This window comes from Mycobacterium sp. 3519A (assembly GCF_900240945.1).
In the GTDB taxonomy this organism is placed as follows: Bacteria; Actinomycetota; Actinomycetes; order Mycobacteriales; family Mycobacteriaceae; genus Mycobacterium.
This window is the reverse complement of sequence record NZ_OESG01000014.1, coordinates 1,662,787-1,718,266: the sequence shown is the minus strand read 5'-3', so window position 1 is coordinate 1,718,266 and position 55,480 is coordinate 1,662,787. Positions and strand designations below refer to the sequence as shown.

57 protein-coding genes and 1 pseudogene (2 of these 58 running past the window's edge) are annotated in these 55,480 nt (G+C 65.6%); 28 read left to right on the top strand and 30 right to left on the bottom strand.

The features are described from left to right. The 3 genes in view from C1A30_RS29395 to C1A30_RS29385 are tightly spaced (at most 3 nt apart) and all read right to left on the bottom strand, a layout consistent with a single transcriptional unit that may run on beyond the window. Nucleotides 1-357, bottom strand: the 5' portion of a protein-coding gene (locus C1A30_RS29395) for a sulfotransferase (RefSeq protein WP_101951748.1). 792 nt of this gene lie to the left of the window's left edge; the window shows 357 of its 1,149 coding nt (coding positions 1-357); it begins with the start codon at nt 355-357; its stop codon lies beyond the left edge, outside the window. Next, complete coding sequence (locus C1A30_RS29390; protein ID WP_101951747.1) at nt 358-1,140, bottom strand: SDR family oxidoreductase; 783 nt, start codon at nt 1,138-1,140, stop codon at nt 358-360. Nucleotides 1,141-1,143: 3 nt separating this feature from the next. After that, complete coding sequence (locus tag C1A30_RS29385; RefSeq protein ID WP_101951746.1) at nt 1,144-2,271, bottom strand: hypothetical protein; 1,128 nt, start codon at nt 2,269-2,271, stop codon at nt 1,144-1,146. 85 nt (nt 2,272-2,356) lie between these two features. Between C1A30_RS29385 and C1A30_RS29380 the strand changes: the two genes are divergently transcribed. Further along, entirely contained in the window at nt 2,357-3,265 is a 909-nt protein-coding gene (locus C1A30_RS29380; RefSeq protein ID WP_101951745.1) for an IclR family transcriptional regulator, read from the top strand. A 93-nt stretch (nt 3,266-3,358) separates the two neighbouring features. Beyond that, nucleotides 3,359-3,754, top strand: a complete 396-nt coding sequence (locus C1A30_RS29375; RefSeq protein ID WP_101952961.1) for a hypothetical protein — start codon at nt 3,359-3,361, stop codon at nt 3,752-3,754. On the opposite strand, the gene C1A30_RS29370 is transcribed toward C1A30_RS29375, so the two are convergent. From C1A30_RS29370 to C1A30_RS29345, 6 genes are all read right to left on the bottom strand, one after another. Beyond that, nucleotides 3,751-4,458, bottom strand: coding sequence for a TIGR03943 family protein (locus C1A30_RS29370; protein WP_101951744.1), 708 nt, complete (start codon nt 4,456-4,458; stop codon nt 3,751-3,753). The genes C1A30_RS29375 and C1A30_RS29370 overlap by 4 nt on opposite strands. After that, complete coding sequence (locus C1A30_RS29365) at nt 4,455-5,405, bottom strand: permease (protein WP_101951743.1); 951 nt, start codon at nt 5,403-5,405, stop codon at nt 4,455-4,457. The genes C1A30_RS29370 and C1A30_RS29365 overlap by 4 nt, the downstream gene beginning before the upstream one ends. A 68-nt stretch (nt 5,406-5,473) precedes the next feature. After that, nucleotides 5,474-5,857, bottom strand: a complete 384-nt coding sequence (locus tag C1A30_RS29360) for a hemophore-related protein (protein ID WP_235010250.1) — start codon at nt 5,855-5,857, stop codon at nt 5,474-5,476. A gap of 94 nt (nt 5,858-5,951) precedes the next feature. After that, nucleotides 5,952-7,004, bottom strand: coding sequence for a 4-hydroxy-2-oxovalerate aldolase (gene dmpG, locus C1A30_RS29355; protein WP_101951741.1), 1,053 nt, complete (start codon nt 7,002-7,004; stop codon nt 5,952-5,954). Further along, nucleotides 7,001-7,918: an acetaldehyde dehydrogenase (acetylating) gene (locus C1A30_RS29350; protein WP_101951740.1), complete on the bottom strand. Its 918-nt coding sequence runs from the start codon at nt 7,916-7,918 to the stop codon at nt 7,001-7,003. The genes dmpG and C1A30_RS29350 overlap by 4 nt, the downstream gene beginning before the upstream one ends. Nucleotides 7,919-7,930: 12 nt before the next feature. Further along, complete coding sequence (locus C1A30_RS29345; protein ID WP_101951739.1) at nt 7,931-8,716, bottom strand: 2-keto-4-pentenoate hydratase; 786 nt, start codon at nt 8,714-8,716, stop codon at nt 7,931-7,933. A gap of 84 nt (nt 8,717-8,800) precedes the next feature. Here C1A30_RS29345 and kstD point away from each other — a divergent pair, with 84 nt between their 5' ends. From kstD to C1A30_RS29320, 5 genes are all read left to right on the top strand, one after another. Further along, nucleotides 8,801-10,483, top strand: coding sequence for a 3-oxosteroid 1-dehydrogenase (gene kstD, locus C1A30_RS29340; protein ID WP_101952960.1), 1,683 nt, complete (start codon nt 8,801-8,803; stop codon nt 10,481-10,483). After that, complete coding sequence (locus C1A30_RS29335) at nt 10,483-11,343, top strand: MaoC family dehydratase (RefSeq protein WP_101951738.1); 861 nt, start codon at nt 10,483-10,485, stop codon at nt 11,341-11,343. Before kstD ends, C1A30_RS29335 begins: the two co-directional genes overlap by 1 nt. A gap of 371 nt (nt 11,344-11,714) precedes the next feature. After that, the gene (locus C1A30_RS29330) at nt 11,715-12,119 is read left to right on the top strand and encodes a hypothetical protein (protein WP_142392682.1); all 405 of its coding nucleotides are present in this window, start codon (nt 11,715-11,717) and stop codon (nt 12,117-12,119) included. Between the two features lie 116 nt (nt 12,120-12,235). Further along, nucleotides 12,236-14,113, top strand: a complete 1,878-nt coding sequence (locus tag C1A30_RS29325; protein WP_369974189.1) for a DUF4012 domain-containing protein — start codon at nt 12,236-12,238, stop codon at nt 14,111-14,113. 293 nt (nt 14,114-14,406) lie between these two features. Then, complete coding sequence (locus C1A30_RS29320) at nt 14,407-15,330, top strand: MPT63 family protein (RefSeq protein ID WP_101951736.1); 924 nt, start codon at nt 14,407-14,409, stop codon at nt 15,328-15,330. 740 nt (nt 15,331-16,070) lie between these two features. Here the strand turns inward: C1A30_RS29320 and C1A30_RS29310 are convergent. From C1A30_RS29310 to C1A30_RS29280, 7 genes are all read right to left on the bottom strand, one after another. Then, the gene (locus tag C1A30_RS29310) at nt 16,071-16,826 is read right to left on the bottom strand and encodes a hypothetical protein (RefSeq protein WP_235010248.1); all 756 of its coding nucleotides are present in this window, start codon (nt 16,824-16,826) and stop codon (nt 16,071-16,073) included. A 75-nt stretch (nt 16,827-16,901) separates the two neighbouring features. Beyond that, nucleotides 16,902-18,068, bottom strand: a complete 1,167-nt coding sequence (locus tag C1A30_RS29305) for a lipid-transfer protein (protein ID WP_101951733.1) — start codon at nt 18,066-18,068, stop codon at nt 16,902-16,904. After that, nucleotides 18,068-18,484 (bottom strand): MaoC family dehydratase, encoded by a 417-nt coding sequence (locus tag C1A30_RS29300; RefSeq protein WP_200828462.1) that lies wholly within the window; start codon nt 18,482-18,484, stop codon nt 18,068-18,070. The genes C1A30_RS29305 and C1A30_RS29300 overlap by 1 nt, the downstream gene beginning before the upstream one ends. Beyond that, nucleotides 18,466-19,425, bottom strand: a complete 960-nt coding sequence (locus C1A30_RS29295) for a bifunctional MaoC family dehydratase N-terminal/OB-fold nucleic acid binding domain-containing protein (RefSeq protein WP_101951731.1) — start codon at nt 19,423-19,425, stop codon at nt 18,466-18,468. Before C1A30_RS29295 ends, C1A30_RS29300 begins: the two co-directional genes overlap by 19 nt. Then, nucleotides 19,422-20,585: an acyl-CoA dehydrogenase FadE29 gene (gene fadE29 / locus C1A30_RS29290; RefSeq protein ID WP_101951730.1), complete on the bottom strand. Its 1,164-nt coding sequence runs from the start codon at nt 20,583-20,585 to the stop codon at nt 19,422-19,424. Before fadE29 ends, C1A30_RS29295 begins: the two co-directional genes overlap by 4 nt. Beyond that, the gene (locus C1A30_RS29285) at nt 20,570-21,583 is read right to left on the bottom strand and encodes an acyl-CoA dehydrogenase family protein (protein ID WP_101951729.1); all 1,014 of its coding nucleotides are present in this window, start codon (nt 21,581-21,583) and stop codon (nt 20,570-20,572) included. Before C1A30_RS29285 ends, fadE29 begins: the two co-directional genes overlap by 16 nt. An 18-nt stretch (nt 21,584-21,601) precedes the next feature. Beyond that, nucleotides 21,602-22,849 (bottom strand): cytochrome P450, encoded by a 1,248-nt coding sequence (locus C1A30_RS29280; protein ID WP_101951728.1) that lies wholly within the window; start codon nt 22,847-22,849, stop codon nt 21,602-21,604. Between the two features lie 120 nt (nt 22,850-22,969). On the opposite strand from C1A30_RS29280, the gene C1A30_RS29275 reads away from it, so the two are divergent. From C1A30_RS29275 to C1A30_RS29250, 6 genes are all read left to right on the top strand, one after another. After that, entirely contained in the window at nt 22,970-24,133 is a 1,164-nt protein-coding gene (locus C1A30_RS29275) for a steroid 3-ketoacyl-CoA thiolase (protein ID WP_101951727.1), read from the top strand. Further along, nucleotides 24,133-24,507: a hypothetical protein gene (locus C1A30_RS29270; protein ID WP_101951726.1), complete on the top strand. Its 375-nt coding sequence runs from the start codon at nt 24,133-24,135 to the stop codon at nt 24,505-24,507. Before C1A30_RS29275 ends, C1A30_RS29270 begins: the two co-directional genes overlap by 1 nt. A 9-nt stretch (nt 24,508-24,516) precedes the next feature. Continuing rightward, the gene (locus C1A30_RS29265; RefSeq protein ID WP_101951725.1) at nt 24,517-24,969 is read left to right on the top strand and encodes a nitroreductase family deazaflavin-dependent oxidoreductase; all 453 of its coding nucleotides are present in this window, start codon (nt 24,517-24,519) and stop codon (nt 24,967-24,969) included. Further along, nucleotides 24,966-25,694 (top strand): hypothetical protein, encoded by a 729-nt coding sequence (locus C1A30_RS29260; RefSeq protein ID WP_101951724.1) that lies wholly within the window; start codon nt 24,966-24,968, stop codon nt 25,692-25,694. The genes C1A30_RS29265 and C1A30_RS29260 overlap by 4 nt, the downstream gene beginning before the upstream one ends. A 35-nt stretch (nt 25,695-25,729) precedes the next feature. Further along, nucleotides 25,730-26,173, top strand: a complete 444-nt coding sequence (locus C1A30_RS29255) for a nitroreductase family deazaflavin-dependent oxidoreductase (RefSeq protein WP_101951723.1) — start codon at nt 25,730-25,732, stop codon at nt 26,171-26,173. 201 nt (nt 26,174-26,374) lie between these two features. Further along, nucleotides 26,375-27,577 (top strand): histidine phosphatase family protein, encoded by a 1,203-nt coding sequence (locus tag C1A30_RS29250; protein WP_101951722.1) that lies wholly within the window; start codon nt 26,375-26,377, stop codon nt 27,575-27,577. On the opposite strand, the gene C1A30_RS29245 is transcribed toward C1A30_RS29250, so the two are convergent. After that, a complete protein-coding gene (locus C1A30_RS29245; protein WP_101951721.1) occupies nt 27,578-28,483 on the bottom strand; it encodes an SDR family oxidoreductase in 906 nt (301 codons plus the stop codon). A gap of 13 nt (nt 28,484-28,496) precedes the next feature. Beyond that, nucleotides 28,497-29,309: an SDR family oxidoreductase gene (locus C1A30_RS29240; protein WP_200828461.1), complete on the bottom strand. Its 813-nt coding sequence runs from the start codon at nt 29,307-29,309 to the stop codon at nt 28,497-28,499. 13 nt (nt 29,310-29,322) lie between these two features. Between C1A30_RS29240 and echA20 the strand changes: the two genes are divergently transcribed. From echA20 to ipdC, 4 genes are read left to right on the top strand one after another with little or no spacing between them, the layout of a single operon-like run. After that, a complete protein-coding gene (gene echA20 / locus C1A30_RS29235) occupies nt 29,323-30,084 on the top strand; it encodes a (7aS)-7a-methyl-1,5-dioxo-2,3,5,6,7,7a-hexahydro-1H-indene-carboxyl-CoA hydrolase (protein WP_101951719.1) in 762 nt (253 codons plus the stop codon). After that, a complete protein-coding gene (gene ipdA / locus C1A30_RS29230) occupies nt 30,074-30,949 on the top strand; it encodes a cholesterol ring-cleaving hydrolase subunit IpdA (RefSeq protein WP_101951718.1) in 876 nt (291 codons plus the stop codon). The genes echA20 and ipdA overlap by 11 nt, the downstream gene beginning before the upstream one ends. After that, entirely contained in the window at nt 30,949-31,695 is a 747-nt protein-coding gene (ipdB, locus tag C1A30_RS29225) for a cholesterol ring-cleaving hydrolase subunit IpdB (protein WP_200828460.1), read from the top strand. Before ipdA ends, ipdB begins: the two co-directional genes overlap by 1 nt. Further along, on the top strand, nt 31,692-32,753 hold the full coding sequence (gene ipdC, locus C1A30_RS29220) for a (3aS,4S,5R,7aS)-5-hydroxy-7a-methyl-1-oxo-octahydro-1H-indene-4-carboxyl-CoA dehydrogenase (RefSeq protein WP_101951716.1): 1,062 nt from the start codon (nt 31,692-31,694) through the stop codon (nt 32,751-32,753). The genes ipdB and ipdC overlap by 4 nt, the downstream gene beginning before the upstream one ends. A gap of 5 nt (nt 32,754-32,758) precedes the next feature. On the opposite strand, the gene fadA6 is transcribed toward ipdC, so the two are convergent. The 7 genes from fadA6 to ipdE1 all read right to left on the bottom strand — a co-directional run bounded on the left by fadA6 (nt 32,759) and on the right by ipdE1 (nt 39,730). Then, nucleotides 32,759-33,907, bottom strand: a complete 1,149-nt coding sequence (gene fadA6, locus C1A30_RS29215; protein ID WP_101951715.1) for a steroid 3-ketoacyl-CoA thiolase FadA6 — start codon at nt 33,905-33,907, stop codon at nt 32,759-32,761. 9 nt (nt 33,908-33,916) lie between these two features. Continuing rightward, nucleotides 33,917-34,501, bottom strand: coding sequence for a TetR family transcriptional regulator KstR2 (gene kstR2, locus C1A30_RS29210; RefSeq protein ID WP_101951714.1), 585 nt, complete (start codon nt 34,499-34,501; stop codon nt 33,917-33,919). A gap of 27 nt (nt 34,502-34,528) precedes the next feature. Then, nucleotides 34,529-36,040, bottom strand: coding sequence for a DUF4153 domain-containing protein (locus C1A30_RS29205; RefSeq protein WP_235010246.1), 1,512 nt, complete (start codon nt 36,038-36,040; stop codon nt 34,529-34,531). Then, nucleotides 36,037-37,062, bottom strand: coding sequence for a HAMP domain-containing sensor histidine kinase (locus C1A30_RS29200; protein WP_101951713.1), 1,026 nt, complete (start codon nt 37,060-37,062; stop codon nt 36,037-36,039). The genes C1A30_RS29205 and C1A30_RS29200 overlap by 4 nt, the downstream gene beginning before the upstream one ends. Then, nucleotides 37,059-37,724: a response regulator transcription factor gene (locus C1A30_RS29195; protein ID WP_101951712.1), complete on the bottom strand. Its 666-nt coding sequence runs from the start codon at nt 37,722-37,724 to the stop codon at nt 37,059-37,061. Before C1A30_RS29195 ends, C1A30_RS29200 begins: the two co-directional genes overlap by 4 nt. A 72-nt stretch (nt 37,725-37,796) precedes the next feature. After that, nucleotides 37,797-38,585, bottom strand: coding sequence for a (5R,7aS)-5-hydroxy-7a-methyl-1-oxo-2,3,5,6,7,7a-hexahydro-1H-indene-carboxyl-CoA reductase (ipdF, locus tag C1A30_RS29190; protein ID WP_101951711.1), 789 nt, complete (start codon nt 38,583-38,585; stop codon nt 37,797-37,799). Then, nucleotides 38,582-39,730 carry an acyl-CoA dehydrogenase IpdE1 gene (gene ipdE1 / locus C1A30_RS29185; RefSeq protein ID WP_101951710.1) on the bottom strand — a complete coding sequence of 383 codons (1,149 nt, stop codon included), beginning with the start codon at nt 39,728-39,730 and terminating at the stop codon, nt 38,582-38,584. Before ipdE1 ends, ipdF begins: the two co-directional genes overlap by 4 nt. Before the next feature lie 47 nt (nt 39,731-39,777). Between ipdE1 and fadD3 the strand changes: the two genes are divergently transcribed. The 4 genes from fadD3 to C1A30_RS29165 are packed head-to-tail and all read left to right on the top strand — an operon-like array spanning nt 39,778 to nt 44,319. Continuing rightward, nucleotides 39,778-41,298, top strand: coding sequence for a 3-((3aS,4S,7aS)-7a-methyl-1,5-dioxo-octahydro-1H-inden-4-yl)propanoate--CoA ligase FadD3 (gene fadD3 / locus C1A30_RS29180; RefSeq protein ID WP_101951709.1), 1,521 nt, complete (start codon nt 39,778-39,780; stop codon nt 41,296-41,298). Continuing rightward, a complete protein-coding gene (locus C1A30_RS29175; RefSeq protein ID WP_101951708.1) occupies nt 41,298-42,422 on the top strand; it encodes an acyl-CoA dehydrogenase family protein in 1,125 nt (374 codons plus the stop codon). The genes fadD3 and C1A30_RS29175 overlap by 1 nt, the downstream gene beginning before the upstream one ends. 2 nt (nt 42,423-42,424) lie before the next feature. Next, on the top strand, nt 42,425-43,378 hold the full coding sequence (locus tag C1A30_RS29170) for an acyl-CoA dehydrogenase family protein (protein WP_101951707.1): 954 nt from the start codon (nt 42,425-42,427) through the stop codon (nt 43,376-43,378). Continuing rightward, a complete protein-coding gene (locus C1A30_RS29165) occupies nt 43,378-44,319 on the top strand; it encodes an acyl-CoA dehydrogenase family protein (RefSeq protein ID WP_101951706.1) in 942 nt (313 codons plus the stop codon). Before C1A30_RS29170 ends, C1A30_RS29165 begins: the two co-directional genes overlap by 1 nt. Here the strand turns inward: C1A30_RS29165 and C1A30_RS29160 are convergent. Beyond that, a complete protein-coding gene (locus tag C1A30_RS29160; protein ID WP_235010245.1) occupies nt 44,316-45,161 on the bottom strand; it encodes a bifunctional 2-polyprenyl-6-hydroxyphenol methylase/3-demethylubiquinol 3-O-methyltransferase UbiG in 846 nt (281 codons plus the stop codon). The genes C1A30_RS29165 and C1A30_RS29160 overlap by 4 nt on opposite strands. Here C1A30_RS29160 and C1A30_RS29155 point away from each other — a divergent pair, their 5' ends adjacent. Next, nucleotides 45,162-46,316 carry a pyridoxal phosphate-dependent aminotransferase gene (locus C1A30_RS29155; RefSeq protein ID WP_101951704.1) on the top strand — a complete coding sequence of 385 codons (1,155 nt, stop codon included), beginning with the start codon at nt 45,162-45,164 and terminating at the stop codon, nt 46,314-46,316. 88 nt (nt 46,317-46,404) lie between these two features. On the opposite strand, the gene C1A30_RS29150 is transcribed toward C1A30_RS29155, so the two are convergent. Continuing rightward, nucleotides 46,405-46,821 carry a Rid family hydrolase gene (locus C1A30_RS29150; protein WP_101951703.1) on the bottom strand — a complete coding sequence of 139 codons (417 nt, stop codon included), beginning with the start codon at nt 46,819-46,821 and terminating at the stop codon, nt 46,405-46,407. Between the two features lie 161 nt (nt 46,822-46,982). Here C1A30_RS29150 and C1A30_RS29145 point away from each other — a divergent pair. Continuing rightward, a pseudogene (locus tag C1A30_RS29145) lies at nt 46,983-47,564 on the top strand (transposase); the annotation flags it as partial. Nucleotides 47,565-47,605: 41 nt separating this feature from the next. Here C1A30_RS29145 and C1A30_RS29140 read toward each other — a convergent pair. The 3 genes from C1A30_RS29140 to C1A30_RS29130 are packed head-to-tail and all read right to left on the bottom strand — an operon-like array spanning nt 47,606 to nt 51,605. Further along, a complete protein-coding gene (locus C1A30_RS29140; protein ID WP_101951702.1) occupies nt 47,606-49,525 on the bottom strand; it encodes an acetoacetate--CoA ligase in 1,920 nt (639 codons plus the stop codon). Beyond that, complete coding sequence (locus C1A30_RS29135) at nt 49,510-50,256, bottom strand: 3-hydroxybutyrate dehydrogenase (RefSeq protein ID WP_101951701.1); 747 nt, start codon at nt 50,254-50,256, stop codon at nt 49,510-49,512. The genes C1A30_RS29140 and C1A30_RS29135 overlap by 16 nt, the downstream gene beginning before the upstream one ends. Further along, the gene (locus C1A30_RS29130; protein ID WP_101951700.1) at nt 50,253-51,605 is read right to left on the bottom strand and encodes an MFS transporter; all 1,353 of its coding nucleotides are present in this window, start codon (nt 51,603-51,605) and stop codon (nt 50,253-50,255) included. Before C1A30_RS29130 ends, C1A30_RS29135 begins: the two co-directional genes overlap by 4 nt. Nucleotides 51,606-51,719: 114 nt before the next feature. Between C1A30_RS29130 and C1A30_RS29125 the strand changes: the two genes are divergently transcribed. The 5 genes from C1A30_RS29125 to C1A30_RS29105 all read left to right on the top strand — a co-directional run. Then, nucleotides 51,720-52,646 carry a LysR family transcriptional regulator gene (locus C1A30_RS29125; protein ID WP_101951699.1) on the top strand — a complete coding sequence of 309 codons (927 nt, stop codon included), beginning with the start codon at nt 51,720-51,722 and terminating at the stop codon, nt 52,644-52,646. Nucleotides 52,647-52,655: 9 nt separating this feature from the next. Next, on the top strand, nt 52,656-53,432 hold the full coding sequence (locus C1A30_RS29120; protein ID WP_101951698.1) for an alpha/beta fold hydrolase: 777 nt from the start codon (nt 52,656-52,658) through the stop codon (nt 53,430-53,432). A 61-nt stretch (nt 53,433-53,493) separates the two neighbouring features. Continuing rightward, a complete protein-coding gene (locus C1A30_RS29115; protein ID WP_200828459.1) occupies nt 53,494-54,087 on the top strand; it encodes a hypothetical protein in 594 nt (197 codons plus the stop codon). A 16-nt stretch (nt 54,088-54,103) separates the two neighbouring features. After that, complete coding sequence (locus tag C1A30_RS29110) at nt 54,104-55,270, top strand: glutathionylspermidine synthase family protein (protein ID WP_369974216.1); 1,167 nt, start codon at nt 54,104-54,106, stop codon at nt 55,268-55,270. Between the two features lie 2 nt (nt 55,271-55,272). Continuing rightward, nucleotides 55,273-55,480, top strand: the 5' end (the start) of a protein-coding gene (locus tag C1A30_RS29105) for a DUF350 domain-containing protein (RefSeq protein ID WP_101951696.1). It continues 248 nt past the right edge of the window; only the first 208 of its 456 coding nucleotides appear in the window; its start codon is at nt 55,273-55,275; the stop codon falls past the right edge of the window.

Sequence of the window (55,480 nt, the reverse complement as noted above, 5' to 3'; positions counted from 1 at the left end):
CAGCTCCAGGCCCTGATGCCTCGGGTCGGCGGTCAGCAACCGGTGCAGCGCGGTGGTGCCGGTGCGCGGCAGCCCGGTGACGAAGATCGGTCGCTCGATGGCGATGCCAGCGTGTTGTGGATGCTGCTTGAACGCCGCCTCCGACACCAGCCTTGCCACCAACGCGTTGCGCACGAAGAACCGCTGCATCTTGCTGCCGAACTCGGTGAGGTCGGCATCGCGCGCGTACGCGTCGAGCAGCACGCCGAGCGCTTCGCGGTAGTTGTCGTCGTCGGCGCCGAAATCGTCGAGGCCACAAGCCTTTGTGGCCGAGGCGTGCAGCTCCTCGACGGTGCCGACGTCTGTCCGGGCGGTCATCTAGGCCTTGTACTCCCCGCAGTTGACATCCAGCGTCTGACCGGTGATCCCACTGGACAAGTCGCTGGCCATGAACAGGATGGCCGAGGCCACCTCGTCTTCGGTGGGCAGCCGCTTCAGGTCGCTGTTGACCGCGGCGGCCTGGTAGATCTCGTCGACCGTCGTACCGTACTTGTTCGCCTGGTGTTCGAAGTATCCTTGCAGCGTCCCGCCCCAGATGTAGCCGGGGAGCACCGAATTCACTCGAACGCCTTGTGGGCCAAGCTCGCTGGCCAGCGACTGGGACATAGCCAGGAGCGCTGACTTGGCCATCTTGTACGCACCCTGCTTCGGGTCGGAGTGACGCACCACCATCGAGTTGACGTTCACCACCGATCCCTTTGTCTCGGTCAAGGCGGGCGTGAAGCCCTGGATCAACCGCAGCGCGCCAAGGACGGTGAGCTCGAAGGTGTCCCTGATGTGGTCGAACGTGGTGTTGGCGAACGGCTTCATCGACGGCACCTTGAAGGCGTTGTTGATCAGCACATCGACCTTGCCGTAGGCCTCCAGCGTCTGCTCGACGAGGTGGTTCACCTGTGCTTCGTCGGTGATGTCGGTGCCGACCGACACCGCGCGCCTGCCCAGATCGGTGATCTGCTTGGCCACGTCCTCCAGTCGTTCCACCGTGCGGGCGGCCAACACCAGATCGGCGCCGGCCTCCGCGCAGCGCCGCGCGAGAGTGGTGCCGAGCGCTGGACCGACCCCGCTGATCACCACGACCTTGTTGTCAAGTAAACCGGCCATCGTCTACCCCACCATCCTGTGTCCAATTTGCTCCTGGCGCTGGGCGATTCGCGCACACCAGTCCGGCTCGGAGATCTTGTTCTGCTCGTAGTAGGGCAACGCCCCCGGTGCCTCGTCGAAGTCCACCACCTCGGCGGTCGGCCCGTCTTCTGCTGTCAATTCCCGCGATACCCGCTGCCACCGGAACTGCAGGTAGCCCCTGGCGTGGCCCAGCGTCTCCACCCAGTTGGTGATCCCCGGGTTGCGGTCGGCGACCACGATCCGGATCTTTCCGTCCGGATCGGCCTGCGCCTGAGTGCCGTTCAGCGAGGTCTGGTGATTGATGTAGTCCAGCGAGATGTACCACAGGCTGCCCAGCTGGAAACCGAGATAGGGCGCATCAGGCACGGGAAGCGTGATGACCATGGCCTGGTCCGGCCCCAGGTCGAAATGCCCGACGGACGAATACTGGGTGGCCAACCCGCCGGGGGTGAGCCTGGGCGCCACCAACGTGTTGACCGGGATGTTGTTGTAGAACCACTGCGGGAACTGCAGCCAGGTCTTGACGCGCTGCACCAGCTGCTTTCCTGCTGTGGCGTAACGCTTTTCGATCAGCTCGCGGGTGAGCGGCGGGGGTGCGCTGCCTGCGGTGTCGAGACGTTTGATGGCAAAGGATCCACGCTGGGCCGACCAGTCGTTGTAGACCTCCCTGATCACCAACTGCGACGGTGTGTCGGGACGGAACCGCCATTCGAAAGTGCCGTCGGGCGCAATGTCGAGTTTCCGGTCGTCGAAAGCGGTTTCGCTGTCGGGCACCACCTTGTCGGTGTACTCGCCGCCGAGCAGTTGGAAGCTGACGTCGGTAGTGGTGCCGCGCTTCCCGGTGACGACGTAGTCGTGGCCGGGCAGCACCCTGGTGCCGAAGTACAGCGTGTCGGGATTGTCGAGTCCCATCTTGGTGAACGGGCCCGTACCGCTGTGCAGGAACGGGTGGTCGCGGTCGTAGTCGAACGCGACGTGGGTGCACGCCGCGATGCAGCCCGCCAGGTACTGCAGACCCTCCAGCAGGTCGGCTTCGGATTCGATGTGCGGCGCCTCGGCCACCAGTCGCTCGGCCTCGGCGATCGCGTCGTTCAATGGCTGCGAGAACACGTACTCGAAACTAGAACGCGTTCTACCCAGAGTCAATATATCGACCAGTTCGGTACATATATGGAACGAGAGGTAGCCTGGAGCGGTGCCTGTCCCCGAGTCCACCGGCCGCGCGTCGCCACCGACCGAACGGGTGGTCCGCATCCTGGACTTCTTGGCCGCGCATCCGGAGGAGCGGTTCGGGCTCTCCGATCTCGCGCGCAGGCTCGGACTGAGCAAGCCGACCTGCCTGGGCATCGTCACCTCGCTGACCGAGGCCGGCTACCTGGTGCGCGACGCGTACGACAAGACCTACCGACTCGGCCCGTCGCTGATCACGCTCGGTCACAAGGCACAGGAGTCGATGCGGGTCAGCCCGGCAGCCCGGGACGAGTTGCGCCGTCTTTCGGGACGATTCGGTGTCACGGCCGCCCTGTCGGGCGTGATCGACGACCGCATCACGCTGCTCGAACTGGTCGCGCCGCCCGGCGCGCGGCCGGGTGTCGAGGTGGGGCAGAGTTATCCCTTCGCTCCCCCGGTCGGGTTGATGTTCGTGCTGTGGGACGACGAGGCCGAACGCGATTGGCTTGCAAAGGAACCGACGCTGCCGCTGAGGACGAACAGCGACAGGATGAACCGGGTGATCGCGGCGTGCCGCGCCGACGGCTACCTCGTCGAGCGCCTGACGCCGGGTGGGCGACGACTGTATTCACTGATGGCCGGCGTGTCGAGCAACCTGCCCGACGAACTGCGCGCGTTGCTCGGCGAATTGGTCTCCGACATCGGCGAACGGGTCTACCTGCGTGACGAGAACAACACTCGCGGCAGGGCACGCCATGACATCAGCGTGATCTCCGCTCCCGTCTTCGACCACTTTCAACGCCAGGTGATGGTGGCGTCCATGCACATTGGAAAGCCCTTGACGGACAACGAAATCGGCGAACACGCGGGTGCGCTTGTGGACACTGCCGACGCGGTCACCAAACAGTTGGGCGGGGTCAAGCCCGCTCGGTGAGCGCGTTTGGCACCGCGGCACCACGGGTACGCCAGTGAGACGTTGGGGGGTCTTCACATGAACGACAAGTCGTAGTTGGACAAGGAGTTCGACATGAAGATCAAGAAGATTTTCGCTGGTGCCGCGATGGCGGGCGCACTGGGTATCGGGGCAGTCGCCACGGCTGGCGGCGTCGCGCAAGCGGACCCCAAGCCGTGGCCGCCGCCGATTCCGCCCATTCCCGGCGACGTCGTGTGGTTGCCGGGTGACCCGCCGGGACACAACCCGTGGGGTCCACCCGGACAGGTCAAGAAGAACCCGTTCACCCCGCTCTACGGGGTGCCTCCCGGCCATTGGGACGATCCGGTCGCCTTCGGGTTGCCCGCCGTGTGGCTCCCGCCGGATATCGACGGTGTGACGGTGCCGCTACCCGTGCGGTTCAATCCCGACTTCTCGGGTTGGGGCGTCTGGGTGAATCCTGACTGGTTCATTCCGCTGCCACAGGTCTAATAGGCGTACGTGTTGGCGGGCTTGTCCATGCGAGTCACCTGCGAAACCGTAACCGTCGGAACGAAATTGGTTGACAGCGCGGACGATCCCGGCACCACGCTGCCCTCTACCCGCAGCCAAGTGTCCTGCGGGTAGCGGGCGGCTTCATCGGCTGCGGGGCCGGACAGGTGGACCCGGGCCAGTTGTGCGTCCGCCGCGCAGCACACGATGACGACGCGGCCGAGGTCGGTGCCCTCCGGGTAGTGCAGCGTGAACCCGGTCAGCGTGATGAGGCGGCGGTCGAGGCTGTTGGTGGAGTCGGCCGCCGCGCGCATCATCACCTCGGGAATGGACACCACAGGGGCCCGTCCTGCCGGCAACGGCGGGAACGCCCGCTTCGGCGGTGCCGACGCCGCGACGGCCTCTGGCGCGGTGCCCTGCGCCCCCAGAGGCGGCGGCACCACGAACGACGTCAGCGCGATCGGCACCAGCAACAGCCACACCAGCCAGGGACGATGACTGTGCCCGTGATCGTCCTCGGCCGCCCCGTGGCGCAGATCGTGAACGATTGACGCGACTGCAAGCGCGACCAGGACCACGGCCGCGGCGATCAGCCACGGCAGCAGTGTGGGCCGCACGAAATGCAGATAGCTGCCCTTGACCACCATCACCAGGGCGCTGAGTCCGACGAGTAACACGACGGTGTGCTGCGTGCCCCGACTCACCGCGCACCTCCGAGGAACACCAGGCCGACGCCCGTCGCGACCAGCGTGGCCACGACGAACGTCGCAGGCCCGAACCGAATCGCGAAGGGACGGCCGAACATCCCCGCCTGCATCGCTGACAGCTTGACGTCGACGGCAGGCCCGACGACCAGGAACACCAGTCGTGGCAGCAGCGGCAGCATCGTCAGGCTGGCGGCGACGAAGGCGTCAGCTTCTGAGCACAGCGCCAACACGACGGCCAATGCCGCCATGGTGATCACACCGGCGATCAGGTGGCCCGCGAGGTGTCCGAACACCCACGCGGGCAACGCAACTCGTAACGCTGCGGCAGCGGCGGCGCCGAGCACCAGGTAGGAAGCGGCCTGGAGAAAGTCGTGTCGGGCCGCTTCAGTGAACACACTCCAACGGGACGCGTCGCTGTCGTGCGGCGTCGGCAGGCGGCGGGTCACCCATTCGGCGCGTCCCCACCGCAGCCACACCAGCCCCATCACCACGGCGGTGATCAACGAGGCAACGCAGCGGGCCAGCACCATCGCCGGCTGCCCGGGGAACGCGACGGCGGTAGCCACCAGCACCACCGGGTTGATCGCGGGAGCCGACAGCATGAACGTCAGCGCGGCCGCGCCGGAGACGCCATCGCCGAACAGCCGCCGAGCCACGGGGACCGAACCGCATTCGCAGCCCGGCAGGGCGGCACCGCCGACCCCTGCGGCGGCGACGGCCAGCGCGGGCCGTCGCGGCAGCCAGCGCGAAAGTCGCTCGGCGGACACGAAAGCCGCGATCAGCCCGCTGATCACCACGCCGAGCACCAAAAACGGCAGCGCTTGGACGAACACTCCGCAGAACACCGTCGCAGCCACGCTGACATTGACGTTTCCCGCAACAAAGGCACTCATCGCGCCGGCCGACAGGGCCAACGCGATGAGCGATGCGAGCAAGACCTCCATGGAGCCGATCCGCCGACGGCGGTCGGTGGGGACGGTGATCACCGCCCCATCTTGCCTGCGCTACCTGACTAGAGCGTCTGCAGAATCTCAGAGATCGGTGTCGGTGTCACCGTGACACCGCACTGGCCCAACAGGTCGCTGGCCGGCTGGTTGATCGCCTGCAACTCGTTGGCGACCTGAGGGTTGGCCTCGAAGTACGCCTGATAGGCGGTTTCGACCTGATCGGTCGGCTGCTTGGCGATCTCCGTCAGCTCCTGGTTGGTCTGCGGATGGGCAGCCAGATAGGCCGCCGTACTGGCCGACACCGAGCTCGCGGTGGTCGCGATGCCACTCTGGCTACACGCGTCAGGGACAGCGTTCGCGACGGGTAGGACGATGGCCGCCGATCCGAAAGCCAACAGGCCACCGGCGAACATTCCGTAAAGGCCGCGTCGCACGGTCGTGGCGGACATATGCATCGAATCACTCCTTCGGTCTGCGGCGCAGAGCCGCACCAAAGGCCTAACCGGGATGCCGGGGTGGCTAAACACCCGCAGGTCGCCGCAGCTACTTGGCGGCAGCCTTGTCCTGTTCGCGCTTGATCTCGAGCGCGATGTCGATGAGCTGATCTTCCTGGCCGCCGATCAACTTGCGCTGACCCGCCCGGTGCAACAACTGATGGGCAGGTACGCCGTAGCGCTCGGACTGGCGGATGGCGTGCTTGAGGAAGCTCGAGTACACCCCCGAGTAGCCCATGATCAGCGCGTTGCGGTCGAGCAGGCATTCCTGCGGCATCGCGGGCGCCACGACCTCCTCGGCGGCGTCGGCGATGTCGAAGAAGTCGATGCCCGTCTTCACGCCGATCTTGTCGAAGACGCCGATCAGCGCCTCGACCGGGGCGTTGCCCGCGCCTGCGCCGAACCGGCGGCATGACCCGTCGATCTGCTTGGCGCCCGCGCGGACCGCCTCAACGCTGTTGGCGACGCCGAGGCCGAGGTTCTCGTGGCCATGGAAGCCCACCTGGGCGCCGTCGCCGAGTTCGGCGACCAGCGCGGCCACCCGGTCACGCACACCCTCGAGCACCAACGCGCCAGCCGAGTCCACGACGTACACGCACTGACATCCTGCGTCGGCCATGATGCGCGCCTGTGCCGCAAGCTTTTCCGGCGTGATGGTGTGCGCCATCATCAGGAAGCCGACCGTCTCGAGACCGAGTTCGCGGGCAAGCCCGAAGTGCTGGATCGACACGTCGGCCTCGGTGCAATGGGTGGCGATCCGGCAGATGGTGCCGCCGTTGTTCTGCGCCTCTTTGATGTCCTCCTTGGTGCCGACGCCGGGCAGCATCAGAAACGCTATCTTGGCCTCTTTCGCGGTCTCGGCCGCGAGCTTGATCAGTTCCTGCTCAGGCGTTTTCGAGAACCCGTAGTTGAAGCTCGACCCGCCGAGGCCGTCGCCGTGGGTCACCTCGATGACCGGCACGCCGGCCTCGTCGAGCGCCGAAACGATTGCGCGCACTTCGTCTTTGGTGAACTGGTGGCGCTTGTGGTGCGAGCCGTCGCGCAGCGACGTATCGGTGATGCGGATATCCCACACCGGGTTGAAGAAGATGTCGGTACTCATGCCTGGCCTCCTGCCGTTGCGGCGAGACTCTCCTTGGCGATTTCCTCGCCGACCTTGGTCGCCGCCGCCGTCATGATGTCGAGATTTCCCGCGTACGGCGGCAGGTAGTCGCCCGCGCCCTCGACCTCGATGAAGGTGGTGACCAGATGGTTGCCGCCGTTGACCACCGACGGCTCGTCGAACTGTGGCTCGTTGAGCAACCGGTAGCCCGGTACGTACGCCTGCACCTCGGCGACGACGTCCTTGATCGACTGGGTGATCGCGTCGTGGTCGGCGTCCTCGGGGATGGCGCAGAAGATGGTGTCGCGCATGATCATTGGCGGTTCAGCCGGATTCAGGATGATGATCGCCTTGCCCCGCTTGGCACCACCGATGTTCTCAACGCCCGCGCTGGTGGTCTTGGTGAACTCGTCGATGTTGGCCCGCGTACCCGGCCCGGCCGACGCCGACGACACCGACGCCACGATTTCGCCGTATGGCACGTCGACGACGCGGCTGACCGCGTACACGATCGGGATCGTCGCCTGGCCGCCGCAGGTGACCATGTTGACGTTCGGGGCGTCGAGGTGCTCACGAAGATTCGCGGGCGGAATCACGCCGGGTCCCACCGCGGCAGGTGTCAGGTCGATGGCTCGGATGCCTGCTTCGGCGTAACGCGGCGCCGCGTCGCGATGAACGTATGCACTGGTCGCTTCGAACACCAGATCCGGCTTGTCGCTCTGGGCGAGCAGCCAGTCCACTCCCTCATGCGAGGTCTCCAAGCCGAGCTTTCGGGCCCGGGCCAGACCCTCGGACTCCGGATCGATGCCGATCATCCAGCGCGGCTCCAGCCACTCCGAGCGCAGCAGCTTGTAGAGCAGGTCGGTGCTGATGTTGCCCGATCCGACAATCGCCACGGAGGCCTTGTGAGGCATTAGTTCTCCCTGCTACTCGAAACTCAGTCGTACAGAACCTAACCCGGCGAAGTCCGCAACGAAATTGCTGCCGGGCGGTGCATCTATCGCACGTGTGCACGAGCCGGGTAACACGATGTCACCGGCCTTCAACCGCACGCCGAAACCCTCCACCTTGCGGGCCAACCAGGCCACCGCGGTCACCGGGTTGCCGAGCACCGCATCGCTGCGACCCTTGGCGACGACCTCACCGTTGTTGGTCAGCACCGCGTCGATGTTGCGGATGTCGATGTCCTTCGGCGAGACCCGCGCTTCACCAAGGACCCAGCCTGCGGAGGAGGCGTTGTCGGCGATGGTGTCGCACAACTTGATCTTCCAGTCGGTGATGCGGGTGTCGATCAACTCGATCGACGGCGCGAACGCGGCGGTGGCGGCGAGGACGTCGTCCTCGGTGCACCCGGCACCTGGCAGGTCGTCGGCGAGGATGAACCCGACCTCCACCTCGACACGCGGGTAGAGGTACTTCGACGACTTCACTGGCTTGTCCTCGAAGACCTGCATCTCGTCGAGCAGGTGACCGTAGTCCGGTTCGTCCACGTTCATCATCTTCTGCATGGCCTCGGACGAAAGGCCAACCTTGTGTCCCACTACGCGGGCACCTTCGGCGACCCGCTGGCGAATGTTGATCAGCTGGATCTCGTAGGCGTCGACGACGTCGATATCGGGGTTTCCGTCGGTCAACGGGGTGATCGGGACGCGGCTGCGCTCGGCTTGGGCGAGGTCGGCGGCGAGCTGTTCACGTACCTGAGCGCTGAGCATCTAGGCTATGCCCTCTCTTGGTCCACTCGTTTCTTCGACCGGCGCAGTTGTGGGTCGGCCGGGCAATTCTATAACGTGTTCTACATGACGGGTCAGGAGTATGACGTCGTCGTGGTGGGAAGCGGCGCCGCCGGCATGGTTGCCGCCCTCACCGCGGCCCACCAGGGACTATCAACAGTAGTCGTCGAGAAGGCGCCGCACTATGGCGGTTCTACGGCGCGCTCGGGCGGCGGCGTGTGGATCCCGAACAACGAAATCCTCAAGCGCGACGGTGTGACAGACACCCCCGAGGCGGCCCGCAAATACCTGCACACGATCGTCGGCGACGTCGTCGAACCAGAGCGCATCGACACCTATCTCGAACGCGGCCCGGAGATGCTGTCCTTCGTGCTGAAGCACTCACCGCTGAAGATGTGCTGGGTGCCCGACTACTCGGACTACTACCCAGAGACGCCGGGTGGACGTCCCGGCGGCCGATCCATCGAACCGAAGCCGTTCGACGCCCGCAAACTCGGTGCCGACGAGTCAGGCCTGGAACCGCCGTACGGCAAGGTTCCGCTCAATGTGGTTGTGATGCAACAGGATTACGTGCGACTCAACCAGCTCAAGCGTCATCCACGCGGGGTGCTACGCAGCTTGAAGGTGGGCGCCAGGACCATGTGGGCCAAGGCCACCGGCAAGAACCTCGTCGGTATGGGGCGCGCGCTGATCGCCCCGCTTCGGATCGGCCTGCAGCAGGCGGGCGTTCCGGTGCGACTGAACACCGCGCTCACCGACCTCTATGTCGAGGACGGTGTGGTCCGCGGGATCTACGTCCGTGACTCGACGGCGCCGGAATCGGCTGAACCAGAACTCATTCGCGCGCGTAGGGGTGTCGTTCTCGGCGCCGGCGGCTTCGAGCGCAACGAACAGATGCGGGTGAAGTACCAGCGCGCGCCGATCACAGCGGATTGGACCGTCGGCGCCATGGCCAACACCGGCGACGGCATCGTCGCGGCCGAGAAACTCGGCGCGGCGCTCGACATCATGGAAGACGCCTGGTGGATTCCGACGGTGCCGCTGGTCGGCGCACCGTGGATCGCGTTGTCGGAGCGTAATTCGCCGGGGGCGATCATGGTCAACATGGCAGGCAAGCGGTTCATGAACGAATCGTTGCCCTACGTCGAGGCCGGTCACCGAATGTACGGCGGCGAGTACGGGCAGGGGCCGGGTCCCGGTGAGAACATTCCCTCGTGGCTGGTGTTCGACCAGCAGTACCGCGACCGGTACATCTTCGCGGGACTGCAACCGGGACAACGTATTCCGAGCAAGTGGCTGGAGTCCGGTGTGATCGTCAAGGCCGACACCCTCGACGAGTTGGCGAAGAAGGCGGACCTTCCTTTCGACGCGTTGAAGGCGACCGTCGACCGGTTCAACGGCTTCGCCCAGTCGGGGATCGACGAGGACTTCCACCGCGGCGAAAGCGCCTACGACCGCTACTACGGCGACCCGACCAACAAGCCGAACCCCAATCTCGGCGAGATCAGCCATCCGCCGTACTACGCGGCCAAGATGGTGCCCGGCGATCTCGGCACCAAGGGCGGCATCCGCACCGACGTGCACGGCCGCGCACTGCGCGACGACGGTTCGGTCATCGAGGGGCTGTACGCCGCAGGTAATGTCAGTGCGCCGGTGATGGGGCACACGTACCCGGGGCCGGGCGGGACGATCGGTCCTGCGATGACCTTCGGATACCTTGCGGCACTACACATTGCGGGGGCCAACTGATGCCGATCAACTTGGATGAGGCGCTGGGAGCCGAGCTCGAACCGGCCGAATTCTCCTGGACCAGCAGCGATGTCCAGCTGTACCACCTGGGACTCGGCGCGGGCGCCGATCCGATGGACAAGCGGGAGTTGCGCTATCTGACCGACGAGACACCGCAGGTGTTGCCGACATTCGGCAACGTCGCGCAGAGCTTCCATATGACCAAGCCACCGACGGTCCAGTTTCCCGGCATCGACATCGAGCTCTCCAAGGTGCTGCATGCCAGCGAGGCGGTGTCCGCACCGGGCCCGATCCCGCCCTCCGGCACCGGTATCGCGGTGACCCGCTTCACCGACATCTGGGACAAGGGCAAGGCCGCGGTGATCTGGTCCGAGACGACGGTCAAGGCTCCGGACGGCACACCGCTGTGGACGCAGAAGCGGTCGATCTTCGCGCGCGGCGAGGGCGGTTTCGGTGGTGAACGCGGTCCGTCGACGCCATCCGAACCCCCGAACCGCGCAGCCGACTTCGAGCTGTCCATCGCCGTGTCGCCGCAGCAGGCGTTGTTGTACCGGATGTGCGGCGACCGCAATCCGCTGCATTCAGACCCTGACTTCGCCGCGGCAGCAGGGTTCCCGCGTCCGATCCTGCACGGTCTGTGCACGTACGGCATGACGTGCAAGGCCATGGTCGATGCGCTGCTGGACGGGGACACGTCGCGCGTGGCCAGTTATGGCGCCCGGTTCGCGGGTGTCGTCTTTCCCGGCGAGACGCTGAAGGCAAGCGTCTGGAAGTCAGGCGACGGCTTCACGGCCGTCGTCACCGCGCCGGCACGCGATAACGCGGTGGCGCTGGCCGGCGTGGAGCTGATTCCCGCATAAAACGACCGCCTTTGATGCCGAAGCCGGTTTAGTTGCGTCGGAAAATTGCGGCAAACTCCTCCTGACAAGTTGCCGAAGCCCGGCCAGCGCTCGCGCGGCTGAGCGCACGTCATTGACATCGCACTTTCTCGTTGAGCGGCCCCAGTCACGGTGCCTCGGCTCCATAGCGCGGCTCACCCCCGGTTAAGCGCAGGCGAACGCTGACTGCAGATTCACCAGAAGTTCGCTGACGGAGACGTCGAATTTCATCGTCCGAACGACCGACACAGTTGCTGGCAAACGCCGAAATACTATGAATCTGGAGGTTGACACGCTATTGTGAGGTCTGCGAAGCTAGCAGAGACTTCCACGGAGGAAAGGCAGGGGGAGCCATGAACACGATTGCTACAAGGCTTCAAGTTACGACAGCGGCGGTCGCTGTCGCGGCGGCGGCCAGCCTAGTGCCAGTTGCGGCGCAGGCGGCCCCCCAAATCTCGGCGCCCACCGCGCCGATCACGCAGGTTCTCAGCGAAATACCGCTGGGACCGGCGACCATCAGCGATTTCAGTTTCTTCTTCTTCGGGCCGACACCCGCTCCGGGCAGCAGTACACCGCTCGGAACCAGGGCGACGCCACTCGGGAGCTTCACCCTTAATCTCCCGATCATCGGACCGCTGATCCTTGCACCGATCTTCAAAGCCTTGGGGATTGCCGGCAAGACGTTCTGCGTAGCGGGACTCGGAATTTCGTTCGGGGGCTACGGCAGCATTACGGGAAGTGCGAGCGTCGGCTGCTAGTCGCTCCGTCCAACAGCTAGTAATCGCAGAATCGACCGCTCGACCCCGTCGGGCGGTCGATTCTGCATTTGCGTAATTGTCAACGCAAGGACCCAGCGCGAGAGGATGCTGTCCGAGTGGCAGACGAAGACGAAGGCTACGTGCCCGAAACGGATGGAGACGATCCGGAGGACAGCGCCGAGTCGGAGCCGACAACACGGCGGCGGCTATGGCCCAGTGGTAAGCGTGGTCTCGCATTGGCGGGGCTGTTGCTGTTGGTAGTCGTCGCGTTTGGCGCATGGTTGGGGATCGAAGCCACGCATGCCAAGTCGAGTCTCGAAGAAGCGCGCGGCAACGCACAGAAAGCCAAGGAGGCGCTGTCGAATGGCCGCACTGACGAGGCCGCCAAATTGGTCGACGCAGCGATGTCCGACGCCCAAAGCGCCAGGGATGCGACTCATTCGCTGCCGTGGAACGTCGCGTCGGTGGTGCCTTGGGTAGGCAGCCCGTTCAAGACGGGACAACAAGTGTCAGATGTCGTGTTGGGTCTGACAGTGGACGTCTTGCGGCCCTCTGTGAATGTCGGTGAGGCCATCACCCCGACCCGCGTGCTCGCCGACGGTCGTCTCGATGTGCAACTTTTGCGCACCGCTGCGCCCCAACTGAGCGAGATCTCCAAGGCGGCAACCAGATTGGGCGACCAGGCCGGCGCGATATCCGAGCCCGGTTATCTGTCGGTGATGCGCGACGCACGTAGCGCACTGCAGGCGCAAACGTCCGAGCTGTCCAACCTTCTCGATCACGCTTCCCTCGCCGCGCAGCTCGCACCCTCGATGATGGGAGCCGACGGCCCGCGCAGTTACTTCATGGGATTCCAGACCAACGCGGAAGCCCGTGGCACCGGCGGCCTTCTCGGCGCATTCGGCATTCTCCGCTTCGACAACGGCAAACCGAACGTGGACACCTTGGGCAGTAATAACGAGCTGACCATGCCGTTCGCCCCGCTTGATCTCGGTCCGGAGTTCGCAGCCAGATACGGATTCATGCGTCCTACGACCGATTTCCGAAACAGCAATTGGAGTCCACATTTTCCGTATGCAGCCCAGATCTGGAAGTCGATGTGGGAGCAGCAATCCGGAACGACGGTCGATGGCGCCATCGCGATCGATCCTGTTGCGCTGAGTTATATTCTCACCGCAGTGGGGCCGGTGACATTGCCCGACGGCGAGGTGGTCACGAAGGACAACGTGATCGAACTCACCGAATCGACGGCCTACATCCGTTTTGCCGCTGATAACGACGCGCGCAAGCAATATCTCAAGGATGTCGCTGCCGCGGTCGTCAGGAAGATGACCGAGCCACTGTCGTCCCCGCGTGAGCTACTCAATGCGTTGGGCCGAGCGGCCAGCGAAGGGCGTATCGCCATTTGGAGTGCATTGCCTGCCAATCAGCAACTGCTTGAAAAGACCCCACTGGCGCATGTAATTCCGGATGATCCCGCGCCGTATGCCCAGGTGGTGATCAACAATTTGAGCGGTAACAAGATGGACTACTACCTGACTCGGTTCATCGATTACACCGCAGGCGCGTGCGATTCCGCGACGAGAGACTCGACCGTCACGGTCCGGCTGACGAATACGGTACGCGATGAGCAGTCCTTGCCGGAGTACGTCATCGGTCAGCCGGGGATCGCGGAAGGGATCGACGTCAGCCAATTGCCGAAGGGTTCCGACGTACTGTCGGTCAGTGTTGTCGCAACGAAAAATACGGTCGCGCGCGGCGTATTGGTGAATGGTGCGAGGACGCTCTACTACAAGGGCAAGGATCGCGGTCACCCGACCTTCGAAGTGCAGTTGGCCGTTGCGCCGCAGCAGACTGTCGAAGTGAAGTTTCAACTGACGGAGCCGACTTCTCCCGGCGCAGCCCGCGTTCCGGTTCAGCCGCTGCTGGACAGCATCAAGCCGGTGGTGTCTGTGCCCGAATGTTCGGGATCAGCCGTACAACCCCCGGCGTAACTGCTGCAACTGACGCCGAGCATAGCTGTTCGGCTCCCTGGCAATCATCTTCGATCCCCGATGGATTGGAGTTGTCACGTTGATCGGCGCCCGCATGGATAGTGAGAACAGCGCGTGAACTTTGCTGCTCCATTTCTCGCTGGCGCCGGCACGCGCCAACTCAGTCCCGCGAATCAGCTTGTGCGCGTGGGGCTACCGTGCGACGTCCACAACTGCGGCCTAACCTGATAGCTTCCTAGGGAACCAAGTGCACGAGCCTTGAACGCGTAGGTCGGATGACTCAGGAGCACACCATGAAGATCGGCACCCCCACGACTCTTTTGAGCGCCGCCGCTGCCGTCGCAACCGCAGGCGCGGTCGCCTTCGTCGCAGCGCCGCTGTCCTCTGCCGAGGACGTCACCGCGACCACGGTCGGCAGCCAGGCGAAGCTCGTTGACGGCAACGTCATTCAGGGCTGGACGATCACCGACCTACGGCCGAGTTCAGATGCGATTCCTTACCCCGTCGCGGGCACCTTGTGGGAGGCCACCGCTACCGATGAGGCCATCCAAGGTTCTGCCACCCCCATCGTTTCCAACCTGAACGCCCGCGCGAAGAGCGGCGAGAACTACCGCGTCCTGTTCGGTGTCGCGACGCCGCAGGGCGTCAACCCCGCGACGCTCGCCGAGGGCGAAAAGACCACTGGCAAGGTGTATTTCGACGTGACCGGAGATGCGCCCGACGCTGTCGTCTACAACGCGGGCGGCCAGGATCGTCTCGCCTGGGCGCAAGCGGCGCCAGCGCCTCGCAACCAGGGTTCCTCGCAGTGGACGCCGCCGGCGCGCAGCCAGGTCTCACCCGCGCCTGCCGCCACCCCAGCGACTCCGACGCCCGCCGCCGTTGAAGGCGCCACCCCGACCACCACCGCTGCGCCCGCTCCTGGCGCACCGATGCCCGCGTCCGCCGAGGCTGTTCCGGGAGCCCCGCTACCCGCGGGCAGCCAGGGCACGCCGTTGCCGGCAGGCTCCGCGGGAACGCCACTTCCCGCGGGCTCGCAGGGCACGCCGCTGCCGGAGGGTGCACCGGCGGCCGCCAGCGTCGAGGGTGCCCCGCAGCCTGCAAGCACGAAGACCACGCCGTTGCCTGCGGGCAGCCAAGGAACTCCGGTCACTCCGTCCGCGGCGCCGACCGCGCCCGCAACGCCGGTGACGACGGTTCCGCCGGCACCAACCGCCTGACCACCAGGCCGGGCAGGTTTACCCTGCGGCCTTCCGCAGCGGCGCGGCGGCACGAGACGTCTTGGCCGCCGGACAGTTTCGCAGGTGCGCGCCGATGCAGTCGTGCAACTCCGGCGCCTCGGCGACAAAACGAGCGTCGAGGTCATCGGCACCGGATCCGACCGACGGTGTATCAGCGATTCTGAGTGGGACAGACAAAGTCGCCCCGCATCCGGCGGGACACTTGACCGCCAAGACGCCTGGCGGTTTGAGCACGTCCGCGGTCTCCGTCGAGACCATTGGAATGCCCGGTTCGCATCCGCATTGCGAGGCGTGCATGAGTGCGTCCAGTTTGGCCGCTGACAACATCAAGCGCGGTTTACCCCGCCACCCACAGGAGCACATCGCTCGAGCCCTGTGCCGCGGCTGGCATGCGACGACGACGCCTCTGCCGCCCTCAGAAGTCCCCATGGCGGCCAGCTCACTCTCCGGCAACGGCTTTCGCGCGGCCATTGCGCTCGCCCCCCTTCGCCTGGCGGGCCTGGTATCCGCCTGTGGCGTAGCTCACATCAGCCTACGATTTGCCAGAATTGACGTCAAGCTACCTACCACTTGCGCCGGGGCGGGTCGCGAGCTACCCCTACCCGCGCTAATCTCGGCTGCTAACAGGCAGGTTCTCACTCGTAGTGATAAAAATGTAAACCGTACGACGGACGCGCTGATCCACGGCGCAGACCGACAGATTGGTTGCTAGCGCAATCTCATGAATGAGATGACCACCACGCGTAAAGCTCGTCGAAGGTCGGGGCTCGCGGCCCCGCCTGGACCGCACTGACCAGCAGCCTGGCCTCATCTGTCCAGGCAACCATCGGGCGATCTCCCTGAAGCCCGCAGAACAACGTTCCGCTGATCTTGTCGGGAGTGGCGTTGCGACGCCACGGACCAGGCGACTGAATGTTGCCCGGGCAATTGACTCTTGTTGCGGCCCCAATGATGTCGCTGAATGCGCGGTCGAGCGCGTCTTTGTCAGCCACCAGGCTGTAGGTGCCCGAAACCGGTCCACCGGGGTCGGAGTTGGTATCGCAATTGACCTGTGCGAGCGCGCCTTTCGGCTCGGCGATCGGTTTGCATGAACCCTCCGGATAGCCGGCGGGAAGTAATCGCATCAACGCCAGGACGTGCGGGTCGGTTTCAGCGGAGGCTGAGGTGCTTGCGTGCTGGCTGGCGCCCGACGAGGCCTCGGAAGATTCGTCCGATGGCGTCACCAGCCACCAAATCAATGTCGCCACTGCGGCGATCACCACCAGGCCGACGATGCCGAAGAAGATCACCGGCTTGCGGTTGTTCTGTATCTGGCGGGGATTCACCGTCAGGGGTGCGTCGAACCGGCCCGCCCAGGTGTTGGCCGCAGGCCCCCAGCCGTCGTCCTCCGGTGTCGGCTCAACGACTTGTAGTGGACCGGTGTCGGCGTCGTCCGGCCCTGGTTCGTCGGGCGACGGGCCTTCCGTCGGGTGCACGTCACAACCCCCATGAATCGCTTCGGCGAGTCCAGCGGTACTGAGGGTAGTAGACCCGCAGCGCGGGTAGCGAGGTCAGCCGAGAATCAGGCCTGATGTCGGGACGCCGGTGCCCGCGGTGACGAGTACGTGCTCGACGTCGTCCACCTGGTTGACCGAGCTGCCCCGAAGCTGGCGTACGCCTTCGGCGATGCCGTTCATTCCGTGGATGTAGGCCTCGCCCAGCTGACCACCATGGGTATTGATCGGCAGCCGCCCACCGATCTCGATCGCACCGTCTGCGATGAAATCCTTGGCTTCGCCCTGCCCGCAGAACCCCAACTCCTCCAACTGGATCAGGGTGAACGGGGTGAAGTGGTCGTACAGCACCGCGGTCTGGATATCGGTCGGCTTCAGCCCGGACTGCTGCCACAGCTGCCTGCCGACGAGCCCCATCTCCGGCAGGCCCAACTCCTGGCGGTAATAACTGACCATCGAATACTGGTCCGGGCTGGCGCCCTGCGACGCCGCCTCGATGATCACCGGCCGGTGCTTGAGATTCTTGGCCCGCTCGGGTGACGTCACCACGATCGCGACGGCGCCGTCGGTTTCCTGACAACAGTCGAGCAACCTCAACGGTTCAGCGATCCACCGCGAATTCTGGTGATCCTCAATGGTGATCGGCTTCTCGTAGAAGTAGGCCTTCGGATTCCTGGCTGCGTGTTTGCGGTCGGCCACCGAGACAGCGCCGAAGTCTTTGCTCGTCGCGCCCGACAGATGCATGTAGCGCCTGGCGATCATCGCCACCTGCGCCGCAGGGGTCGACAGGCCGTGCGGATACGAGAACGAGTTGTCCACACCTGTCGAGTCGGCGTTCTCGACCAGCCGCATCTGCACCTGACCGAATCGCGTTCCCGAGCGTTCGTTGAAAGCACGGTATGCGACAACGCAATCCGCGACACCGGTCGCGACCGCGATCGCCGCCTGCTGGATGGTGGCGCAGGCCGCCCCGCCTCCGTGATGAATCTTGGAGAAGAATTTCAGCTCGCCGATGCCGGTCGCCCGCGCCACTGCGACTTCGGTGTTCGAATCCATCGTGAACGTCACCATGCCGTCGACATCGGCAGCTGTCAGACCCGCGTCGTCGAGGGCATCGAGCACCGCCTCGGCCGCCAGTCGGAGCTCGCTGCGGCCGGAGTTCTTCGAAAAGTCGGTGGCGCCGATGCCGACGATCGCCGCCTTCCCGGACAACTGGCCGGCCATCAGGCGTCTCCGATCGTGAGTGACGAGGTGGCGATCACGTGGTCGCCAAGGCTGTTGCTGCCAACGATTTTCAGGGTTATCAGGTCACCATCGACGGCCGTCACCTCACCCTTGAACGTCACCGTGTCATAGGCGTACCAGGGCACCCCGAGGCGTAGCGAGATCGACTTGATGACGGCCTTCGGGCCAGCCCAGTCGGTGACATACCGCTGCACCAGGCCGGTGTCGGTGAGGATGTTGACGAAGATGTCCTTCGACCCCTTTGCCTGCGCCTTGTCGCGATCGTGATGGACGTCCTGGTAATCGCGTGTGGCGATCGCCGTCGACACGATAAACGTCGGGTCGCCGTACAGCGACAACTCGGGCAGTTTCGTGCCCACCTCGACCGTCGGCGCGCTCACTTGTCCGGCACCCATGCGTACAGCGTCCAGGCAGGACCTGACTCGCCTTCGGGAAAGTCGATATACGTTGCGCGGACGGGCATTCCGATCTCCACCTTGGCAGGGTCCACGTTGCGGAGCTCACCAAGCATCCGCACTCCCTCTTCGAGTTCGACGAGCGCGATGACGAACGGTAGCGTGCGGCCCGGCACCTTCGGTGCGTGATGCACGACGAAGCTGAACACCGTGCCCTTGCCGCTCGCCACCTGATACTCTATGGCTGCGTCCTTGTCCTGCCAGATCGCAGGCACCGGCGGGTGTTGCAGGCTGCCGTCGGGCCTCTTCTGGATCCGCAGTTCGTGCGCATTGACGCCGTCCCAGAAGAACTTGGTGTCCCTCGACGATGCAGGCCGCATCATCGAGGCCGCATCGAGATCCTCGGGCACCTGAGCGCCTGCGGTCTTCTCGGCCGGCCGGAATTTCATGATGCGCCACATCATTTCAGCGACGTCCTCGTCGCCCACCTGCCAGGTGATCTTCTGGGTGATGAAGAACCCTTCGCCGAGCGCGGTTTTCTTCGGGCCGACGACATCGGTCAGCTCGGCCAGCACGCTGACCTCTTCGCCAGGGCGCAGATACCGGTGATAAGTCTGCTCGCAGTTGGTGGCGACGACGCCGAGGAAGCCTGCGTTGTCGAACAATTCCATGATCTTCGTCAGGGGGTCGTCGGCAGGCCTGCCCCCGCCGAGACCCGCCATCGTCCACACCTGGATCATCGCAGGCGGTGCGACGATGCCGGGATGGCCTGCCGCTTTGGCGGCGTCCTCGTCGACGTAGATCGGGTTCTTGTCCCCCATCGCGTCGAGCCAGTGGTCGATCATGGGCCGGTTGACCGGATGGCGTCCGACCCGCGGCTTGCTCTTGCCCTCGGCCTTGACCTTCTCGGCCGCCGCCTGGATTTCCTCGATCGCGCTCACCTGGGGACCCTCGGCACCTTGAGACCCGACGCCGCAATCATCTCGCGCATCACCTCATTCACTCCGCCACCGAATGTGATCACCAGATTCCGCTTGGTCTGGCTGTCCAACCACTTCAACAGCTCGGCCGTGTCCGGGTCGGCAGGATCCCCATACTTGCCGACGATCTCCTCGGCCAACCGCCCGACGTATTGAATGCGCTCGGTGCCAAACACTTTCGTCGCCGCCGCATCGGCGACATTGATGTCCTCACCCGCCGCGGCCACCTGCCAGTTGAGTAACTCGTTGATCCGCCAGATCGCGTGGATCTCGCCGAGCGAGCGGCGCACGTCCTGCTGGTCGATGGGTGTGACGCCGTTGCTGCCTGGCTTGGAGGCCCAGGCGTGGATGCGGTCGTACATGCTGGCGAACCGGCCTGCAGGACCCAGCATCACGCGTTCGTTGTTGAGCTGCGTGGTGATCAGTCGCCAGCCACCGTTCTCCTCGCCGACCAGCATGTCGGCGGGCACTCGGACATCGGTGTAGTAGGTGGCATTGGTGTGGTGCGCACCGTCGGACAGGATCATCGGGGTCCACGAATAGCCCGGGTCCTTGGTGTCGACGATGAGGATGGAGATTCCCTTGTGCTTCACCGCTTCCGGATCGGTGCGGCACGCCAGCCAGATGTAGTCGGCGTCATGTCCGCCCGTGGTGAAAACCTTCTGCCCGTTGACGATGTACTCATCGCCCTGCCGAACAGCGGTGGTCCGCAGAGAAGCGAGGTCAGTGCCCGCCTCCGGTTCGGTGTATCCGATCGCGAAATGCACGTCACCGGCGAGGATCGCGGGCAAGAACTTCTTCTTCTGCAGATCGCTGCCGTACATCTGCAGCGTCGGTCCGACGGTCTGCAGCGTGACCGCGGGCAGCGGCACGTCGGCTCGATGCGCCTCGTTGACGAAGATCTGCTGTTCTATCGGACCGTAGCCGAGCCCGCCGTATTCCTTCGGCCAGCCGACGCCGAGCTTGCCGTCGTTGCCCAGCCGCTTGATCACTGCGCGGTAGGCCTTACCGTGCCGATCGGCCTCCATCTCCTTGTACTCGTCAGACGAGATGAGGCCGGAAAAGTACTGCCGCAGTTCGGCTTGCAGCTGACGCTGCTCGGGGGTCAGTTCGATGAACATTGCGCTCCCACCAGCTCGAGACGATGCGACGACCCGCCCACCAACCGGGTCAGGTCCTTGATGGTGGAGTAGTAGCGGTCCATCGGGTAGTCGATGTCCATGCCCATGCCACCGTGCAGGTGATGGCAGATCTGCATCACCGGTGGCGCTTGTGAGGCCAGCCAGTAGCCGAGCACGTCGAGGTCGTCGTCAGCGTCACGGCCCTCGGCAAGCCGCCACACCACCGAGGTCGCCGCCAATGTCAGTGTGCGCGAAGCGATGTAGACCTCTGCGAGCTGTGCGGCCACCGTCTGGAACGTGGACAGCGGCTTGCCGAACTGATGACGGTTGGCCACGTAGTCTGCTGTCAGCCGCAACGCACCAGCCACGAGGCCGGACGCAAATGCGCCGATCGCGGCCAGCGCCAACTGGTTGACCCGGTGCGGTGACGACCCGTCGAGCACGCCGTCGACCTCGGCGCCGGTGAACGTCACGGTATATTCGTCGCCCTTGTTCGACGACGGGGTCTTGGTCAGCTGGACACCGGCTGCCTTGGGCGACACCACGACGACGGCGTTGTCGGCCGTCACGATGATCCACTCCGCTTGTTGCGCATAGGGAACCGCGATCTTGGTGCCGTTGAGTTTGCCGTCCGCAAAGGTGACCGACGGCCGGTCGGGAAGCGGTGCGCCTGCTTCGTTGAGTGCGGCCGTGAGCACCGAACCCTTTGCGACACCGGTGAGGTAGCGGTCCTGCTGCTCGTCGGACGGCAGATCGAGCAACACCGCGGTACCCAACCCGAGCGTGGCCAGCGCCGGGCTGACGGTGCCGTGCCTGCCGATCTCCGTCAGCGCCGTCGCGATCTCGGCCAGTCCGACGCCGTCACCGCCGAGACGTTCGGGCACCGCCAGCGCCGTCACGCCCCCTGCGACCAGTGCGTCCCAGCTGTTGTCCCGGTCCAGCACCGACGTCACCACATCGGCGACAGCCAGCTGTTCCGGATTCGGTGTGAAATCCACCCGACTCCTCCTCGAGTCTCAGCGAGAGGCGGGACACTTGCCGGTGTAATCCACCTGCCAGTGCTTGATCCCGTTGAGCCAACCCGACTTCAGCCGCTCGGGCTCGCCGATCGGTTTGAGATCGGGCATGTGATCGGCGATCGCGTTGAAGATCAGGCTGATGGTCATCTTGGCGAGGTTAGCGCCGATGCAGTAGTGGGCGCCCGTTCCGCCGAAACCGACGTGCGGGTTGGGGTTACGCAGGATGTTGAAGGTGTGTGGGTGGTCGAACACCTCTTCGTCGAAGTTGGCTGAGCGGTAGGACATCACCACCCGCTGCCCGTTCTTGATCTGCACGCCGCCCAACTCGGTGTCCTCGAGCGCGGTGCGCTGGAACGCCGAAACCGGGGTGGCCCACCGGACGATCTCATCGGCCGCGGTCTCCGGTCGCTCCTTCTTGTACAGCTCCCACTGATCCGGATTCTGCGAGAAGGCGATCATGCCGTGGGTTATCGAGTTACGCGTCGTCTCGTTGCCGGCCACCGCGAGCATGACCACGAAGAAGCCGAACTCGTCGTCGGAGAGCTTCTCCCCGTCGATGTCCGCCTCGATCAACTGGGTGACGATGTCCTCGGTGGGGTTCTTCGCGCGCTCGGCGGCCATCTGCATCGCGTACTGAATGAGCTCGACCGACGACACCGCGGGGTCGATGTGCGCGTACTCGGGGTCCTCGCCGGCGGTCATCTCGTTGGACCATCGGAACAACTTGTCGCGGTCCTCCTGCGGCACACCGAGCAGGCCGGCGATGGCCTGAAGCGGCAGCTCGCAGGACACCTGTTCGACGAAGTCGCCCGACTGTTCCGCCGCGGCGGTCTCGGCGATCTTCTGGGCGCGCGCACGCAACTCGTCCTCCAACCGCCCGACCGCGCGGGGGGTGAAGCCGCGAGAGATGATCTTGCGCAACCGGGTGTGCTGCGGCGCATCCATGTTGAGCAGCACAGCCTTCTGCAGATCGATGGCGTCGCGGGTCATGTCCTGCGGCCAGACCGGGATCGCGCCGTCGGGCGAGCTGCCGAAGATGTCGTTGCGCTTCGACACTTCCTTGACGTCCGCGTGCTTGGTGACGAGCCAGTACCCTTTGTCTCCGAAGCCGCCGGTGCCGCCGGGGACGTCGACCCAGTGAATCGGCTCGGACTTGCGCAGCTCGGCGAGCTCAGCGACGGGCAGACCCGCGAGGTTCAGTTCTGCGTCGAGGAAGTCGAAGTCGGCTGAGATGGGGCAGGGCATATAAAGCTCTCCTCAATTGCAACGTGTTCTAGTGCCAGTAAAACATGCCTCCACCGCAGATAAAAGGCAGGTCGCCATCCTCGCTTGTCAGACTAATGAAACGTGTTCTAGCCTGACGGAATGGGTAACCCTGTCATCGTTGAAGCCACCCGCAGCCCAATCGGCAAGCGGAACGGATGGTTGTCCGGACTGCATGCCACCGAGTTGCTGGGCGCCACGCAGAAGGCGTTGGTCGAGAAGGCCGGCATCGACGCCGGGGACGTCGAGCAGGTCATCGGCGGCTGCGTCACGCAGTTCGGCGAGCAATCCAACAACATCACGCGGGTGAGTTGGCTGGTCGCCGGCCTGCCCGAACACGTGGGCGCGATGACGGTGGACTGCCAGTGCGGCAGCGGCCAGCAGGCCAACGGTTTGATCGCCGGCCTCATCGCGGCAGGCGCCATCGACGTCGGCATCGCGTGCGGCATCGAGGCGATGAGCCGCGTCGGCCTCGGCGCCAACGCGGGCCCCGATCGCAGCATCCTGCGACCCTCGTCGTGGGACATCGACCTGCCCGACCAGTTCACGGCCGCCGAGCGGATTGCCAAGCGGCGGGGCATCACTCGCGAGGACATTGACCAACTCGGCTTCGACTCGCAACGGAAAGCGAAGCAGGCGTGGGCCGAAGGCCGGTTCGACCGCGAGATCAGCCCGATCGAGGCGCCCGTTCTCGACGAGAACAAGCAGCCGACCTCCGAACGGGCACCCGTCACGCGCGACCAGGGCTTGCGCGATACCACGCTGGAGGGTCTGGCATCGCTGAAACCGGTGATCGAGGACGGTATCCACACCGCCGGCACCTCATCGCAGATCTCCGACGGCGCCGCCGCGGTGCTATGGATGGACAGTGATGTGGCCAAGGCGCACGGTTTTCGGCCGCGGGCGCGGATCATCAGCCAGGCGCTGGTCGGCGCCGAGCCCTACTACCACCTCGACGGCCCGGTCCAGTCGACGGCCAAGGTACTGGAGAAGGCCGGCATGAAGATGGGCGACATCGACATCACCGAGATCAACGAGGCGTTCGCCTCGGTCGTGCTGTCGTGGGCCCGGGTGCACAACCCGGACATGGACAAGGTCAACGTCAACGGAGGCGCCATCGCGCTCGGCCACCCGGTCGGCAGCACCGGCAGCAGACTGATCACCACGGCATTGCACGAATTGGAGCGCACCGATCAGAGCACGGCGCTGATCACGATGTGTGCCGGCGGCGCGTTGTCCACCGGCACGATCATCGAGCGGATCTAGTGTCTACGTCGGACGCCGAACGGATCGCGGCCGCACAGGCTTACATCGATGCGCTGGTGAGCCACGACGCCGACAAGGTTCCGTTCGCGCCCGGCTGTACCAGGATCGAATTCGGGGTGAAGACGGGATTCTCGGGAGATCACTTGCGCCGCAGTCTGAATGGCGGTCCGCAGTACCGGGTGATCCGTTCTACCAGTGTTCCCGATTTCACCGTCGAGGGAGATGTCGTGCGGGCCAGGTTCGATCTGGTGACCAAACCGTCGATCGGGGGCAGGCGGGTTGGCGCGCATATCGACGAGACATTCGTCATTCCCGCCGAAGACGGCACCATCCACCACATCAGGGCGGTCGTTCGCCCCTTCCTGACGTCCTAGGATCGGCGCATGGCAAAGTCGCCGCCGCCCAACCTGAATTCCCCGTTCGCCGACTCGTTCATCAAGTGGATGTCACGCGCAAACACCTGGATGTACAAGGTGACCGCGGGCAGGCTCGGCGGCGCCGTGCAGAAGGCGCCCGTCGCGCTGCTGACGACGATGGGTCGAAAGACCGGCCAGCCGCGGGTAGCGCCGCTGCTCTACATCCGCGACGGCGACAAGGTGATTGTGCCTGCGTCAAGAGGCGGCAGCGACAAACACCCGATGTGGTACCTCAACCTCAAAGCCAACCCGAACGTGCAGGTACAGATCAAAAAAGAGATCCTGCACCTGACCGCGCGCGACGCCAACGAGCAAGAGCGGCAACGCTATTGGCAGCGGCTGGCAGAGGTCTATCCGACCATCAACGACTACCAGTCATGGACTGATCGGATGATCCCGCTGGTAGTTTGCGAACCATGACATCTGACTACGATCTGCACTTCTACTTCGACCCGGTCTGTCCGTTCGCGTGGATGACCAGCAAGTGGGTGCGGATGGTGGCGGCCCAGCGGGATTACGCGGTGGACTGGCGGTTCATCTCGCTGCGCATCCTCAACGCGCACATCGACTACGCGAGCCATTTTCCTCCCGAGTATGAAGACGGACACACCGCGGGGCTGCGGCTGTTGCGGGTCGCCGCGCGGGTGCGTGCGGAGCAGGGGCGCGCCGCCGTCGGGCCGCTCTACGAGGCGATGGGGACGAGGATCTTCGACACCTCGCGCGAGGTCGACCCGCTTTCGGCTTCTGGCCAAGGGTCGCGGGAAATGCTCGAACCGCTGCTGAAGGATCTCGGTCTACCCGTCGACCTGGCCGATGCGCTCGACGACACGGGATACGACGACGAAATCCGTGCCGAGACCGAGGAGGCGCTCGCGCTGACGGGCCGCGACGTCGGGACCCCCATCCTGCACTTCCAGCCGCCGGACGGGACGGCGTTCTTCGGGCCGGTGATCAGCAGATTGCCGTCACCAGAGGATGCCGCTCGGCTCTGGGACCATGTCATCGGATTGGCCGGTTTCCCCGGGTTCGCGGAGATAAAGCGCAGCCTGCGGGAGCGTCCTCAATTGGCGAGCTTCGGTGTCGATACGGAATCGGTTGGCAAAGAAGAGGATTGGCACGGCGGCAGCCGTCGACTCAAGAAATAGTTTGCCGATTCCCCGTTGCGGCAAACCCGCGGGGTATGGCAGGCACGATCCGCAACTCGCGACCTCTGGTGCTGGCGATGAAGTACTTCGCACGCACCCATATCTGGGTCTATCGACGCACCAACGGTCGGCTGGGCGCCAAACTGCTGTGGTTCCCCGCCGCGCTGATCACGACGACAGGCCGTAAGACAGGTGCTGCGCGCACCACCCCGACGCTGTATCTGCGCGACGGCGACCGTGTGGTGCTGCCTGCGTCGTTCGGAGGCCGCGACGAGCATCCGGGGTGGTACCGCAACCTCGAGTCAAATCCCAAAGTGCATGTGCAGATCCGCGATGAGCACCTCTATCTCGTCGCCCGCGACGCCACCGACGCAGAGCGACAACACTATTGGCCGAGGCTGATCAAGATGTACCCGCCGTATCGCGGCTATCGGGAGGCGGCTGACCGGGTGATTCCGCTGGTGATCTGCGAGCCGTGATACCCCAGCGTTGGCCGCCACAACCGGCCACTAGCAACAAGATTGCGCCCGTTAGAGCACATACCGTTGCTGTGCCGTCTGTCCATGATGAGCCGACCGGGGCGCTCCGATTGCGATTGGCAGATTTGTCGAACTGTCTACTTCCGGCCTTGAGCGTCTTGTACGGTGAGCGCGCTCACCGGCATGCAGAGGGAGTGATCGATGCGCCGCCTGTCTTCCATCACCACGACCGTCGTCGCCACGATCGTGCTGATGCTCGCGACCGCGCTGCCCGCATGGGCCGCGGAAGCGATGACGCTGACGTTCGTCCGGCACGGGGAATCGGAGGCCAATGAAGCGGGCGTGATCAACACGTCGGTGCCCGGCCCACATTTGACCCCGAAAGGTCAGCAGCAGGCGGTCGACATTGCCGATGTGCTCAAAGGCAACGGCTACGACGGCGTCTATGCCTCGTCGATGATCAGAACGCAGGAGACGGCGCAGCCCCTCGCCACCGAGTTGAACATGCCGGTCACGGTCCTGCCCGGGCTACGGGAAATCGACGCCGGGGTTTTCGAGGGCCAGTCGGAGGATTCTGGGCTCGGCCGCATCGGCTACGTGTTGGGCCCGGCCGCGTGGACGCTCGGCGCGAGGTTCGTGCCGGTGCTCGGGTCGACCGACGGCAATGCGTTCGACGCCAGGGTGGACGACGCCGTGCAGAAGATCTACGACAGTGGTGACCGCAACGCGGTGTTGTTCTCGCACGGGGCGACGATCATGTTCTGGACGATGATGAACGTCGACAATCCCGATCTGGGGCTGCTGCTCAGCCATCCGTTGGACAACATCGACGTCGTGGTGATCACCGGCAATCCGGAAGACGGTTGGACGCTTGAGAATTGGGATGGCATCGAGGTCGCCGAAGAACCGTCGTTGCCGACGAAGCTGTTCGTCGACGTCCGTAATGTCGTCACCGCGCCGCAGACCGCGCTCTATCGCATCGGGCAGGCGTTCGCCTCGGGTGATGTGGCGCGACTTGCCAAGGCTGTTCGAGACGGCGTCGTCGACGTCGCCACGAAGGTCGTCGGCTTCGTCCCCGAAGTCGTCAACGATGTCGTCGGTTCCCTGAGAAGTGCGGCCCCTGCTGAAAAGTCCGCCGCCGAGTCCGTCGCCGCGGACACGCAGGAGACCACGACATCGGCGAAGAAGACCGCCAAGAAGACCGTTAAGAAGCCCACTGAGACCACGAAGCTCAAGAGCGGCAACAAGTTCGAACCGGGTGAGACCGCCGCAAAGGCACCCAAGACGGTTGACTCGGAAGGACTCGAGGACGACACCGAGAAGTCCGTGACAACCATTGAGCCGAAGGCCGACACCACCGAAAGCGACACCGACAACACCGGCGAGGAGAAGAAGGCCGCGTAACTAGGCGCCGTAAACCGGAACCGGCGGGCGGGCCTTGGCCAGCAGGTCCTTGATCACCGGACCGAGTTCGGCGGGATCCCAGCGGGCGCCCTTGTCGGCCTGAGGCCCGTGCGCCCAGCCCTCGGCCACCCGGACGATGCCGCCCTCGACCTCGAACATCCTGCCCGTCACGTCACGGGACTCGACACTGCCCAGCCAAACCACAAGCGGGGAGATGTTTTCCGGTGCCATGGCGTCGAAGTCGTTGTCCTGCGTCGCCATCATCTCGGCGAAGACGGTCTCGGTCATTCGGGTGCGCGCGGACGGCGCGATCGCGTTGACGGTGACGCCGTAGCGCCCCATCTCCGCGGCGGCCACCAGCGTCATGGCCGCGATACCCGCCTTGGCGGCACTGTAATTCGCCTGTCCCACACTGCCTTGCAGGCCCGCCCCGGAACTGGTGTTGATGATCCTGGCGTCGACCGGGTTGCCCGCTTTCGACTGAGCGCGCCAGTACGCCGCGGCGTGGCGCATCGTCGCGAAGTGGCCCTTGAGGTGCACCGCGATGACGGCGTCGAACTCTTCTTCGCTGGTGTTGGCGAACATCCGGTCGCGGACGATGCCCGCATTGTTGACCAGCACGTCCAACCCGCCGAAGCGCTCGACCGCGGTCTGGATCAGACCTTCGGCCTGCTGCCAGTCGGCGACGTTCGCCCCGCTGGTGACGGCTTCCCCACCGGCGGCGGTGATCTCGTCGACGACACCCTGCGCTGCGCTGCCGCCGCCCGCGGGTGAACCGTCGAGGCCGACACCGATGTCGTTGACCACCACCCGTGCGCCTTCCGCGGCGAACGCGAGCGCGTGCGCACGCCCGATGCCGCCGCCGGCGCCCGTCACGATGACCACCCGGCCGTCGAGCAAACCCATATTCGGTGTCTCCTTACTTGATTGCGTTCGTTGTGGCCAGGTAGTGCGGCGGCTCGCCGCCGCCGTGCACCTCGAGGCTGGCACCGCTGATGTACGACGCCGCGTCCGAGGCGAGAAACGCTGCAGCCCAACCGACGTCGGCAGGTGTGGCGAGCCTGCCGAGCGGCACGTTCTTGGAAATCGCCGCGATCGACTCCTCGTCGCCGTAGAAGAGTTCCGACTGTTCGGTCTCCACCATGCCGACCACGACCGAGTTGACCCTGACTTTGGGCGCCCACTCGACAGCCAGTGTGCTGGTGAGACTTTCGACACCGGCCTTGGCGGCGCCGTAGGGCGCGGTGCCCGGGGTGGGCCTGCGGCCGCTGACGCTGGAGACGTTGACGATCGACCCGCCGCCGTCCTGCGTCTGCATCACCGCGTTCGCGTGCTGGGCCACCGACAGCGGACCGAGCAGGTTGAGTTCGACGATCTTGCGGTTGAACTTCGCGCTCGCGTCCGCGGTGAGCACGTACGGCGATCCCCCGGCGTTGTTGACCACGACATCGAGTCGGCCGTGCTTCTCGGCGATCGTCGCGATCATCGCCGCGACGGCGTCGTCGTCACGGACGTCGCAGGAGTGGAATTCGTACGGCAACCCGTCGACCGCGCGCCGTGCACACGTCACCACCGTGGCGCCCTGATCGGCGAAGACGGCACTGATTCCGGCGCCGACGCCGCGGACCCCACCGGTCACCAGGACCACTCTGTCCTTGAGCCCGAGGTTGATGTCTGCGGCGTCGGTCACTGTGCTAGCGTACCAAGCAAGTGCTTGCTTAGGTACCGACACCCCAGGAAGTGCAATGCCGATCACCTCCACGCTCACCGAACCGGGCATCGTCTCGGTCACCGTCGACTACCCGCCGGTCAACGCGATCCCATCGCGCGGTTGGTTCGAACTCGCCGACACGATCACCAAGGCCGGCGAGGACCCCGCGACCCACGTCGTGATCCTCCGTGCGGAGGGTCGGGGCTTCAACGCAGGCGTCGACATCAAGGAGATGCAGAACACCGAGGGCTTCACCGCGCTCATCGACGCCAACCGGGGCTGCTTCGCGGCCTTCCGCGCGGTATACGAGTGCGCAGTGCCGGTGGTCGCGGCCGTCAACGGGTTCTGCGTCGGCGGCGGCATCGGCCTGGTCGGCAACGCCGACGTGATCGTCGCCTCCGACGACGCCACATTCGGACTTCCGGAGGTGGAGCGCGGCGCGCTGGGAGCGGCGACACACCTGTCGCGCCTGGTGCCCCAGCACATGATGCGCAGACTGTTCTTCACCGCGGCCACGGTCGACGCCGAGACGCTGCACCACTTCGGGTCCGTGCACGAGGTGGTGCCCCGCGCCGAGTTGGACGAGGCGGCGCTGCGGGTCGCCCGCGACATCGCCGCCAAGGACACCCGCGTCATTCGCGCCGCCAAGGAGGCGCTGAACCTGATCGACGTGCAGAAGGTGAACTCGAGTTACCGTATGGAACAAGGGTTTACGTTCGAGCTGAACCTGGCAGGTGTCGCCGACGAACACCGCGACGCGTTCGCGGGCACGACAAAGGGCAAGAATGAGCGATAAGCGGACCACCCTCGACGACGCAGTCTCATCCATCGAGAGCGGCATGACGATCGGCATCGGCGGCTGGGGATCTCGGCGCAAACCGATGGCGTTGGTGCGGGCGCTGCTGCGCACCGACGTCACCGACCTGACCCTGGTGACCTACGGCGGACCCGACCTCGGGTTGCTCTGTTCGGCGGGGAAGGTGAAGCGGGTCTACTACGGCTTCGTATCGCTGGACTCGCCGCCGTTCTACGATCCCTGGTTCGCCAAGGCGCGCACCAGCGGTTCGATCGAGGCGCGCGAGATGGACGAAGGCATGCTGCGGTGTGGGTTGCAGGCCGCCGCGCAGCGGTTGCCGTTCCTGCCGATCCGCGCGGGCCTCGGCAGCGACGTGCGCGCGTTCTGGGGTGACGAGTTGAAGACCGTGCGATCGCCGTATCCCACCGAAGGTGGCTTCGAGGAGCTGATCGCGATGCCCGCCTTACGGCTCGACGCCGCGTTCGTGCACATGAATCTCGGTGACGCCCAAGGCAATGCGGCTTACACCGGCATCGACCCCTACTTCGACGACCTCTATCTGATGGCCGCGGAGCGCCGATACCTGTCCGTGGAGAAGGTGGTGCCCACCGAGGAACTGGTGAAGTCTGTGCCCCCGCAGGCGCTGCTGGTCAACCGGATGATGGTGGACGCCGTGGTCGAAGCGCCCAACGGTGCACACTTCACCACCGCCGAACCGGACTACCGCCGCGACGAGAAGTTCCAGCGGCACTACGCCGAGGCGGCCGCGTCCGGTGACACCTGGCGGGAGTTCGTGGCGACGTATCTGTCCGGTAGCGAAGCCGACTACCAGGCGGCCGTGCGCAAGTTTGGAGAAACGCAGTGATGTCGACGACCCGAGCCGAAATCTGCGCTGTCGCATGTGCGGAACTGTTTCGCGACGCAGGCGAGATCATGGTCAGCCCGATGGCGACCATGGTGTCGATCGGTGCGCGGTTGGCCCGATTGACCTTCTCCCCCGACATCCTGCTCACCGACGGTGAGGCCAGGCTGCTCGCCGACACCCCCGCCATCGGTGTCGTCGGCGCGATCGAAGGGTGGATGCCGTTCGGCCGCGTCTTCGAGACACTGGCCTGGGGTCGTCGCCATGTGGTGATGGGCGCCAACCAGATCGACCGCTACGGCAATCAGAACCTTTCGGCGTTCGGGCCGCTTCAGCACCCGACCCGGCAGATGTTCGGTGTCCGCGGTGCGCCCGGCAACACGATCAACCACGCGACGAGTTACTGGGTCGGCAACCATTCCAAGCGGGTATTCGGCGAATCCGTCGACGTGGTGTCCGGCATCGGCTGGGACAAGGTCGATCCGGACAATCCGGCGTACCGGTTCGTCAACGTGTACCGCGTGGTGAGCAATCTCGGCGTCTTCGACTTCAACGGGCCCGAGCACCAGATGCGTGCGGTGTCGCTGCATCCCGGCGTCGAAGCCGATCAGGTGGCCGAGAACACCTCGTTCGAGGTGCACGGCCTGGACGCGGCCGAACAGACCCGGCTCCCCACCGAAGCGGAACTGAAGCTGCTCCGCGACGTGATCGATCCAAAATCGCTGCGGGACAGGGAAATACGAACATGACAAAACTGCGCACGCCGCTGACGGAACTCGTCGGCATCGAACATCCGGTGGTGCAAACCGGGATGGGTTGGGTGGCGGGTGCGCGTCTGGTGTCCGCGACGTCCAACGCAGGCGGACTCGGCATCCTGGCGTCTGCGACCATGACACTGGACGAGTTGCAGACCGCCGTGACCAAGGTCAAGGCCGCCACGGACAAACCGTTCGGCATCAACATCCGCGCCGACGCAGGCGACGCGAACGACCGCATCGACCTGTTGATCCGCGAGGGCGTCAAGGTCGCATCGTTCGCGCTGGCGCCGAAGCCGGACCTGATCGCCAAGCTCAAAGAGGCAGGCGTGGTGGTGATTCCGTCGGTCGGCCTGGCCAAGCATGCGAAGAAGGTCGCCGGTTGGGGCGCCGACGCGGTCATCGTCCAGGGCGGCGAGGGTGGTGGGCACACCGGCCCGATCGCGACGACGCTGCTGCTGCCATCGGTGCTCGACGCGGTGGACATCCCGGTCGTGGCGGCGGGTGGCTTCTTCGACGGCCGCGGGTTGGCGGCAGCGCTGTCCTACGGCGCCGCGGGTGTGGCGATGGGCACGCGCTTTCTGCTGACCTCCGATTCCACTGTGCCGGACGCGGTCAAGCGGCGGTACCTCGAGGCGGGTCTCGACGGCACCGTGGTGTCGACCCGGGTCGACGGCATGCCGCACCGGGTGCTCCGCACCGGCCTGGGCGAGAAACTCGAAAGCGGTTCGCGGCTGCGGGGGTTCAGCGCCGCGGTCCGCAACGCGCAGAAGTTCAAGAAGATGTCGGGGATGACGTGGCGGTCGATGATCAGCGATGGCCTGGAAATGCGGCACGGTAAGGAACTGACCTGGTCGCAGGTGGTGATGGCGGCCAACACCCCGATGCTGCTGAAAGCAGGCCTGGTCGAAGGCAATACGGACGCGGGCGTGCTGGCATCGGGTCAGGTCGCGGGCATCCTCGACGATCTGCCGTCGTGCGCCGAACTGATCGACACGATCGTGGCGGACGCCGTCAAACACCTGCAGGCCGCCGCCGCCTTCGTCGAATAGCCTCGCTACAACCGCTCGATGATCGTGACGTTGGCGGTGCCGCCGCCTTCGCACATCGTCTGCAGGCCGTAGCGACCGCCGATGCGCTCCAAAGTGTTCAGCATCGTGGCGAACAGCTTGGCGCCGGTGGCGCCCAGCGGATGACCCAATGCGATCGCACCGCCGCTCGGATTGACCTTCTCGTGGTCGACCTTGAGTTCCTTCATCCACGCCATCACGACGGGCGCAAACGCCTCGTTGATCTCCACAGTGTCGATGTCGTCCATCGAGAGACCTGTCTTCTCCAGCGCATAACGGGTCGCGGGAATCGGGCCGGTCAACATGAACACCGGGTCGGCGCCTCGCGCGCTGATGTGGTGAATGCGCGCACGCGGCTTGAGATTATGAGCCTGCACTGCCTTTTCGCTGGCCAGCAGCACCGCGCTGGCCCCGTCGGAAATCTGACTGGCCATCGCCGCCGTCAGCCGACCACCGTCAACCAACGTCTTCAGCCCGGCCATCTTCTCCAGTGAGGTGTCCCGCGGCCCCTCGTCGGTGACGAACCCGTCCACCGGGATGATCTCGTTCTCGAAGTATCCGGACCGGATCGCGTCGGCCGCGCGCTGATGGCTGGCCAGCGAGAACTCCTCCATCTCCTCGCGCGAGATGTCCCACTTCTCGGCGATCAACTCCGCACCGCGGAACTGCGAAATCTCCTGATCGCCGTAGCGGTGCAGCCAGCTCTTGGATTCGTTTGTCGGAGAGGTGAATCCGAACTGTTCGCCGACGATCATCGCCGAGCTGATCGGGATCTGGCTCATGTTCTGCATGCCGCCCGCCACGATCAGATCCGCGGTGCCCGACATGATGGCCTGCGCGCCGAAGGACACCGCCTGCTGACTGGAACCGCACTGGCGGTCCACCGTGACGCCCGGCACTTCCTCCGGATAACCGGCCGCCAGCCAGGACAGCCGGGCGATGTTGCCCGCCTGCGCCCCAATGGCATCCACGCAACCGGCGATCACGTCGTCGACCGCGCCGGGGTCGACGTCGACCCGGTCGAACAGCCCGCGCCAGCCCGCCGCGCCGAGGTCGACGGGATGTACGCCGGCCAACGACCCGTTGCGCTTGCCGACCGCGGTGCGCACAGCTTCGATGACGTACGCCTCAGGCATATCTCTCTCCTAGGTAGTGATGCCGCCAAGAACGATGCTCAGATATTGCTGGCCGACCTGCTCGGCCGTCAGGGGCCCGCCCGGCTGATACCAGCGGACCGACACCCAAGTGGTGTCGCGGATGAATCGGTAGACCAGGTCGACGTCGATATCGGGCCGGAACCGCCCTTCGGCGACGCCCTGCTTGAGCACGTCGACCCACATCCTGCGCTGCTCACGATTGCGGGTCTCGACGAATTCGAACTGCGGCAGCGACGACAGCCGCTTGGCCTCGTCCTGGTAGATGACGACCTGCGCGTGCCGGTGCTCGATCGCCTCGAACGAGGTCATGAACAAGCCCTTCACCCGCTCCAGCGGATCGGACTCGCGGGCGACGATCTCGGCATACCGCTCGAACAGCCAATCGAGGAAGTTCCGCAGCACCTCTTCGACCATCTGTTCCTTGGATTTGAAGTGGTGGTAGAGACTTCCGGACAGGATGCCTGCCGAATCGGCGATGTCGCGCACCGTGGTGGCCCGCAGGCCACGCTCGGCGAACATCGTCGCGGCGAGGTCGAGCAGCTCGTCGCGGCGACTCGGTAGCGCCTTATCCACCTGCCCAGGATAGCAACCAAGCGCTTGCTAGGTAAGTCCGGGGCATTCTCCCTGCGGGGCGCGCCAGCGCGACAGGTTGAACTGGTACCACGGGTCGCGGTCGTCGTCGCGGTACCGCGGGCATACGTGAATCGACTCGGGCAGGTGGGCAAGCGCCGGTTCGATGTCGGAGGACAGGCGTTCGAGGTACCCGATGTCGAGAACTTCACCCTGCTCGTAGCGATCGAGGTTGCGCTCGGCGATCAGCCGCTCCGGGTTCGTCGCCGCCAGCCCCAGCAGCGCGACGGCGCCGGCCATCAACACCGCCCGCGGCAACCACTGCCCCGCCATCCGAACGCCTGCCGCCGCGACCAGAATGAACACCGCACCCAACCACAACTCGATGGTGATCACCATCAGGCGCTGGACGCTGAACCCGTACGCCTGCTGGTACAACCACATCCGGTGGATCGCCGAGATCACCACCACAACCGAAGTGGCACACAGCGTTCCGACGAGGACCCGCAGCAGTCGGCGGTCCGACAGGGATACGCGCCTCGCCACTCGGATCACACCGCTGAGCACCAGCAGCGTCAGCGCAGACACCCACAGCAGCTGCCAGAAACCCTGCCGCGCGTACTCGGCATATGTCAGCCCTTCGGTTTCCAACACATGCGAATGCCCGCCGAACAACACCGTGGCCTGCACCGCGACGAACGCGATGAAGAGCACGTCGAGCACCGCGAGCGGCACCGCCCACTCCCAGTTCGGCACCTTCCGCATCGGTTGCGGCGCAAGCGCATCCAGCTTCGGCGCGAACCGCACCAGGTAGCCGCCGCACAGCACGAAGCACACCACGATCCCGAACACGAACGTGCGGGTATAGACCTCGGACAGATTCCACCCGGGGACCACGATGTCGATCAGCCGGGCGAAGGCCGGGTCCGCAGAGGCGAACAGTCCGCCGAAGACCAACGCGAGCACCACGGTGACCGCCGCGACGACGCCGACTCTGCCTGCCTTCGGCCTGCCGCTCCAGGTGAATCCCCGTTCGAAGACGCCGCGGCGCACCCACCCCACCACTCTGGCGGGCAGCAACAACGGCAGGAAGGGACCGGTCACCACGGCCGTCCACGTCCGGCCACCCACCAGCGTGCTCCAGCCCATCAGCCAGGCCGCCAGAATGCACAGCACGCCAAGCCATTTCGCTGCGAGCAGCGCCGGCACCGCGAGCAATGCCAGGGTCAGCGTGATCCCGAGCCATTCCCCCCGCGTGGGCCGACGCTCGGCGGTGCCGTACACAAGGCCGAACACCACGGCGCCGACGAACAGGTAGCCCACGCTGAGCACCGAGATCCGCCAGACCGCGGTGCCGAGCACGCCGACGATCACCGCCAGCATGACGAGTCGACGCGGTGCGGCAGCCAGCGGGTCGAGTGGCCAAACGCGATGCGGCCAGATGGTCCAACCGGGCTCCCCGTACCGCGGCGGGTGCGGGCCGAGCACCGGCGGCGGTGGCGCTGTCACGGGTGCCCCGTACCAGCCGTGCAGTGTCGTCAACGTGCTTCCTCCTGCGTCGCGGGGATCGTCACGCCGATCCGGCACCCCGAACTGGCGTCCATCACTTCGATTGCGCCGCCGTGCAATTCGACTGCCCAGCGGGCGATCGCCAGGCCAAGACCGGTGCCGCCCGCCGAGGTGGCGCCCCTGGTGAAACGCTGGAATACGCGTTCGCGTTCGGCGGCGGGTATTCCTGGTCCCTCGTCACTGACCTCGAGTCGCAGCCCCGCCGGTTGTGCCGCGCGGGCCGTCACGCCGACCGCCGCGCCCGCCGGGCTGTGTCGGATCGCGTTGTCCACCAGGTTGACGATCACCTGCCGCAGTCGCGCCTGATCGGCGACCGCGATCAGGTCCGGGGGTGACACGTCCACGGTGACCGGCACGCCGTCATCTGCGGCGGGGACGTGCGCGATCGCCCCCTCGAGGAATTGCTTGACGCTGAACGTGCTGTGCTGCAACGGGATTACGCCGCCCTCGAGCCGGGACAGGTCGAGCAGATTGGTCACCAGCTCGCCGAGTCGCTCGGTCTGCGACAGCGCCATCCGCATGGTCTTGTCGTCGGGTTCGGCGATGCCGTCGACGACGTTCTCCAGCAGCGCCTGCAACGCCGTGATCGGGGTGAGCAGTTCGTGCGAGACGTTGGCGATCAGGCCGCGCCGATACTCATCGGCCGCGCCGAGGTCGGCCGCCATCTGGTTGTAGGCCTGGGCCAGTTGGCCCACTTCGTCTCGTGACGTCGCGCGGACCCGCACGCTGTAGTCGCCGCGCGCCATGGCACGGGCGGCCGCGGTCATCTCGCGCAGCGGCGATGTCATCCCGTGAGCGAGGAATCCGGTGAGCACCAGCGATGCGGCGAGTGCCACCAGCAGTGTGTAACGCAGTCGCCAACCCTCACCGACCCAGACGATGAACGCGACGAGAAGGATGGCGCCCACGACGAGAAGACCAGTCTTCGTCTTGAACGACGCAAACGGGTCCAACGGTCGCGGCAACCGATCCCACACCGCACCAAGTCGACTCATCGAGGTAACTCCAGCGCGTAGCCGACACCGTGCACGGTGCGGATGAGTTCGGCGCCGAGCTTGCGCCGTAGCGCCTTGACGTGAGTGTCGACGGTGCGGCTCTCCACCCCGGATGCCCAGCCCCACACGTGTTCGAGCAGCGCGTCGCGCGAGACCGCCGCGCTTGCCCGGCCCGCCAAGAACACGAGGAGGTCGAATTCCGTTCGGGTCAAGTGGATTTCGTCGTCGCCTTTGTGGACCCTGCGGCTCTGCAAGTCGATGCGGTGCTCGCCGATCCACATTGGTTGGGCCGGTCCGGTGCGGTCCATGCGGCGCAACAGCACCCGGACCCTCGCGACGAGTTCGCGCATGCTGAACGGCTTGGTGAGGTAATCGTCGGCCCCGACCCCGAGGCCGACCAGCATGTCGGTCTCGTCGCTGCGCGCAGTCAACATCAATACCGGGATGGCGTGCACGGCCTGGATCCGCCTGCACACCTCGAGGCCATCGAATCCCGGCAGCATCACGTCGAGCACCACCAGGTCAGGCGCGCACGCCATGGCCGCGGCCACCGCCGACGGTCCGTCGACAGCGGTCTCGACCACGAACTCCTCAGCGCGTAACCGGGACGCGACGGCGGTCAGGATGGTGGGCTCGTCCTCGACCACCAGGATTCGCTTCACACATCCGACTGTAAGTGTCGGATGTGGGGCTTCCCGGCGGCGTTTGTGAAGATTTCGTGGAGAAATCCGGCGTCAGGCGCGCTGGCTGGACACCGAGATGACCTCGCCCGTCAGGTAACTGGAGTAGTCGCTGGCGAGGAACGCGATGGTGGCGGCCACCTCCCACGGTTCGGCGGCGCGGCCGAAGGCCTCGGTCTCTGAAAGCCGGTCCAGCAGTTCCGAGGAACTGGTCTTCTCGAGGAACTTGTGCCGGGCGATGCTTGGCGACACGGCGTTGATCCGCACGCCGTATTCGACGGCTTCGATTGCGCTGCATCGGGTCAGCGCCATCACACCCGCCTTCGCCGCCGCGTAGTGGGACTGCGAGTGCTGGGCGCGCCAGCCCAGCACGCTGGCGTTATTGACGATCACTCCGCCGTGGCCGGCGTCGCGGAAGTATCGCAGCGCGGCGCGGGTCGCCCGCATCGTCGAGGTCAGGGTGACGTCGAGGACGCGGTCCCATTCCTCGTCGGTCATGTCGATGACCGGCGTCGTCCCACCGAGACCCGCATTGTTGACCAACACGTCCAGGCGACCCATGCGTGCGGTGGTCGAGGCGATCAGCGCGTCGACCTGTGCTGTGGAGGTGACGTCGCACACCACGCTCTCGACTCGGCCGAGCCCCAGTTCGATGAGCTGGTCGCGGGTTTCGCCGAGCCTGCGCTCGTGGTGGTCGGACACCATGACGTCGGCGCCTTCCGCGAGTGCGCGACGCGCCACCGCCGAGCCGATGCCGGTACCGGCGGCAGCCGTCACCACCACGACCTTTCCGGTCAGAAGGCCGTGTCCGTCAATCTCTTTCGGCGCTTCCGCCAGGCTCATCCCTTGACCTCTCGCGGTAGGCCGAGCACCCGCTCGGCGATGATGTTGCGCTGGATCTCGTTGGACCCGCCGTAGATGGTGTCAGCGCGGGTGAACAGATACAGGTGCTGCCAGACATCGAACTCGCCGTCCTTGGCCACCAGCCCGGCCTTGCCGATGATGTCCATCGCCAACTCGCCGAGGTCGCGATGCCAGTTGGCCCACAACAACTTCGAGACGTTATCTTGCCCCGGCTGCTCTACATCCATCGTCGCCAGCGCATACGACCGCATCGTCCGCAGCCCGACCCACGACCGTGTCAGCCGCTCGCGGATCAGCGGGTCGCCGTCTGCCCCGGTGCGCTTGGCGAGCTCGACCAGATTGGAATGCTCACGCGCATAACGGATCTGCTGACCGAGCGTCGAAACCCCGCGCTCAAACGTCAGCGTTCCCATCGCGATCCGCCAGCCGTCACCGGGCTCACCCACCACGAGGTCGGCGTCGGTGCGGGCGTCGTCGAAGAACACCTCGTTGAAATCAGCCGTTCCGGTCAACTGCACGATCGGCCGGATCTCGACGCCGGGCTGGTCGAGCGGCACCAGCAGATACGACAGTCCGGCGTGGCGTTTTGAGCCCTTCTCGGTGCGGGCCACCACGAAGCACCACTGCGACAGGTGCGCCATCGACGTCCACACCTTCTGGCCGTTGATCACCCACTGGTCGCCGTCGAGTTCGGCCGTCGTCGAGACATTGGCCAGGTCGCTGCCCGCACCGGGCTCCGAGTAGCCCTGGCACCACAACTCGGTGACGTCGAGGATCTTGGGCAGGAAGCGCTTCTTCTGCTCCTCGGTGCCGAACGCGATCAGCGTCGGGCCGAGCAGTTCCTCACCGAAGTGGTTGACCTTGTGCGGCGCGTCCGCGCGGGCGTACTCCTCGTAGAACGCGACGCGATGCGCGACCGTCAGGCCGCGCCCGCCGTATTCGACCGGCCAACCCAAACAGGTCAGCCCGGCGGCGGCCAACTTCTGGTTCCAGGCGCGGCGTTCCTCGAAGGCCTCGTCCTCGCGCCCAGGCGCCCCGAGCCCCTTGAGCGCGGCGAATTCGCCGACGAGGTTCTCGGCGAGCCAGTCGCGGACCTCGGCCCTGAACTCCTCGACCTCTATCACCCCTGTAGGCTAACCTACCAAGCACTTGCTTTGTTAGAGGAGCATCAATGGGCGACGATCGAAGGACCATTCCGCAGGTCCTGGACCGGATTGCCGACCAATTCTCCGAACATGCCGCCCTGGTCACCCCCAATCGGCGGCTGACCTACGGCGAATTGCGCGACGAGGTCCGTCGGGCCGCCGCGGCGATGATCGACCTGGGCGTCGGCGCCGGGGACCGGGTCGCGATCTGGTCGCCCAACACGTGGCACTGGGTAGTGGCATGCCTCGCCACCACCTACGCCGGCGGCGTGCTGGTCCCGCTGAACACCCGCTACACCGCCAGCGAGGCCGGCGACATTCTCGTCCGCACCGGCGCACCGCTGCTGTTCGCGGCCGGCGAGTTCCTCGGCGCCGACAAGGCCGCATCGCTGAACCGCGACGCCCTGCCACACCTCCGCCACATCGTCCGGATCCCGATCGAGAAGGCCGACGGGACGTGGGATGAGTTCATGGCCCACGGGACCGACGTCGCCGCGGCCGACGCCCGCGCTGCCGCCGTCACGCCGGACGACGTCTCCGACATCCTGTTCACGTCCGGCACCACCGGCCGCAGCAAGGGCGCGCTCTGCGCGCATCGGCAGTCGCTGGCCGGTTCGGCGGCGTGGGCCGAGTGCGGCCAGATCACCAGCGACGACCGCTACCTCTGCATCAACCCGTTCTTCCACAACTTCGGCTACAAGGCCGGGATCCTGGCCTGCCTGCAGACCGGCGCCACCCTGATCCCGCAGCTGACCTTCGATCCCGAACAAGCGATGAAAGCCGTTCAGGAGCACCGCATCACCGTGCTGCCCGGACCGCCCACCATCTACCAGGTGCTGCTCGACCACCCCAAGCGCGGCGATTACGACCTGACCTCGCTGCGGTTCGCGGTGACCGGCGCGGCGGTGGTCCCCGTCGTGCTGATCGAGCGGATGCAGAGCGAACTGGATTTCGACATCGTGCTCACCGCATACGGTCTGACCGAGGCCAACGGGTTCGGCACCATGTGCAGCGCCGACGACGATCCCGTGACCGTCGCCACCACCTGCGGCAGGCCGATCGCGGATTTCGAGTTGCGTATCGGTGACCAGGACGAGGTGCTGCTGCGCGGCCCGAACGTGATGCTGGGCTACCTCGATGATCCAGAGGCCACCGCCGCGGCCATCGATGCCGATGGCTGGCTGCACACCGGTGACGTCGGAAAGCTCGACGAGGCAGGCAATCTCAGCATCACCGACCGGCTGAAGGACATGTACATCAGCGGTGGGTTCAACGTCTACCCCGCTGAGGTCGAGCAGGTGCTGGCGCGGCTGGACGGGGTCGCCGAATCGGCCGTCATCGGGGTGCCCGACGAGCGCCTCGGCGAAGTCGGCAAGGCCTTCGTGGTGGTCAAGCCCGGTGCGGCGCTGGACGAGGAAACCGTGATCGCCTATACCCGTGAGCATCTGGCCAAGTTCAAGACGCCGCAGTCGGTGGAGTTTCTCGACGCGTTGCCACGCAATCCGGGCGGCAAGGTGGTCAAGCCGCTGTTGAGGGAAAGAGTTTGATGGACCTGCACTTTGACGACGCGACACTGGCCATTCAGGCCGAGGTGCGCGAATTTCTGGCCGCCAACAGGGATTCGTTCCCGACGAAGTCGTATGACACGGCAGAGGGTTTCGAACAGCACCGGCGTTGGGACAAGGTGCTTTTCGACGCCGGGCTGTCGGTGATCACCTGGCCGGAGAAGTATGGCGGCCGCGACGCCACCCTGCTGCAGTGGGTCGTCTTCGAGGAGGAGTACTTCCGCGCGGGCGCGCCGGGGCGGGCCAGTGCCAATGGCACGTCGATGTTGGCGCCGACGCTGTTCGCCCACGGCACCGAGGAGCAGTTGGATCGGGTGCTGCCGAAGATGGCCAGCGGCGAGGAGATCTGGGCGCAGGCGTGGTCGGAACCGGAGTCCGGCAGCGACCTGGCGTCACTGCGGTCGACGGCGACGAGGACCGACGGTGGCTGGCTGCTCAACGGGCAGAAGATCTGGAGCTCGCGAGCCCCGTTCGGAGAGCGCGCATTCGGATTGTTCCGCTCCGACCCCGAGGCCGAACGCCACAAGGGGCTGACCTACTTCATGTTCGACCTCAAGGCCGACGGCGTCACCGTGCGCCCGATCGCGCAATTGGGCGGCGACACCGGCTTCGGCGAGATCTTCCTCGACGACGTCTTCGTTCCCGACAACGACGTGATCGGTGGCGTGCACGACGGCTGGCGGGCCGCCATGAGCACGTCAAGCAATGAGCGCGGCATGTCGCTGCGCAGCCCGGCACGCTTCCTCGCACCGGCGGAACGACTGGTACAGCAGTGGAAGTCGAATCCTGACCCCGCGTATGCGGATCGGGTCGCGGACGCCTGGATCAAGGCGCAGGCTTACCGGCTGCATACGTTCGGGACGGTGACGCGGGTAGCGGCGGGCGGTGAACTCGGAGCCGAGTCGTCCGTGACCAAGGTGTTCTGGTCGGAACTCGACGTCGCGCTGCATCAGACCGCATTGGACTTGCGGGGTGCTGACGGCGAACTGGTCGACTCGTGGACCGACGGCCTACTGTTTGCCCTCGGCGGGCCGATCTACGCGGGCACCAACGAGATTCAGCGCAACATCATCGCCGAGCGCCTGCTGGGCCTACCGCGGAAGTAATGATGAGATTCGATCTTGACGACCAGCAACGCGATTTCGCGGCGAGCATCGACGCCGCATTGGGCGCCGCCGACCTGCCTGCCGCCGTGCGGGCATGGGCCGCAGGCGACACCGCCCCGGGCCGAAAGGTGTGGGCACAACTGGCCGACCTCGGCGTCACGGCGCTGGCGGTGCCCGAGAAGCACGACGGCATCGAGGCTCACCCCGTCGACCTGGTGGTTGCGATGGAACGCTTGGGTCATTGGTGTGTGCCGGGGCCCGTCGCGGAATCCATTGCGGTGGCGCCGGTTCTGCTCGCCGACGACGAACGGTCGAGCGCGCTGGCCGCTGGTGAGGTGATCGCAACAGTCGCGCTGCCGCCGCAAGTGCCGCGTGCGGTGGATGCGGACTCGGCGGGTCTGATCCTGGTGGCCGACGACGGTGAAGTGCGCGGTGGCGTCGCGACAGCGCAACAGGAGTCCGTCGACCCGAGCCGAAAGCTGTTCGACGTCATCGGTGCCGGTGACCGGTGGGCGGCCGATGTGGCTCGGGCCTACGAGTTCGGCGTGCTCGCCACCGCCGCGCAACTGGTCGGCGCCGGCCAGGCGCTGCTCGACGCCTCGGTCGAATACGCCAAGCAGCGAAGCCAATTCGGCAAGCCGATCGGGACCTACCAGGCGATCAAACACAAGCTGGCCGACGTGCACATCGCGCTGGAGCTGGCGCGGCCGTTGGTGTACGGCGCGGCGCTGTCGCTGGGCGACGACTCGGCCGACACCGCGCGTGACGTCAGCGCCGCCAAGGTGGCCGCGTCCGACGCGGGCCTGCTGGCGGCCCGCTCGGCGCTACAAACTCACGGCGCAATCGGATTCACCCAGGAGCACGACCTGTCGCTGTGGCTGCTGCGGGTGCAGGCGTTGCGCTCGGCGTGGGGCGATCCGACAGTGCATCGGCGGAGACTTCTGGAGGCCCTCTGATGAGTGAGGAACGCGAACTGCTGCGCGGGACCGTCGCGTCGCTGGTCGACAAGCACGCATCCCCGCCGGCCGTGCGCGAAGCGATGGTCTCCGAACGCGGCTATGACGAGTCGCTGTGGAAGTTGTTGTGCGAGCAGGTCGGTGCTGCCGCGCTGGTGGTTCCCGAGGAACTGGGCGGCGCCGGCGGCGAGCTTGCCGATGCCGCGGTGGTGCTCGAGGAACTCGGCAAGGCGCTGGTACCGACGCCGCTGCTTGCCACCACGCTCGCCGAGCTCGCGTTGCTGGCCGTCGACGAACCCGACACGGACACGTTGGAGCGGCTGGCCGAGGGCGCCTCGATCGGGACGGTCGTGTTCGATCCGGACTACGTGGTCAACGGCGACGTCGCGGACGTGGTGGTGGCGGCCGACGGCGCCACCCTGACGCGCTGGACGAGCTTCACCGCTCAGCGTGTCGAGTCGATGGATCCGACGCGTCGCCTCGCGCGGGTCGAACCCTCAGAGACGACCGGCATCGGAACGGACCCCGGGTTGGCCGACACCGCCGCGATTCTGCTGGCCGCCGAGCAGATCGGCGCCGCCGCCAAATGTCTGGACCTGACCGTCGAATACAGCAAGAACCGCGTTCAGTTCGGCCGTCCGATCGGCAGTTTCCAGGCGCTCAAGCACCGGATGGCCGACCTGTATGTGGCCGTGCAGTCCGCGCGTGCGGTCGTCAACGATGCGATCGCCGCGCCGTCACCGACGTCGGCGGCACTGGCGCGGGTGTCGGCGAGCGAGGCGTTTTCGAAGGTGGCCGCCGAAGCGGTGCAGATGCACGGCGGCATCGCGATCACCTGGGAGCACGACATCCAGCTCTACTTCAAGCGGGCGCACGGCAGCGCACAGCTGCTCGGTCCGCCGCGAGAACACCTGCGGCGGCTCGAATCCGAGGTGTTTTAGCGCTTGATGGCCTGCAACGTGTAGCTCAGCGGGAGCCGCTCGGGGTGCTCGATGAGGCGCCATTCACCGTCATCGCTCCACATCCGGCCGGGAAGGGCTTCCCATGGCACGGAGTCGTGTTCGACGAACATGGTGAGCTCCAAACCGGCATCGAGAACGGCGGTGATGACGTCTCCGATTCCGTGGCTCCAGTCGCTGGCCCGGTTGTGACCGAACTCGGCTTCGGCGTCGGCGTATGTTCCTGGCGCGTCGAAGGTTTCCGGTTCCGGCCGCTCGAAATACGAGTAGCGGAGCACCCATTCGTCGGTTTGCTGTTCGTCGAAGGCCAGCAGAATGGGGTGCCCCTCGCGCAGGAAGAGCCTGCCACCCGGGCGCAGCAATTCGGCGACGGTCCTTGCCCAGCGCCCGACATCGGGTAGCCAGCACAGGGCACCGATTCCGGTGAAAACGAAGTCGAATCCACCAGCGACGGCGGAAGCAGCGCTGTAGACGTCGGACTCGACGAAGGTGACGTCGGCGCCGGCGTCGGCGGCAATTCGCCGGGCGATCGCCAACGATTCCGACGAGAAATCAAGCCCCGTCATCTCGGCGCCAAGGCGATGCAGCGAGACGGTGTCGGTACCGATGTGACATTGCAGGTGGATCCCCCGCTGTCCCTTGATGTCACCGAGGCGGGGAACGTCGAACCGGACGACGTCGGACAGCCGAGTCCGCTCCTCGATCAGCTGTGACACCGCGTAGAACTCCGAGGCCGCGTGCGCGGGCGCACGCTCGTTCCACCAGGCTTTGTTGATCGCGAAGTGCTCGTCGTGCCGCTGCATGGTCCCACTATCCTCGCTCACATGAGCGCCTCGTTGCGAGCCGGAATTCCGCCGTTCTACGTAATGGACGTGTGGCTGGCCGCCGCCGAGCGCCAACGTTCGCACGGCGACCTGGTCAACCTGTCGGCCGGTCAGCCCAGCGCAGGCGCGCCGACCGCCGTACGGGAGGCCGCCAAGCAGGCCTTGGACAGCGGTCCGCTCGGCTACTCGGTGGCGTTGGGCATTCCCGAACTGCGCGCCTCGATCGCCCGCGCGTATCACGACCGGCACGGGCTGCACGTCGACCCCGCCGACGTCGTGGTGACGACGGGCTCCAGCGGCGGGTTCCTGCTGGCCTTTCTGGCGTGTTTCGACGTCGGCGACCGGGTCGCCATCGCAAGCCCCGGCTACCCCTGCTACCGCAACATCCTGTCCGCGCTGGGATGCGAGGTCGTCGAGATCCCGTGCGGACGCGAGACGAGGTTCCAGCCGACAGCGCAGATGCTCGCCGAACTGGATCCACCGGTGCAGGGTGTGATCGTAGCGAGCCCCGCCAACCCGACCGGCACGGTGATTCCGCCGGACGAACTCGCGGCGATCGCGTCCTGGTGTGAATCCACGGGCGTGCGGTTGATCAGCGACGAGGTCTACCACGGGCTGGTGTACGAGGGCGCGCCCGAGACCAGCTGCGCGTGGCAGACATCGCGAGATGCCGTGGTGGTCAACAGCTTTTCGAAGTACTTCGCGATGACCGGGTGGCGGCTGGGCTGGCTGCTGGTGCCGCAGGAACTGCTCCGGGCGGTGGACTGCCTCACCGGCAACTTCACCATCTGCCCACCGGTGCTGCCGCAGTACGCCGCAGTGGCGGCGTTCACGCCCGAATCGATCGCGGAGGCGGACGCACTGCTGCACCACTATGCGGCCAATCGCCGACTGCTGCTCGACGGGCTCCGCTCGATCGGCATCGACCGGCTGGCACCCACCGATGGTGCGTTCTACGTGTACGCCGACGTGTCGCATCTGACCACCGATTCGCTGTCGTTCTGCTCGAAGTTGTTGAACGACACCGGAGTTGCCATCGCGCCGGGCATCGACTTCGACCCGGCGCGCGGCGGATCCTTCGTGCGACTGTCGTTCGCAGGACCGACCGGCGACATCGAAGAAGCGTTGCGCCGCATCGGATTCTGGCTCAGTTAACCGCTGTCAGAATGGTGGTGGTTCGTAGTTTTGGGCGAGCGTCATTCGTATCATCGCGGCTCGTCCGAGCCGCACCCTGGAGCGTAGGTCAGGCGTGCGCGACCACTTCGACCTCAATGAGCATGCCGGGTGCTCCGAGGCCGGCTACGCCGATCGCGCTCCACGCGGGCAGGTGATTCGGCATCTTTTCCGAGAGGAGCTCGTGGACGGCGTTGAACGATTCCTCCGGTATGGTGTTCTCGCCAGCCGGAACCACGTGGTAGGACCTGATCAGGTCGACGTCATCCCAGCCAACCTCCGCGGCGGTGAGCACTGCACCAATGTTGTCGAACGCGATGTTCACCTGCACGCCGACCTCGGGCGAGAGCGACATGTCGGCGTTGTGGCCGGTCTGGCCGGACAGGATGATGAGATCGCCGATTCGGCGAGCCATCGCGTATTTGTACTCGTCGCGGAAAATCCGCGTCGTAGTTGATTCTGGCGTGAGGATCTCAGTCGATGTCATGCGCCTCTTCTTCTCTCGTGCGTTGGCTACTTCTCCGCAGCTAGTGGTCTTCAAGCGAAAGCGCCTCGCAGGTATTCCTTCTAGCCGCTCATAGCAGCACGACACCAGAAGAACGTGGGCTCGCGGGGCGATCAAGCCACCCGCGGAATGCGCGCTGGCCGCACGACATCGCCCGCAAAATGCCGTTCCCGATCCTGGGCGTGGACTCCGACAACGGATCAGAATTCATCGATGACCACCTGCTGAGATAGTGCCAGGGCCGCCAGATCACCTTCACCCGCGCATGACCGAGCAACAAGAACGACGGTTGTCACGTCGAACAGAAGAACTGGACGGTCGTACGCACCGTGGTCGGCTACCACCGCTACGACACCGCCTCAGAACTGTTGCTACTCAACGAAATCTGGCAGTTGCAGTCCAAGCTGACCAACTATTTCTACCCTCAGCAGAAACTGATCTACAAGATCCGCGACGGCGCCAAGGTGTCCAAGAAACACGACAAAGCGGCGGCCACCCCGTTCCACCGCGCGATCGACCACCCGACCATGACCATCGAGCACATCGTCGCAATGACCCGGACCTACTCGCTGATCAATCCCGCCGCCACTCAACGCCATGTCCAAGCCCTGACCGCCCAACTCACCGCCCTTGCCGCCAGCAAAGCCAGACCCGCAGCCCACCCACCAACCAACAAGCGCGCACAATTACGTGAGGCAACGAATACCCCTCCGCGCGCATCTTGACATGAGGCAACAGGCAACATGCGCCGAAAACCATCCACAGGTCAGCGCTTCAGGCTCGCGTACCAGTCGAGCAGTGCCGGGTCGTCGACGGCGCTCTTCTCAACTACCCGCGCCGGGTCAGCGCCCTGGAACAGCTTCTTGATCGGCACCTCGAGTTTCTTGCCGGTGCGGGTGTGCGGGACACCCGGCGCGGCGATGATCTCGTCGGGCACGTGACGCGGCGACACTTCGTCGCGGATGGTGCGCTTGATCCGGTCACGCAGTTCGTCGGTCAGTTCCGCGTCGTCGACGAGCACGACGAACAACGGCATCCAATAACCGCCGTCGGGTTGCTCGGCGCCGATGACCAGTGCCTCGGCGATCTCCGGTAACCGCTCGACGGCCTGGTAGATGTCGGCGCTGCCCATCCGGATGCCGTGCCGGTTCAGCGTCGAATCCGACCGGCCGTGCACGATGATGCTGCCGTGGCCGGTGATCGTGATCCAGTCGCCGTGTCGCCACACGCCGGGAAACATTTCGAAATACGCACTGCGATAACGTGATCCGTCGGCATCATTCCAAAAGGCCACCGGCATCGACGGCATCGGTTTGGTGATGACCAGTTCACCGACCTCACCCCGCACCGGCTTACCGGACTCGTCCCACGCGTCGAGCGCAACGCCGAGGTATGGCGCCGACAGTTCACCCGGCCACACCGGCACCGTGCGGACACCGCCGATGAACGCCGACACCACATCCGTGCCGCCGCTGATCGAGGCCACTTGGACGTGCTCACCGACGTTGTCGCGCAACCACAACGACGACGACGGCGGCAGCGACGACCCTGTGATGCCGACAGTCCGCAGCTTCGAAAGATCATGCTCGGCGCGCGGCACCGCACCCGCCTTTGCGCACCCGAGCACATAGCCAGGGCTGGTGCCGAGCACCGTGGCACCGACGCGAGCAGCGATGTCCCACAATGCATCCGGCTTGGGGTGGTTCGGGCTGCCCGCGTAGCAGACGATCGTCGCGCCGACCAGCAACCCGGCGACCTGGAAATTCCACATCATCCAGCTCGGGCTGGTGTACCAGAAGAACGTGTCGTCGGCGCCGATATCCGACTGCAGGGCAATGGCTTTCAGGTGTTCGAGGACAACCCCGCCATGCCCGTGCATGATGCCCTTCGGCAGGCCCGTCGTGCCCGAGGAGAACAGAATCCACAACGGATGGTCGAACTCCACCGGCACCGTGGTCAGTTCGTCGGGCTCGGCCTTTTCGGCGAGGTCGGATGTGAGCACGGTGGCACGCAGGGTCGGGAGGCCGGCCTGCAGCGCCGCGACGTCGGCGCGTTTGTCGTGGGTCTTCCCGCCGTAGGTGTACTCCTCGCCGGTGACCAGCACCACCGGCTCCAGTTGGCCGAGTCGGTCCAGCGCGGCCTTGGCCGAGTAGTCCTGCCCGCAGGCGCTCCAGATGGCACCGATGCTGGCCGTCGCCAGGAACGCGATGACGGCCTCGGGGATATTCGGCAGGTAGCCGACCACGCGGTCGCCCGTCGTGACGCCATGGGAGCGCAGGGTTTTCGCGAATGCCGCAGTGCGGCCGAGCAGTTCGCGCCACGACAACTCCGCGACGCCGCCGTCCTCGGTCACGTGCAGGATGGCGGGCCGGTCGGTGCGCGCGTTGCGGATGATCTGGTCGACGTAATTCAGCCGGACGCCGGGAAACCAGCGGGCACCCGGCATCTCGGCGCTTTCGAGCACACACTGCGGCGCATCGCCAAGGCCGAAGAATTCCCACAGCGCGCCCCAGAAGGCGGCAGGGTCATCGACCGACCACTGCCACAGCGACTGGTAGTCGGGCAGGACTGCGCCGGTGCGCTGCTCGACGAACCGCGCGAACTCGGTGACGCGTGCGTCGGCGATATCGCGTTGCGTCGGCTGCCACTGCGGAATGTCGACAGCGTCGGTCACCGGGCGCTCCATCCGCCGTCCATCGTGTATGACGCGCCGGTCACCATTCCGGCTGCCGGGGACGCAAGCCAACCGACAAGGGAGGCAACCTCTTCCGGCTCCACCAGACGTTTGATCGCGCTCTCCTTGAGCAGGATTTCGGCTACCACCTGATCCTCGGGGATGCCGTGGGTGCGCGCCTGATCGGCGATCTGCTTGGTGACCAGCGGGGTGCGCACATAACCGGGATTCACGCAGTTACTGGTCACGTCGTATGGGCCGCCCTCGAGCGCCGTCACCTTGGACAGCCCCTCGAGCGCATGTTTGGCGGTGACGTAGGCCACCTTGTACTCCGAAGCGCGGATGCCGTGCACCGATGAAATGTTAACGATGCGGCCGAACTTCTGCCGGTACATGTGCGGAAGGGCCGCACGAATCAGCAGGAACGGCGCCTCCACCATCAGCGTCAGCAGCGTCCGGAACCGTTCGGGCTCGAAGTCGACGATCGAGTTGATGCTCTGCACCCCGGCGTTGTTCACCAGGATGTCGGTCTCGAGTTTCAGCGTCTCCAACGAGGAGACGTCGAGCAGGTCCACCGCCCAGCCTTGCCCACCGATGTCCTGGGCCAGATCTTTGGCGCCCGCCTCGTCGACGTCGGCGACCGTCACGGTGGCTCCGCGGGCGGCCAGTTCCCTGGCACACGCCGCGCCGATCCCGCTCGCCCCGCCGGTGACCAGGGCGGTGCGACCATGCAGGTCCGTCATACGACGCCCGCCTTGGCCAGTTGTTCGCGGTCGGCCTGGTCGACGGTGGCGAGGTCGATGCCCTTCGTCTCACGGGTGAAGTACACCGCGACAAGCGTGATGGCGGCCGCGATGGCCAAGTACAACGCGATCGGGACCGACGAGTCGTATGCCTTGAGCAGAGCCGCCGCGATCGAAGGGGCCAACGAGCCCGCGAAGATCGACGTGACCTGATAGCCAAGGGACACACCGGAATACCGCATCCGGGTGGGGAACATCTCGGCCATGATGGCCGGTTGCGGGGCGTACATGAGCGCGTGGATGACCAGGCCGATGATGACGGCGCTCATGATCAACAGGTAGTTGGCGGAGTTCATCATCGGGAACGCGAAGAACCCCCAGGTGCCCGCCAGCACCGCACCGACGAAGTACACGGGTCGCCTGCCGTACTGGTCGGACAGCCTGCCGACGAATGGGATCACGACGAAATGCACCGCATGCGCGGCCAGCAGGTACCACAGAATGTCGGAGGTGTTGGCGTGCACCTGCTCCTTGAGATAGACGATCGAGAAGGTGACCACCAGGTAGTACATGATGTTCTCGGCCAGTCGCAGGCCCATCGCCGTGAAAACCCCACGGGGATAACGCTTCAGCACCTCGACAACTCCGAACGAGACGGCCTTGACCCGTTCGACCTCGCGTTGGGCCTCGAGGAAGATCGGCGCGTCGGTGACCTTGGTGCGGATGTAGTAGCCGATCAGCACCACCACCGCCGACAACCAGAACGCCACCCGCCATCCCCAGGACAGGAACGCCGCATCCGACAGGGTGCCGTTCAACACCAACAACACGACGGTCGCGAGCATGTTGCCGACCGGGACGGCGGCCTGCGGCCAACTGGCCCAGAACGCGCGGCTGCGGTCGGGACTGTGCTCGGCGACCAGAAGCACCGCGCCTCCCCATTCGCCGCCGACGGCGAAGCCCTGCAGGAACCGCAGCGTCACCAACAGCACCGGCGCCCAGTAGCCGACCTGGGCGAACGTCGGCAGGCATCCCATCAGCACCGTCACCGCGCCGACCAACAGCAGGCTGAACTGCAGCAGCTTCTTGCGGCCGTACTTGTCCCCGAAGTGCCCGAACACCACGCCGCCCAGCGGCCGCGCCAGGAAACCGACCGCATAGGTCAGCAGTGCCGCGATGATCGCGTCGAGGTCGCTGCTGCCCTTAGCGAAGAAGATCTTGCCGAACACCAGCGTGGCTGCGGTGCCGTACAGGAAGAACTCGTACCACTCGACGACGGTGCCGGCCATCGAAGCGGCGACTACGCGCTTCAGCCCGGTCGGGACCGTCCGAGGTTCCTGGTCACGCATCGCACACTCCTGCCTGAGATGTGATGGCCGGCACAAATCTGTGTGCGAGTATTCATGCACTTAACCGCACGTGCAATGGGCAAATCTGCACGACATATCTGCAAAAATGCACATATGGTTGATGCGCCGCCGGCCTCGTCGGGCCGCCGCCCCAGCGCCGACGATCTGTTGGTGCTGCTCGCCGTCGGCCGGTCCGGGCGCTACAGCACTGCGGCCGAGGAACTCGGGCTCAACCACACCACGATCTCGCGGCGCATCGCCGCGCTCGAACAGTCGATCGGGGGCCGGGTGCTCGCGCGTGTCGGCGGCGGTTGGGAGCTCACCGACCTCGGCCGCGCGGCGCTGTCCGCCGCCGAAACCGTCGAGTCGGCGGTCCGCTCGCTGACCGTCGACACCGGCGGCGTGCGTGCGCTCGAAGGCGTCGTGCGGATATCGGCGACCGACGGATTCAGCGCGTACATTGCCGCGCCTGCCGCCGCGCAGGTGCAGCGCACACATCCCAAGGTGGCGGTGGAGATCGTGGCGACCACCCGGCGCGCCACTCAGCAGCGGTCCGGGCTCGATGTCGAAGTGGTGGTCGGGGAGCCAAAGGTTCATCGCGCCAAGGCGATTCGGCTCGGCGACTACTGCCTCGGGCTCTACGGCTCACGCGACTACCTCGCCGAACATGGGACGCCGACGAGCGTCGCAGACCTCGCGCGCTTCCCGTTGGTCTACTTCATCGACTCGATGCTGCAGGTCGACGACCTGGACATCGCCACGAGCTTCGCGCCTGCGATGCGTGAATCAGTGACGTCCACCAACGTTTTCGTGCATGTGGAGGCGACCCGGGCGCACGCAGGCATCGGCCTGCTGCCGTGCTTCATGGCCGACCGTCATGACGATCTAGTGCGGGTATTACCTGACAAGGTGGCCATCCGGTTGACGTACTGGCTTGTCACCCGTGGCGAGACGCTGCGCAGACCGGAGGTCGCCGCCGTCGTCGACGCGATCCGCGAGCGGGTGGACGAACAGCGCGACGTGCTGTTGGGTCGGCGTTAACGTCGTGACATGCCGTTCATCGATCACCCAAAGGGCCGCGCCTACTACCGGCACTGGGCGGCCGCGGAACCGCGGGCGGCCGTCGTCTTACTGCACGGTTTCGGCGAGCACACCGGCGTCTACCACCGGTACGCCTTCGCGCTCAACGCGGCTGGCATCGACTTCTGGGCGGTGGACCAGTTCGGCCACGGTCTGAGCCCGGGCCCGCGCGGTGACTTCGGATCGATCGAGGACAGCGCCGCGCTCGCCGACACCCTGACCGAACTGGCCGAGCGGGACGGCCCCGGGCTGCCGCTGATCGCGCAAGGCCATTCCTTCGGCGCGGTTGTCACACTGTTTCGCCTGCTGGACCACGCCGACCGTTACCAGGCGGGAGTCATATCGGGTGCCCCGCTGATTCCGATCCCCGAAATGCTCGACGCCGATACGTCGTTCGATCTGGATCCCGGCTGGCTGTCGGGCGATCCGTTCTACCTCGATTCGCTGGAGAACGACCCGCTGGCCTTCGTCGACGCCGACGGGAAACCGTTGGCGCGCGAACTCGACAAGGCCTGGGACCGGTTCGGCGGCGATCTGCCGAAGCTCGCGGTGCCGACGCTCGCCGTGCACGGCGCCAACGACCCGATCGCACCGGTAGACGGTGTGCGCGCCTACGCCGAGGAGATCGAGTCGTTGCAGTTGGTCGAGTTCCCCGGCGCGCACGACATCCTCAACGAGACCGTCCATCGCGAGGTCGCGGCGACGGTCATCGACTTCATCGAAGCGCGGGCCGGTCTACGTCAATAGTCGTGGCTCCTCGGCGTTTGCTGTGGCAGACTGCCTGCCAGATCGTGACGAGGAGCGATGAGTGGGGCCCGAGGAAGATCCACCGCAGCGAGGCGGTCCGTCGGACGACGAAACGCGCGCGCCGGCTGACAAGGCGGACAAGCCGTCCGGTGGCAGCATGCGGTTTCAAGATCCCGCGACCACCCGCCCGAGACCACCGACCGTCGGCGAGACGCGCGCCCGAGAAAAAGCCGAACGTGAACGCAAAGCTGCTGAGCGCGCGCGGTTCGAGGCCAACGTCAGGCGGTATCACCGCAACAGACGGTTGATCGGCGGCGCCGCTGTCGTCGGTGTGGTGGGTGTTGTTGCGGCGCTGGGCTATTGGGCATTGTCGCCACGCACCGTCAATGCGCAGTGCGTGCAGGAGGACGGCTCCGGCGGCCCCATCGTCGTGCCTGACAGCTACTGCAGCGGCCACTCGGGCGGTTCCGGCGGCCTGTTCATCTACAGCGGTCACCAGTACCGGTACTACTACGGCAGCAGCGGGACCGTCGGATCACGTCCCGTGGGCGGCACGACGGTCATGCCCAAGGACACCACCGTCAAGACGTCGTCGGGCACCACCATCCAACGCGGCGGTCTCGGCACCAAGTTCTCGGGCAGCGGCGGCGGCTGAGCAGCGAGTGAAACGCCTGAGAACAGAACGACGGCCGAATTGGCAGTCGATCGTGGAAGCACAGGGACTCGTGTTCGGCACTCCCGCGCTCGACCCGTCGGGCGCGGACCGCGTCTACTGGGACGAGTCGGTGTTCTACGAGTTCGAGATGGACGAAGTGCTGGCGCTGGAGGCTGACGTCGAACTACTCCATTCCATGTGTTTGAACGCGGTCGAGCAGGTCGTGCTGATGGAGCGGTACGCGGATTTCGGTCTGCCGGAATGGAGTTGGCAGCCGATCGCCGAATCGTGGCGGCGTTCCGACCCGTATGTCTACGGGCGGTTCGACCTGCGGTACGACGGTGGCTCACCGGCCAAACTGTTGGAGTACAACGCCGATACCCCGACGACGTTGCTGGAATCTTCTGTGCTGCAGTGGCATTGGCTGCAGGACAAGTTCCCCGATTTCGACCAGTGGAACTCGTTGCACGAGCAGCTCGTGGACCGGTGGAAAGTCGTGCGAGAGTCGTTGCCGAGCAACGAACTGCACTTCTCCTGGTCGGGCGCCGAGCAGACCGGCGAGGACCAGATCACCACGACCTACATGCAGGAGACGGCAGCCGAAGCCGGGTTCGAGACGATCGCGCTGGAGATCGAGGACGTCGGTTGGGACACCGCGCTCGAGCGCTTCGTCGACCTGGAAGAGGCGCCCATCGACGCGATGTTCAAGCTCTACCCCTGGGAGTGGGTGCTCGACGACGAGTTCGGCAGGCACGTCACCTCCAGCCTGCCGAAGACGATGTGGATCGAACCGTTGTGGAAGACGCTGCTGTCCAACAAGGCGATCCTGGCGGTGCTGTGGGAGATGTATCCCGGACATCCGAACTTGCTGCCCGCGTATCTCGACGAACCCCACGAGCTCACCGAGTACGTCCGCAAACCCAAGCTGGGGCGCGAAGGCGGCAACATCACGATCGTCGGACCCGGTGTCGAATTGGCCACCGGCGGCATCTACGGCGAAGAGGGTTACGTCTACCAACTGTTCGACCCACTCCCGCTTTTCGACGACGTGCGACCCTCCATGGGGGCCTGGCTGGTCGGTGATTCCTCTGCGGGATTGGGCATCCGCGAAGCCGGCGGCCTGGTGACCGACGACCGTGCCGCCTTTGTCCCACACCGAATTCCGTTGACCAAAGGAAGCTGATCATGACGACCACCGTGCTGGCGCTCGAGTCGGAGTTCTGGAACACCGTCGGCAGGGGTGTCGGTGCGATGTGGCTGTACGCCGCGGTCGGGCTGGTGTTGATGGTGATCGGCTTCTACGCGATCGACCTGGCCACCCCCGGCCCCCTGCGCCAGATGGTCAAGCAGGGCAAGCCGAATGCCGTGATCATCTCGGCGGCAGGCATCATCA

What these genes read in the sequence shown, in the direction of transcription:
- C1A30_RS29390 (WP_101951747.1), bottom strand. Translation starts at nt 1,140, where the DNA reads ATGGCCGGTTTACTTGACAACAAGGTCGTGGTGATCAGCGGGGTCGGT.
- C1A30_RS29375 (WP_101952961.1), top strand. Translation starts at nt 3,359, where the DNA reads ATGAAGATCAAGAAGATTTTCGCTGGTGCCGCGATGGCGGGCGCACTG.
- C1A30_RS29365 (WP_101951743.1), bottom strand. Translation starts at nt 5,405, where the DNA reads ATGGAGGTCTTGCTCGCATCGCTCATCGCGTTGGCCCTGTCGGCCGGC.
- C1A30_RS29360 (WP_235010250.1), bottom strand. Translation starts at nt 5,857, where the DNA reads ATGTCCGCCACGACCGTGCGACGCGGCCTTTACGGAATGTTCGCCGGT.
- dmpG (WP_101951741.1), bottom strand. Translation starts at nt 7,004, where the DNA reads ATGAGTACCGACATCTTCTTCAACCCGGTGTGGGATATCCGCATCACC.
- C1A30_RS29350 (WP_101951740.1), bottom strand. Translation starts at nt 7,918, where the DNA reads ATGCCTCACAAGGCCTCCGTGGCGATTGTCGGATCGGGCAACATCAGC.
- C1A30_RS29345 (WP_101951739.1), bottom strand. Translation starts at nt 8,716, where the DNA reads ATGCTCAGCGCTCAGGTACGTGAACAGCTCGCCGCCGACCTCGCCCAA.
- kstD (WP_101952960.1), top strand. Translation starts at nt 8,801, where the DNA reads ATGACGGGTCAGGAGTATGACGTCGTCGTGGTGGGAAGCGGCGCCGCC.
- C1A30_RS29335 (WP_101951738.1), top strand. Translation starts at nt 10,483, where the DNA reads ATGCCGATCAACTTGGATGAGGCGCTGGGAGCCGAGCTCGAACCGGCC.
- C1A30_RS29330 (WP_142392682.1), top strand. Translation starts at nt 11,715, where the DNA reads ATGAACACGATTGCTACAAGGCTTCAAGTTACGACAGCGGCGGTCGCT.
- C1A30_RS29320 (WP_101951736.1), top strand. Translation starts at nt 14,407, where the DNA reads ATGAAGATCGGCACCCCCACGACTCTTTTGAGCGCCGCCGCTGCCGTC.
- C1A30_RS29305 (WP_101951733.1), bottom strand. Translation starts at nt 18,068, where the DNA reads ATGGCCGGCCAGTTGTCCGGGAAGGCGGCGATCGTCGGCATCGGCGCC.
- C1A30_RS29300 (WP_200828462.1), bottom strand. Translation starts at nt 18,484, where the DNA reads ATGGGTGCCGGACAAGTGAGCGCGCCGACGGTCGAGGTGGGCACGAAA.
- fadE29 (WP_101951730.1), bottom strand. Translation starts at nt 20,585, where the DNA reads ATGTTCATCGAACTGACCCCCGAGCAGCGTCAGCTGCAAGCCGAACTG.
- C1A30_RS29280 (WP_101951728.1), bottom strand. Translation starts at nt 22,849, where the DNA reads ATGCCCTGCCCCATCTCAGCCGACTTCGACTTCCTCGACGCAGAACTG.
- C1A30_RS29275 (WP_101951727.1), top strand. Translation starts at nt 22,970, where the DNA reads ATGGGTAACCCTGTCATCGTTGAAGCCACCCGCAGCCCAATCGGCAAG.
- C1A30_RS29265 (WP_101951725.1), top strand. Translation starts at nt 24,517, where the DNA reads ATGGCAAAGTCGCCGCCGCCCAACCTGAATTCCCCGTTCGCCGACTCG.
- C1A30_RS29260 (WP_101951724.1), top strand. Translation starts at nt 24,966, where the DNA reads ATGACATCTGACTACGATCTGCACTTCTACTTCGACCCGGTCTGTCCG.
- C1A30_RS29255 (WP_101951723.1), top strand. Translation starts at nt 25,730, where the DNA reads ATGGCAGGCACGATCCGCAACTCGCGACCTCTGGTGCTGGCGATGAAG.
- C1A30_RS29250 (WP_101951722.1), top strand. Translation starts at nt 26,375, where the DNA reads ATGCGCCGCCTGTCTTCCATCACCACGACCGTCGTCGCCACGATCGTG.
- C1A30_RS29245 (WP_101951721.1), bottom strand. Translation starts at nt 28,483, where the DNA reads ATGGGTTTGCTCGACGGCCGGGTGGTCATCGTGACGGGCGCCGGCGGC.
- echA20 (WP_101951719.1), top strand. Translation starts at nt 29,323, where the DNA reads ATGCCGATCACCTCCACGCTCACCGAACCGGGCATCGTCTCGGTCACC.
- ipdA (WP_101951718.1), top strand. Translation starts at nt 30,074, where the DNA reads ATGAGCGATAAGCGGACCACCCTCGACGACGCAGTCTCATCCATCGAG.
- ipdB (WP_200828460.1), top strand. Translation starts at nt 30,949, where the DNA reads ATGTCGACGACCCGAGCCGAAATCTGCGCTGTCGCATGTGCGGAACTG.
- ipdC (WP_101951716.1), top strand. Translation starts at nt 31,692, where the DNA reads ATGACAAAACTGCGCACGCCGCTGACGGAACTCGTCGGCATCGAACAT.
- fadA6 (WP_101951715.1), bottom strand. Translation starts at nt 33,907, where the DNA reads ATGCCTGAGGCGTACGTCATCGAAGCTGTGCGCACCGCGGTCGGCAAG.
- C1A30_RS29200 (WP_101951713.1), bottom strand. Translation starts at nt 37,062, where the DNA reads ATGAGTCGACTTGGTGCGGTGTGGGATCGGTTGCCGCGACCGTTGGAC.
- ipdF (WP_101951711.1), bottom strand. Translation starts at nt 38,585, where the DNA reads ATGAGCCTGGCGGAAGCGCCGAAAGAGATTGACGGACACGGCCTTCTG.
- fadD3 (WP_101951709.1), top strand. Translation starts at nt 39,778, where the DNA reads ATGGGCGACGATCGAAGGACCATTCCGCAGGTCCTGGACCGGATTGCC.
- C1A30_RS29175 (WP_101951708.1), top strand. Translation starts at nt 41,298, where the DNA reads ATGGACCTGCACTTTGACGACGCGACACTGGCCATTCAGGCCGAGGTG.
- C1A30_RS29170 (WP_101951707.1), top strand. Translation starts at nt 42,425, where the DNA reads ATGAGATTCGATCTTGACGACCAGCAACGCGATTTCGCGGCGAGCATC.
- C1A30_RS29165 (WP_101951706.1), top strand. Translation starts at nt 43,378, where the DNA reads ATGAGTGAGGAACGCGAACTGCTGCGCGGGACCGTCGCGTCGCTGGTC.
- C1A30_RS29155 (WP_101951704.1), top strand. Translation starts at nt 45,162, where the DNA reads ATGAGCGCCTCGTTGCGAGCCGGAATTCCGCCGTTCTACGTAATGGAC.
- C1A30_RS29150 (WP_101951703.1), bottom strand. Translation starts at nt 46,821, where the DNA reads ATGACATCGACTGAGATCCTCACGCCAGAATCAACTACGACGCGGATT.
- C1A30_RS29140 (WP_101951702.1), bottom strand. Translation starts at nt 49,525, where the DNA reads ATGGAGCGCCCGGTGACCGACGCTGTCGACATTCCGCAGTGGCAGCCG.
- C1A30_RS29135 (WP_101951701.1), bottom strand. Translation starts at nt 50,256, where the DNA reads ATGACGGACCTGCATGGTCGCACCGCCCTGGTCACCGGCGGGGCGAGC.
- C1A30_RS29130 (WP_101951700.1), bottom strand. Translation starts at nt 51,605, where the DNA reads ATGCGTGACCAGGAACCTCGGACGGTCCCGACCGGGCTGAAGCGCGTA.
- C1A30_RS29125 (WP_101951699.1), top strand. Translation starts at nt 51,720, where the DNA reads ATGGTTGATGCGCCGCCGGCCTCGTCGGGCCGCCGCCCCAGCGCCGAC.
- C1A30_RS29120 (WP_101951698.1), top strand. Translation starts at nt 52,656, where the DNA reads ATGCCGTTCATCGATCACCCAAAGGGCCGCGCCTACTACCGGCACTGG.